Origin of the sequence: uncultured Polaribacter sp. (assembly GCF_947500975.1) — a bacterium.
Taxonomy (GTDB): domain Bacteria; phylum Bacteroidota; class Bacteroidia; order Flavobacteriales; family Flavobacteriaceae; genus Polaribacter.
On record NZ_CANMUE010000008.1, the window covers coordinates 1 to 57,671 of the forward strand.

The window sequence follows — 57,671 nt, forward strand, 5'->3', positions numbered from 1 at the left end:
AATTTTGAACTAAAATTTGTAGCTTAGTAACATAAATAATCAGCAACGGTTTGTTGCGTTAACAACTTGAATGCAGCTACTTTCCTGAAATAGGTTGACTAAAAATTAAACACTTAATTATAGTCACTTATGAAAACACAAAAAGAGCCCTGGCGAAAAAAAACCTACGAAAAAGTAACTTTAGAACTTAAATTATTCGTCGTTGACCAAATTCAGAATGGGCAAATATCTACAAACTTTGCTTCCAAAAAATATGATGTTCCTAGAACAACTATTTCTTACTGGATTAGAAAATACAGTACCTTAGTACAACAAAATACTGGTATGAGTAAAAACGATGAAATAAAAAAACTAAGAGATCGCATTGAAGAACTGGAGTTCGTAAAAGATTTTCAGCAAGACATTATTGCTGATATGGAACTTATTACTGGAGTGGATATGTCAAAAAAGTCGCTGCCCAAAACATTAGCAAAAGAGATAGAGCTAAAAAAGAAAAAACGTTTAAAAGAAAATGGCTCTATGAATGTTTTGGGATTAGTAAACAAGCCTTCCTCAAAAGATGTAAAACACAAAAAAACAAAGAAATAAATCACCAAAAACTTAAAAGTATGGTAATAGATTATCGAAAAAAAGTGAGCTCTGAAACTGGTGGTATAAAGCTATATCACAACCTTAAACCTGAGATGATAAATCAAAATATAAAAATGGGAAGAGATAAATTCTATGACTTTTTAAGGCTTAATAATTTACTCATCAAAAAAAGGAAAAACTATGTCACTACAACCAATTCTAATCACCTTTTTAGAAAATATAAAAATATTGTGAAAGATCACGTTCCTACTCGCCCAGAACAACTTTGGGTAAGTGATATTACGTATATTAAAACTGAAAATGGACATAACTATTTGGCTATCGTTACTGATGCCTATTCTAAGAAAATTATGGGATACAAATTAGATAACCATATGAGAACTTCACTTTGCAAAGATGCCATAGATATGGCTATTAAAAACAGAAAATATCCTAATCAAAAGCTTATACATCATTCTGACAGAGGGTTTCAATACTGCAATCCTAAATACACCGAATTTGCCGAAAGTAATGGTCTTACAATCAGTATGACTGAGCAATACGACCCTTATGAAAACGCTGTTGCTGAAAGGATTAATAGAACTTTGAAATATGAATACGGTTTAAAAAAGACAATTAAAAACACCAATACTGCTAAGGAAATGGCAACACAAGCTGTAGATATTTACAACAATTTGAGGTCTCATTTTAGCCTCGACTTAAGAAAACCTGCAGAAGTACATTTGAATCCTAATATCAAATACAAATCATATAGAAAAAATAAAGTAAATTTACATGAACTTAAAATTTAGAACGAACATAGTTCAAATTATTTTTTTGCCTTTTAAACGGCTAAAAAAAATCTTTTGAACGGTATAAATTATACCTAAAAAAAGGTCAACCTATATCAGTATAATACACAAAACCACAGAATAAATGAAAAAACTATTGACATTTTTTATATTGATTATCGTTAATAATCTCTTTGCACAAATACCAACACTATCGGGAACAGTAAAGGTTTCAATTAATGAAGGGACAATAGACTGCGATTTAACCCTTTATGATATACCTGAATTAAAAGAATATGTAATTTTAATTAATTCTGGATTCAACCTAAATGTTATACGGACTGATGAAAATGAATTTAATTATCCTTATTCAAAAAAATATGATAAAGACATATCGGAGGAGAGTTTTCTTTATTCAATTTCAAATGAGAAAGGTAAATTGTTGCCTAATAAATTAAGGTTTATTTACTCTGGTAAATTCCCTGTAAAAAAAGATACTACATTTTTGCAAGGCAGCAAGGATTGGAATGGTAATATAGCATTCAATGGCAAATCATTAAGAATGGCTGGTGCAACAAATTGGTATCCAATTTTATACGACATAGAAATGGACAAGAGATATAATGAAATTAAATATAACATTAATATTGTCTGTGAGGATTGTAAAACTTTATATGTAAATGGAAATCCACCATTATATAGTACTAATTCAAACTTTAAAAGCGATTATCCAACAGATTTACTTCTTTTCATTGGAAACTACGACTTCAAAGAATATAATAAAATTTACTACTTAAATCCAGACTTGACTGATGATGAAATAAAGAATTTCTCTGAACTTGTTCAAAAATTCAAAACCTACTATTCAAAAAACGTAAAAATCCCATACGAAGCTGATTACAATTTTATCCAAACAACACCAACCTTTAAAAAAAACGGAGGTTTTCTATTTGTATCATATCCCACAATTGCAAACGTTGGTTCAGGAAAATATGGGCTAAAAAGTGTAGTTACGTATGACTATACAAAACCTTTGGTTGCTCACGAGCTAGCTCATTATTATTTCGGTGCTGGATATAGGCAATTTAATTCAGAAATTGGAAATGTAATCCAAGAGAGTTTTTCGGAATATATTTCCGCACAAGCTGTTAAAGAAATTCTAGGTCAGGAAATTTATGACAATAAAATTGCCAATATAACTTCTAGATTTAAAAAAGAATCAGACAAAATTTATAAACCTATTTCCAACATTGAAAATTATTCGGATTTTGGAAATTATTACGCTTACGCATATAACTATTTTCCCACCATATTGCTTGCGATTGAAAAAGAGGTAGGACAAACTAAAATGTTTGAATGGGTAAACAACTTGCTTATTACAACAGCAAACTTTACTGATTTCCAATTTTTAAAAAGTACATTGGAAAAAACAATAGGAAAGAAAAAGGCGGATATATTAACGACAAAGTACTTAACGTCTGAAAAAGCTATCGAAAATGCACTTGAAAAAATAAAAACGTTGCCTAACAATGGCTATAAGTAATTGCTTGTTCTCGCCTACTTCTGAAAATTCTCGCGGATTTTCAGCTTCGTGCGTACTTGCAGAGTTAAGTGCTAAACCACGCAACTACTCATAGCCGAGACCGTTAACCTCAACCCAAGATTTGCAGTTAATACCAGGAATTGGTACATTTGTAACAAATCATAGAATTATGGCAAAAAACACATCAATTTTATTAGGAGATTACTTTAATGAGTTTATAAGTGAACAAATCACAACTGGAAGATTTTCATCAGCAAGTGAAGTTGTTAGGTCTGCTTTGAGATTATTTGAACAAGAGGAAAACAAGAAAAAAGAATTAATAAAAGAACTAAAAAAAGGAGAAAACTCAGGATTTATTGAAAACTTTAATAAAAAGGAATTTTTAACTTCAATGCATAATAAGTATTCTAGTGGCGAATTATAAAATAAGTCTTGAAGCTGGGAAAGACCTTGAAAAAATATGGGTATATACATTTGAAACTTGGTCAATTGAACAAGCTGATAGATATATAAATCAGATTATTGAGGAAATTGAATATATCGCTGTCAATCCTGAAAGTGGAAAAGACTTTAGCTATATAAGAAAAGGTTATTTAAGGACTAAAGTCAAGCTTCATTTTATATTCTATAAAATAGACAAAAAGAATAAAATAGTTGAAGTTATCCGTATACTTCATCAAAGAATGGATATTGAAAATAGACTAAAATAGGCAGTGGCTAACAATGGCTAAAATTAATACGGGTTTTGGTGCTTAATCCAAAGTTTAGTGTATTTTTATAAAGTCCGCCAAATCTTTTGATTTGGCTTTAGAATAGAAAAAGATAAAACAAAATAAAAAGTTTTGGCTAATCGCTTAATCCGAAATTAAATGCTAATTTAATCCCGTACTAACATTAGCCGAACCGTTGGCAACCATTTGAAAACTGTAAAATCCTGAAATAGGTTGACTAAAAATTAAACACTTTTAGTTAAACTATGGAGACAAATAAAAAACAACCCTGCCGAAAAAAGAACTACAATAAAGTAGGTTTTGAACTCAAATTATTCATCATTGATCAAATTCATAATGGACAAATATCTGTCAATTATGCAGCTAAAAAATACGACATTTCTAGACCGACTATTCAGTACTGGATGAAAAAATATAGTACTTTAGAGCAAAAGAAATTAGGCATGAGTAAAAACGATGAAATAAAAAAACTAAGAGATCGCATTGAAGAACTGGAGTTCGTAAAAGATTTTCAGCAAGACATTATTGCTGATATGGAACTTATTACTGGAGTGGATATGTCAAAAAAGTCGCTGCCCAAAACATTAGCAAAAGAGATAGAGCTAAAAAAGAAAAAACGTTTAAAAGAAAATGGCTCTATGAATGTTTTGGGATTAGTAAACAAGCCTTCCTCAAAAGATGTAAAACACAAAAAAACAAAGAAATAAATCACCAAAAACTTAAAAGTATGGTAATAGATTATCGAAAAAAAGTGAGCTCTGAAACTGGTGGTATAAAGCTATATCACAACCTTAAACCTGAGATGATAAATCAAAATATAAAAATGGGAAGAGATAAATTCTATGACTTTTTAAGGCTTAATAATTTACTCATCAAAAAAAGGAAAAACTATGTCACTACAACCAATTCTAATCACCTTTTTAGAAAATATAAAAATATTGTGAAAGATCACGTTCCTACTCGCCCAGAACAACTTTGGGTAAGTGATATTACGTATATTAAAACTGAAAATGGACATAACTATTTGGCTATCGTTACTGATGCCTATTCTAAGAAAATTATGGGATACAAATTAGATAACCATATGAGAACTTCACTTTGCAAAGATGCCATAGATATGGCTATTAAAAACAGAAAATATCCTAATCAAAAGCTTATACATCATTCTGACAGAGGGTTTCAATACTGCAATCCTAAATACACCGAATTTGCCGAAAGTAATGGTCTTACAATCAGTATGACTGAGCAATACGACCCTTATGAAAACGCTGTTGCTGAAAGGATTAATAGAACTTTGAAATATGAATACGGTTTAAAAAAGACAATTAAAAACACCAATACTGCTAAGGAAATGGCAACACAAGCTGTAGATATTTACAACAATTTGAGGTCTCATTTTAGCCTCGACTTAAGAAAACCTGCAGAAGTACATTTGAATCCTAATATCAAATACAAATCATATAGAAAAAATAAAGTAAATTTACATGAACTTAAAATTTAGAACGAACATAGTTCAAATTATTTTTTTGCCTTTTAAACGGCTAAAAAAAATCTTTTGAACGGTATAAATTATACCTAAAAAAAGGTCAACCTATATCAGTATAATACAAGGAACATATATAATAGCTCTTAAAGTGATAAAATAGAAACAAAAATTTATAAGAAAAGCCATCCAAAAACCGAAAGATTTGTAGGCATAAAACCTGTAAATTTCTTTATAAAAAACCAAGAGTATAATTAACAAACCGAACATATATGATTATTTATAATGTAAAGCATAATTTTATTGAGATAGCAGAACATGAAATGAAATCTCACCTTGATAACAAAAAACTTAAAGCTACAATTTTTCAGGAAGAAACAATATCCCCATTTAGGAAAAGATTAACTTCTAATAAAACAGGCTTAGTTTCTTTCGTAGACAATAATGAAGAAATTAATCCTGCACATTGGACAAATCAAATAGAAAATGAATTTATTAAGTTAAGAAATCAAACCAAAACACTACCCACATACTCTAAATTGGGCATATTATCCTATTTAATGATGGCTATTTTTGGCTTTCTTCTTTTTGTTTTCATTAAATATGCAGATTTTGAAAACTCAACTATAGGAAAACAAAATTTCGAGAAAGAATTCCTTCAAAAACCAAATACAAATGCCGCATTAATTCTTGAAACAACAAGAACTCAAAAAACAATACCTTATCAAATTTATTATGTATTGGGCATAAAAGGAGACACCGTGTTGATCTCTAGACCAGGAGGGGTTATCGATTTAAAAGATAAAATAAGTAAGTTTGATTCTAATGATAAAAGAAAACCTATTAAAATATATAAATCTGAGTTGTTGAAAAAGCAATTTAAAGAATATGGTAAAAGTAATTCAAGAAGAATTATTGAAATAAGAAAACAAAATGAGTAAAAATTTATATAGAACTAGTAAACAAAGAGATTATAATTATGCTTTTAAAAAAGGCCTAAAATTTGGAATCTTATTAATACTTTTTGGAATTGGTATCTATTTTTATATAGAATATGAAGAACAAAAACCAAATTTTAAATTACCTACTTTACTTTATGCTACCTATTCTATCGGGGGAAAATTGTTAAGTGCATTTATTTGGATTTTATTTGGCATCATTTGTATTATTATTGGAAAAATAGAATCACATAAATTGAAAAAACAAACTAAAAAAACAATTTAAAAAAATGATAAATTAGTCATTAAGCAAAAAAGTTGTATTTCTTTCAACAATACTAGATAATAAAAAAGAAAAGTTAGATATTTTATTTTGTAATTATTAAAACAAAAACATGCTGTTTTATAAATTACTTGGTTTTATAAATTTGTGAGAGCCTTCCCATATTTTTTATTTGTCTTTTATTTATTAACCTCAGTACTTATAATTCGGAACTAATCATATAGAAACATATTTTATGCAATATGACTCATGAAAAGAAAATTAAATAAAGTAATATGTCCTTGTTGTAAAGGGGTTTTAAATATAAATGATTGTAACATTCTTGGCAAAAGTTACAATAATCTGCATAGAAAAAATCTCTTTCAAAAAACATGGCCTAAAATAATTTTTAGAGGAGCTTGTGATTATTGCATACAACAAAATAGAGCTTTAATAGCAAAGCCATTCATCCAAAACTATAATTCTGAATGGGATTTACCTCATTTAATGTTTTGGGATAAAACTACTAATTGTCAGAAATGCAAAATTGAATTTGTGTTTTCAAAAGAAGAACAACAATTTTGGTATGAAAAACTAAAGTTTATTATTTATTCTTTTCCTAAATATTGTTTGAATTGTAGAAAAGAAAGGCGTGCTAAAATTTCTCAAAACAATAGATTGATGGAATTATTAAATCAAGAGTATCTGAATGATAAACAGCTTATGAGAGAAATAGCAGAAATATACAGCAAAATTGGAAATGATCAAAAGCATAAGTTTTTCTTAAGAAAAATTGAGAAACTAAACGTTACAGACAAAATCATGTAAAATTAATTACTAGTTAAAACCAATTTTCTAAAATTTTCTGTATCTATACATTTATACAAGCTTTACAGTTAAACCAAAACAACAAACCTTAAGCAAATACGTTTTGTATAATTTAAAACTAAAAATAATTGAGAAAAAGAAAGATTTTTTGGGCAGTTAGTATAGTAATAATTATCGGATTTTTAATTCCACAGAATTTAAAAATGCCAGTTAAAGGAGCAACTAAATCCGACTATAATTCTAAATCATTTTGGTTTTATCCTTGGGGAAAATCTGCAACTCACAAAGGTGTAGATATCTTTGCAAAAAAAGGTGTTAAAATTAATTCCTCCACTTCTGGATTAGTTTTATATTCTGGAAAAATAAATATAGGCGGTAAAGTAGTTATTATTCTTGGACCAAAATGGAGAGTTCATTATTATGCGCATCTGAATGAATTAAAAACATCTTCTTTCTCTTTTGTAAATAAAAATTCGACAATTGGAACTATTGGTACAAGTGGAAATTCTGCAGGAAAATCACCCCATCTACACTATTCAATTTTTACAATTATTCCATATATTTGGAAAATTGATTCAGATAAACAAGGTTGGAAAAAAATGTTTTTTTTAAACCCTATTGAATATTTAGAAGATTGACAAGTAAAAACTACGACCTCAATGATATGTTAAAAATTGTTCCCTTTTGGCTTGTTTGCAACAATGCTTTTCATACACAAATCCTCTAATCAATAATTTGAAATTAAACCTTTCATTTAATATTTAGTCTAAAAAAGAAAACCATAATTATGAAATTGATACTTCTATTTATATCTCTTTTCTTATTCGGTTGTAATAATGACAATAATATACAAATATTAACGACACCTGATGACCTTACAACTACTATTCAATACAAACAAATTAATGGAATAGATTCAAATTTATTGAGCCTAGATATTTATTATAATAGTGATATAAATATTCCAAAACCTGTCATTATTTACGTTCACGGAGGTGGTTGGAGTATAGGGGATAAATCAAGTCAAATTGAAAATAAAATCAATTTATTTCGTTCTTTAAATTATATTTTAATTAGTATAAATTATAGATTAAGCCCATACCCTATTGATATTTCTAATCCTAATAGAATTAAATACCCAGACCATAATGTAGATATTGCAGATGCGTTATTTTGGATTAATAATAATATAGAACAATATGGAGGCAATAAAAATAAAATGGTTTTGCTTGGTCATAGTGCAGGAGCCCATCTTGTTGCTTTGACAGGAACTAATGAGAATTTTCTACAAAGCAAAGGTTTAAGTTTTTCAAATATTAAAGGGGTAGCTGTTATAGATACGGAAGGATTTGATATTAATGAACAAATAGAAAATGGCAGTAATCAAAATATATACATTAATGCCTTTGGCACTGACAGTGCTCAAAATGTTAAGGCATCACCAATATATAATATTATAAATACTATTTCTTATCCAAAGTTCTTTATTGCTAAAAGAGGCAATTCTCAAAGGATTGGATACGCTAATGACTTCATTAATGTTTTAGAGACAAATGGAGTATCGGTTTCTCAAGTAGATGGTAGCATCTATGATCATAGTGGTATAAATAATGCAATTGGAGCCCCTAACGAAACTTTAATAACTAATGAGTTAAAGAATTTTCTATTAGAGTGTTTTGAATAAAAAACTACTACCAACACTGTAATTAATTGCTAAATCATATGAAATTTGAAATAGAATCAAACAATCATATAATTGAATAACTATCGAAAAACTTATTATAAAATATCTTTAGTAGCTGAACCAAAATGGAAATCTCTTAGGTTTATCTTAGATAAAAGTAAGTAAATTTGATTTAAACAAAGCTCAAGTTTTTATTCTGTTTTGGCAAGAAAAAAAAGATAATAATACACCAATGAATGGGCTGAACTGATGAAGAATAAAATCCTAAATGCAACTTTAAATTTATACCTCATTGAAGGGCATTTCATAATATTTAAATAATTAATATGGAAAAAATAACGATTTACAAATTTGAAAGTACTGATATTAAGATCTTAATGAAGGTTTATTTCAATGAAGAAAATAAATTGATATTTGATGGTTATGATACTGGAAGATCAGTAAAGAAATTAATGAAAAGCTCAAGCTATGAATATAAATATTCTATTGAATTCTCAGAAACTAAAAAATTAGCAAAGATTTTTAACATTAATTTTAATGAAAAAATGGTTATTCTAAATGAGATCAAAAACCGTTTTAACGAAAATAATGCATATTCAAAGTTTGGAAAGTTTATGAAAGAAAATAACATAAAATTTGAATCTTTTACTTGGAGATAAAAAATTCGGCTAGGCGTTAATCCCCAAAAAAAAGTGTCTTTTTGTACGCTACCTTTCAAACACGAGTTTCTTAACGATAGTTGAAACCAATAAAACAGAAAATAAGCGAAGAAGAATATATCAAATTGATTATTAATTATAGCTGTAATACCTTGAATTATTAGTAGGAAGTTATAATCTAATTAAAAAAATGATTTTGAATTTTCTATTCATTTTTTATTTGCTAAATTAGATGCTTAAACACATTAACAACCTAATACTAAAATTGCATTAACAACTCAAAACAAAGTAAAAACTATAATTGATATTCTAAGTACTTAATCCAATGATTACTACTTTTAAATATCTAACACATTATAGATTAGATCTTAATAAATAGTTTACCTCCCCATTTATTTTCTTTAATTATAAAAAAGATAATAATATTAGCCCACGAACAATAAATACAATTTAATATTCATTTTTAAACAATTTATAAAATGATAGATAAAATATTTAATGTAATTGAAATTAAGGCAGATAACAAGCATTACTATCCAAACTCAATGAAAAAAGAAAGTTGGATGGAAGATAATTACGTACCTGAAAATGAAATAAATATACCCCTTGGTCAATCGAGATATGGAGGCTGTGTAATAGACTTACCAAAAGATTTTGAAATTCCGAAAAACATGAGGTTTGCTGGGCAATTAGATTTAAACGAAGTTGGAAAATTTGATAAAACAAACCTTTTACCTAAAACTGGGCAATTATTTTTTTTTGCTGATATAAAAGAAAATATTGGAAAAGTAATTTATAAAGATATTGATAATACCCAATTACAAAGAGTAATTAACGAACATGAAGATCATTTTTTTCTTGGTGTCTTAATTAAAGGTTTTAAACCTAAACAAGAAAAATTATCAGACTACTACAAAGTTCCAGAAGAAGATTTAGAATGTTGGGAATGTGGCGGAAATATTACTAAGTGTAAATGTGAGTTTGAATATAAGAAAGATCATATAAAAGGATTAGATTTAAATGAAGATGGAAAAAACTGGGGTTGTTTTGAAGGTTACGGCACCTCTAAAATATTTGGTGTTTATGCTAATTGTCAAACATTTTCTAGAGAGCGATTAAAAATAATGGAAAAGCAAATAGTACTTTTACAAATAGGTGAAAACGGGTTTAATGATGAAGGGGTTTTTAATGTGCTAATTAAAGAGGAAGATTTAAAAAAATTGAATTTTGATGATTGTACTTTGGAGTGGGTACAGTCTTAAAAATTAATCACCCACAAAAACATACACAATAACGTTGTAAAATATTAAAAATTGAATATTCGTTTTAAATTCAATCCTTTCTCTGGAGTTTTAGAAGATGATATTGAAAAAATTTTAGTACCAAAATTTAATTTAGATAAAATTGTTTCTAAAATAAAAAATGCTGACTCTTTGAATATCGAATTTTTAGGCAAGCAAGGTAGAGGGAAAACAACCCACTTAATTTATTTACAAAAACAAATGACAGAATATCCAATATTCTTATTAAACTCAAGCTCTACAATTACTGATATCATAAACAATAAAGCAAGCATAGTTTTTATTGATAGCATTCATCATCTAAACATATTTGAAAGAGTTAAATTATTTAAAATAAAAGAAAAAGTTATCTACACAACACATTGGTCTAGAAAACTTGACTGTTACTTAGCTGGTAAAAAACACTATTGTATTAAATTTAAAGGTATTAACAAAGAAACACTTCTTAAAATATTAAACAAAAGATTACAACTTGCTTCATATCTAGAGAAAGAAAAGGAAAGCTTTACAACAAATGAAATAAAATTATTAATCAAAAAATTTGGTGACAACTACAGAGGAATCATTAATTATCTTTACGAAAAATATCAATGACAGAAGCTATAATAGAAAAAGAAATTTTTATAAATGAAGTTACTAATCATGTAAATACTTCAGGTTATTTGATAATAAAATCTTCAGAAACAATAACGCTTGATAAAATAACAGGCATTGTGTTTTTAGAAGCTAGAGGTAGAATGTCTAGTTATAAAAATAAAATTTTATCATTTGAAGTTTCAAATACAAAAAAATTAATACAAAATGAGTCTTATAAAATTCCTTTTACCTTTGATTCATCTGTCTTTGAAATAAATTCATATAATGGAAAAAACGTAAGCTTTTCTTACAATTTTGAAATTCAAATTGATGTAAACGACAATGATATAGAAAAAATAGAAAAAAGTATATTTTCGAAAATAAAATCAATTGTTACATCAAATCATACTATTAAAATTTCTGAATATTTAAAAGTAGAAAATTTAAAATTTAAGTATCAAATTGTAGAAACAAAAAACGATTTTAATATTCAGCCAAACAAAATTATTGGTTTATTTATATTACTAATACTTGGAGCTACTTACGCTGTTTTAGTTCCTGAATTTAATTTTTGGCATATAATTATAGGGGTTGTTTTTACAGTTTTATTAATTTATTTAATAACTAAACATATTGGAAGTTCTCTAGGAACAATATCTATGAAAACTATAAAAGATGAAAACGCTTTTATTTGTAAAATATTAAAAACCAGAAAATTTAATCTAGTAAAACCTTATTTATATTACGTTATAATAGAAAAAGTAATAGACAAAAGAGGTACTTCTACCTCAACCTATACTGAAACTATTTTTACTTCGGAAAAGAAAAAATTAGAAAAATTTAAATCAAGTCCAGAAATTAAATTTTTATACCCAAATAAGAATGGATTGCAGTCTTATGAATATAGTGATGCTTCAATTATATGGCAAATGAGACTAGAAGGAAAATATTTAGGACTAACATTAAAATACAAATGTATATTTAAAGTAGGAAGAGAATAAACATTACTTAAAAGCAAAAAAAAAAATGAATCAATCAATAAAATATATACTCATTTTACTTGGTGTTAGTATTATACTATTTGTTTTTAAAAATTTAACTTTTACTAAGGTGAAAAAGAAAAAAAACAGTTTCTCTAATATTTTCAAATCTAGTGATTTTCTAGAAGACGTAGATTTTTCATCTAGTAAGTATGCACTTTATATTAGGCATAAAAAACATGGAGAATTTATGGTTTTAAATCAGGAATTAATAGAAGAGAATAAAAATGATTTGAAAGTAAAAACTAGTTTTATAAATTATTTACCTGGAGAAGGTGATAGAGGTTATGGTGTAAGGCTTTTTAAAAATAATAAATTAGTTAAAAGTAAATTAGGCGGAGTTTTTAAAAAATTTGAAATAGGAACTTTAAATAATCATAAATTACCTATAAAGCGACAAAGAATTTCTGGAACTAAAAAAGTATTACAACAAAAATTAGATTCAATAAAAAATGAAGAAAATATTTTTATAACACATTTACCAACTTTTGTGGCTGATAATAGAGCTTTTCGTTTTAGAGTTTATTTTCCTAGCATAGCAATTCCTGTTAAAAGAGAAATAGATAATTATGGATATGAAAGAGTAACAGCCATTAATGGAGATGAAATTAAAAAATGGAGTAATAAATTAAAAAAATGCATTAAAGAAAAAGCCGATTCTATATCTGATTTTGATGTTTCAATAACTCATGGAAGTTTAGGTGATGCTTATATATTTGATACCACAGCTAAATGGGGAGCAATAAGAACATCAGATAGAAAATTTTTATATACTAAAGATTACATTTATTATAATTTTACTGCTTATATTAAGTCTGATAAAGAATCTTCTGAGAAATTACTTTCATTAGATTATTCTGATTGTTTGAGTGAAATAGACCGAAACAAACCACAAGTTATAGCCAAAATGAAAGAGTTATTAAAACAAAGTACCAAACCAAACCTATCCGTAGATAACGGTGAGGTTGGGCTTGAAGGTTATAAGGATAAAGTTACCAAGTACAAAACATTATACGAACAAGAATACTCCTTAAATTGGTTAGAACTTGAAAACAAATAGCCTACAATTTAGCATGTTTAAAAACAGTAATAAAAACTAAATAATGAAAAAAATTACACTTTAGGTATTATGAAATGGTTTTTAGTAATATCAGGATTTATTATACTTTTTGTTTTATGTATCTTATACATTATCAATTTAAAAAAGTTGTACAAAAAAGAACAAGATGATTTTGATAACGCAAATTATATATTTAAAAAGGATAAAAATAAATGAGAGAGTTTATTGAACAAATAAATAAAAATCTAAAAAACATTCCAAAAGATAAGCAAAAGGAAATATTAAAATTTTCTAAACGATTGGAATCTTATACTCACGTACCTACTAATGAAAAAGAAATTAACAGGATGAAACCATTTTCAACTAATAAATTTCTGATTAATTTTATTTTAAAAGAAATTGATACTTATAATTATCCTAAGGTTAGTAAATATCCATTTGACATTATTTCTTATTGGTATTGTATAGCCTTATTAATATTATCCGAAGATGAAAAAGGAAACGATTATGTAATTGGTTTAGCAAAGAGGTTTTTAAAAAATGAACATCTTGATTTATGGCAGTTTAGGAGACTTTTAGAGCCCATTAAAATTAGAGATTACAAAATTATTAAGAAAGAAATAGCATCTTATTTTTTATCTAAACTAAATGATTTAGAATCTTATAAATGGGCAAAACAAATAGGTTTAGAATTACCAAAAGATAATTCTTGGATATTCTTCTTTAAAATAAGTACAGATGGAAAATTTAGATTTGGTAATGATTTAACTGATTTAGAAAAAGAAAAACGATTAAGTATAACAGTATCTGTTTATCCTTTACAAGGTGAAAAATGTTGGGAAATTGAGTTAAAAAACTGGAACAACAGCATTTCTGCTTGGTGGCCTAATTTATCAGAACGTAAAATTAGATTATCAAAAAATAAAAATGATTATATTTTAAAAACTAAACCTTCATTATATAGCTTAAAAGAGATTATTAAAGAAGTAGAAAATGTATTTAATGTAAAATTTGATAAAACTATTTATAGTAAAAGATTTAAAGGAAAAATTAAAAACAAAAATGCAGTACAAAAATGGCTAAATGAATAACTCTGTTACTATAATCAAAAAAATTGCTATAAATACTTAAATTAAATCATCCCGTTTAAATACAGCATTTGCAGTACTAAAAACATTTAGTTTCCAATCGTCTACCTCTAAAAAATGAAAAAAGTTTAGTTATTTTTATTCTTTAAATAATCTTTAAAAAAGAAAAACCTCTTTAAATTATTTATTTAAAGAGGTTTTTAAATTTAGTAGCGGGAACTGGACTCGAACCAGTGACCTTCGGGTTATGAGCCCGACGAGCTACCTACTGCTCTATCCCGCGATTTGGATTGCAAATATACAATACAATCTAAACATATACCAAACTTTATTTTGATTATTTTTAATACTCTAATATTCTATCTCATAGAAAACTGTTTATCTTTGCATTATGATACATAAAGCTGGCTTTGTAAATATTATTGGAAACCCTAATGTTGGAAAATCAACACTAATGAATGCCTTGGTTGGTGAAAAATTATCAATCATAACACCAAAAGCGCAAACTACCAGACATAGAATTCTTGGCATTGTAAATGATGATGCATACCAAATTGTATTTTCTGATACTCCTGGAATTATAAAACCTGCATATGAGCTTCAATCATCTATGATGGATTTTGTGAAATCTGCCTTTGAAGATGCGGATGTATTAATTTACATGGTTGAAGTTGGAGAAAAAGAGCTTAAAAATGAAGCCTTTTTCAATAAAATAATTCATAGTGAAATTCCAGTATTATTACTTTTAAATAAAATTGATAAATCTAATCAAGACCAAGTTGAAGAAAAAATAAATTATTGGAAAGAGAAAGTACCAAACTCTTTTGTATATGCTATTTCTGCTCTAGAAAAATTTAATGTAGAAAACATTCTTCATAAAATAATAGAGCTATTACCAGAAGGGCCTCCTTTTTATCCAAAAGATCAATTAACAGATAAGCCTGAACGCTTTTTTGTAAACGAAAAAATTAGAGAAAAAATTTTAACACATTATAAGAAAGAAATTCCTTATGCTGTAGAAGTTGATACAGAAGAGTTTAAAGAGGAAGAAAATATTGTACGAATTCGTTCAATTATTATGGTTGAAAGAGAAACACAAAAAGGTATTATTATTGGTCATAAAGGGTTAGCTTTAAAAAGAGTTGGTGCAGAATCGAGAAAAGATTTAGAAATTTTCTTTGAAAAAAAGGTCTTTCTAGAACTTTATGTTAAAGTGAATAAAAACTGGCGAAGTGATAAGAATCAACTAAAACGCTTTGGTTATAAAGATTAAAATTACCTTTTCTTAACATATCCTGTTTTTTTAACAATAAATATATATTTTATTTACAAAAAAATTAAATAAACCTTACCTATACTTATAATTACATTAACACTAAAATAAATATTTGGTTTCATTTTTACGATTAAATTCTTAATCAAACTTAAATTATGAAACTAAAAAAACTATTAAAAAATTTACTATTAATTACTACAATTATTTTAGCATCTTGTGTTGAAGATGGTTTAGATGGCGTAAACGGAACAAATGGAACCAACGGAGTAGATGGAAATAATATTGTTACTAATATATCTACAGAATTAGCAGGTACTAATTGTACCAATGGTGGTATTAAAATTCAGTTAGGGTTAGACACAAACTCTAACAATACTTTAGACGATTCTGAAATAACAAATACAGATTATATCTGTAACGGTTCTAATGGTACAAATGGGTATAATGTATTAATTGCAACAGAAACGGAAAACGAAGGTACTAATTGTACTAATGGAGGTCTAAAAATTAACATTGGTTTAGATATAAACAACGATGAAATTTTAGAGGCTTCAGAAATTACAGTGATAGATTATATCTGTAATGGTCAAACAGTTTCTGAATACTTTTCTACACTAGCAAAAATAAGCCTAGGTGATGGTGTGCCAGAAATCTCTGCTTTTGACTCTAAAACTAAAACTATTTTCTCTACAAATTCTGAAGCAAGAGAAGTAGATGTAATAGACATTTCTAATTTATCAAGCCCTCAAATAAAATCAGCCATAGATATTACTGCTTATGGAGGCAATGTAAATAGTGTTGCTTGTAAAAACGGTTATCTAGCAATTGCAGTAGAAGCAGAAGAAGCTACCAATAATGGTAAAATAGTAACTTTTAAAACTGATGATTTATCTACTCCTTATACACAAATTACTGCTGGTGCTTTACCAGACATGGTAACTTTTACTCCTGATGGAAAATATATAATTGCAGCTAATGAAGGTGAACCTAACAAAGATTACACAATAGATCCCAAAGGTTCTATTACTTTAATAGATGTAGAAACACAAGCTACAACACAAATTTATTTTGATAATTTTAATTCACAAGAAGCAGCTTTAGAAGCAAATGGTTTTAGAGTTTTTGGTCCAGGTGCAGATTTAAGTACAGATGTTGAACCAGAATATATTACAGTTTCTTCAGATTCTAAAACAGCATTTATAGCCCTACAAGAAAACAATGGTATTGCCAAACTAGATATCGATTCTAAAACCATTACAGATATTTATCCATTAGGAACCAAAAATTATTCTGAAATTTTTTTTGACTTAAGTGATAAAGATGATATGGCTGGAAAACTAAGCTACTGGCCTGTATTAAGCTTTTATCAACCAGATGCAATTGATTATTTTGAAATTAATGGTACAGGGTATATAATTTCTGCCAATGAAGGTGATGCAAGAGATTATGATGGCTACTCAGAAGAAGAGCGTGTAGAAGATTTAACATTAGATCCTACATCTTATCCTGAAGCAGCAACACTCCAGGAAACAGTCAACTTAGGTCGTTTAAAAGTAACTACTGCAAATGGTGATATTGATAATGATGGAGATATAGATCAAATTTATGGTTACGGTGCACGTTCTTTTTCTATATGGAGTACAAATGGTGTACAACTTTTTGATTCTGGTAACGAATTTACCTTAAAAGGTCTTTTCGATTTTGGTAACTATCCAGAAAACAGATCAGATGATAAAGGTACAGAACCAGAAGCCGTAACAACATTTACAGAAAACAATAATACCTATGCTATTATAGGCTTAGAAAGAAGTGGAGATGTATTAATATATAACATTTCAGATATTTACAACCCTGTTTTTGTACAAAGACTAAGAAACACTTCTCCAGAAGGATTGGTTATTGTAGATGCTGCAAATAGCCCTAATGGAAAAACACTTTTAATTGTATCTAATGAGTCTTCAGATGATGGTACTTTAAATATTTACACAAAATAAAAACGTATAAAATACCTATACAAAGCCAGTAAACTTATTACTGGCTTTTGTTTTTTATATACTTATCAATCTTACAAACAAAGATTGTACCTTTGCAAAAAATTATCACTCAGAAATGAATAGTATTGTTGCAATTGTAGGAAGACCAAATGTTGGAAAATCAACACTTTTTAATAGATTGGTTCAAAGAAGAGAAGCTATTGTAGATTCTGTTAGCGGAGTTACAAGAGATAGACATTATGGAAAATCTGACTGGAATGGAAAAGAATTTTCTGTTATAGATACAGGTGGTTACGTAATTGGATCAGATGATATTTTTGAAGGTGAAATTAGAAAACAAGTAAAATTAGCTATAGAAGAAGCAGATATTATTGTTTTTGTTGTTGATGTTGAACAAGGTATAACACCTATGGATGCTGAAGTTGCAAAACTTTTAAGAAAAGTAAAAAAACCAATATTTACAGCAGTAAATAAAGTAGACAATGCAATGCGTGATGTTGATGCTGTAGAATTCTATAATTTAGGTTTAGGTGATTATTATACAATTGCTTCTATTAATGGAAGTGGAACGGGAGATTTATTGGATGCAATTGCAGACAAAATTCCTGAACCAGAAGCTATAGATTTAGAGGCTCAAGAACTACCAAGGTTTGCAGTTGTAGGAAGGCCAAATGCTGGAAAATCTTCATTTATTAACGCTTTAATTGGAGAAGAAAGAAATATAGTTACCAATATTGCTGGCACAACAAGAGACTCTATTGATACTAAATATAACAGATTTGGATTTGATTTTAATTTAGTAGATACTGCTGGAATCAGAAAAAAATCAAAAGTAAAAGAAGATTTAGAGTTTTATTCAGTAATGCGTGCTGTAAGAACTATTGAATATTCTGATGTAATAATCTTAGTGGTTGATGCTACTCGTGAGTTTGAAGGTCAAGATGAGAAAATATTTTGGTTGGCAGAAAAAAACAGAAAAGGTGTAGTAATTTTGGTTAATAAGTGGGATTTAATTGAAAAAGAAACCAATACAATGCGTGATTATGAAGCTAAAGTTAGAAAAACAATAGCTCCTTTTACAGATGTACCAATTGTATTTATTTCTGCACTTACAAAACAACGTTTATTTAAAGCAATTGAAACTGCTGTTGAAGTTTTTGAAAATCGAAAAACAAAAATTCAAACAAGTAAGTTTAACGAAACTATGTTAGAAGTCGTTAAAAACTTTCCTCCACCAGCAACAAAAGGTAAATTTGTTAAGATTAAATATTGCATGCAGTTACCAACTTTAACACCACAATTTGTATTTTTCTGTAACCTACCACAATATGTTAGAGACCCTTATAAACGTTTTGTAGAAAACAAATTAAGAGAAATCTACAATCTTTCTGGAGTTCCTATTACCATTTATTTTAGACAAAAATAAAGTAGTAGATATTGTGTAACTTTTTATAGAATACTTCGTCTAAAAAGAAAATAGCTTTCTTAAATTTTAGTCTAAAAAAATTAATATGAAAATCACTACTTCTAATTCAGTTTTGGAAAAAGATTTTCCCCTACAATTAAATATTTCTTTTGAAAAAGTATTTTTGTTATTTAAAAAGTATACCCAACAAGAATATATTAAGCACCCTTTTTATGCTTCTGCCAAAGAAATGGTAAACCTTTTTGAAAAATATCCTGAATTAAATGAAGGCTTTTCTGACTATACATTGTTAGATAAATACAAAGAACAAATTGATTTATTTCTAGAACCTTTATTTCCAGAACCTTTACAATTAAATGAAATAAAAGCTGCAAGTATACCTTTTACTTTTACTTCTTTTAAATTTACAGATCGTTTTAAGAATATTATAAATAATGCTGGTGAAGATTATGAATTAGTAGTTAGAAATTTTGAAGACGATGGTATGTATATCATGGCATGTACATTTATTTTGGGCTTTGTTTATAATTATAAAGTTGATATAAAAAGACCATTTTATTTTGATATACCTGATAAAACATCAGGAACAATGAAATATTACAGAGCTACATTTAATGCCGATTTTTCTGAAATTACACCCACAAAAGATGCTCCCAAAATATCACCAGAAGATATTAAAGAACTTTTAAATAATTTTAATAACATAGATTTATGGAGAGAAAAATTTCCTCCTAACAGTTATATTTTTAAAGGTTTTGGGCTAATAAATTTATTTGATGTTACTGCAGAAGAAATGATTTCATCAATAAAAGCCAACCTTTTAGCTGGTGGAGATCAATTAATTTCAAATTTACAAAACAACTTAAGAGATTTTTACAGTCTAAAAAATTTAAAATTAGGTTTTTCCCTTTTTGATAAATCTAACTCTAAAATAAACGAAACTGTTGTAAAAAATTCTAACAGTTTAATCTTAAAAAGTACTGAAGAAATTAATTGTATCACCTCTTATTTTTGTAAAGGTATAATGCAAAAAGTTTTTACAAATCATGAAACTTTTATTATTTCTGATGTAGAAGCTTATGGTTTAGCAACTAATAAAAATCCTTTTTATAAAAACCTACATCAAAATAGTATTCAGAGTATAATTCTAATTCCTATAGAAGCTAAACAAACGGGTGATTTAGCTTTATTAGAAATAGCATCAACAAAAGCTTATGATTTAAACTCAGTAAACATCAATAAATTAAAAGATATTATTCCGGTTTTTGATGCCGCAGTAAAAAGAACATCAGAAGAGCATCATAACATTTTAGAAGCTACAATACAAGAAAATTACACCTCTATACATAGTGCTGTAAAATGGCGTTTTTATGATGCTGCAGAAAAATATCATACTGAGCATCAAACAAATGAAAACGCAAAGCTAGATGAAATTGTTTTTAAAAATGTATATCCTTTATATGGTCAAAGTGATATTAAAGGTTCTTCATATGCCAGAAATAATGCCATTCAAGAAGATTTAACCACCCAACTTTCTTTAGGAATTGATGTTTTAAAAGACGCTTGTAACTCAGAATCTTTACCAATTTACAACGAATTAATGTTTAGAGTTGCAACTTATTTAAAAGATGTAAAAAAAGGCTTGAATGCTGGTGATGAAATAAATATACTCGAATTTTTAACACGTGAAATTTATCCAGTTTTTAATCATATTAAAGACATCAATAGTGTACTTTCAAAGAAAGTAAACATTTACATGAGTCGTTTAGATAAAGATTTAGGTGTTGTTTATGAAAAACGAAAAGAGTATGAAAAAAGTGTTGATATTTTAAATGAAAAATTAGCAAAATTTATAGATTCAAAGCAAAAAGATGCACAAAAAATGTATCCGCATTATTTTGAAAGATATAAAACTGATGGACTAGAATTTAATATGTACATAGGAGAATCTATTACAAGAGAAAATTCTTTTGACCTTATTTATCTGCAAAATTTACGATTATGGCAATTGCAAGTCATGTGCGAAATGGAAAACATAGCTTATTATGAGCGCAAGAACATGAAGCAAGAATTGCGTATTGCCTCTTTAATTTTAGTTCATAGTAATCCAATGGCTATAAAATTTAGAATGGATGAAAAGCAATTTGATGTTGATGGTGCTTATAATATTAGATATGAAATTATTAAGAAAAGAATTGATAAAGCAAACATAAAAGGTACTGAAGAGCGTTTAACTCAACCTGGTAAAATTGCAATTGTATACTCTCAAGACAAAGATGCTTTAGAATATATTAAATATATTAATTTTTTACAATCTAAAAATCAATTAGGTAAATTAGAATTCTTACAACTAGAAGATTTACAAGGTGTTGCAGGTTTAAAAGCTTTACGTGTAGAACTTATTTATCATAAAGATTTTGATGAAAAAAATACGATTACTTTTAATGATTTAATTAAAGAAATAGAAATTTAAACTGTTGCTCCTATTTTTTCTTGAACTTTAAATGAAATTGCAAACGCAAAAACACTTAAAATAATACCAATCATAAAAACAGTATACGTAATTCTTAGTATTTTATATTTTCTGTTTAAAACCAAACCTAAAAAGTATAAATCTTTAGTTAAAGAGCTATATAAATAATCTCGGTCTTGCATCATTTCTGTAATACCCCATTCAAAATCATTTAATTTCATTTGATGAAAATTACCAAAAAACAATAAATTTACTTTTTTATTAGCTACATCTTCTTTAGTAAATTTACCTTCAGTAACATTAGGTCTGGTTGCTAAAATTGATAAAATAATAGATGTTACAGTAAAAACTACAAACACTAAAGTAGGCAATATTAAGTATTCATTAGACGGATTATCTAATTTTGGTAATAAATTAGATAAAGCCAAAGAAATTATAATTGCATTTACAGATAGTAAAATATTAGCTTTTGTATCTGCAATATTACTTAAAGTCATATGGTTTTTTAAAGCTACTCTAAACATAGTTTCAACCCCTCTTTCAGGAACATCACTTTTATTCTTTTTAAAATCTAAAGCCTCTTTCTTTTGATTAAAATTTGTAAAATCTTTTTTTAATTTCTTTTTCTTTTTTAATAAGGAGGCTAAATTTTTTTCTTTTCTTTTACTCCAATTTTTTAAAGCATATTCAGCATAATACTGATGTTTTTGTGTTAAAAAGTTAATATTTTCATCCGTCCACTCTATTTCAGTAAAAAATTTACTTTCTGTAAGTTCCCATTCTCTTCTTAATAACTCTCCATATTCATCAAAATTTTTACTGCCAAGATGAGAGCAATCTGCGTCAGTAATGATCTCTTCTAGCTTGTTTTTTGGAATATAATCCATCTTTGTTGCTAAAATTAATTGAGTAATTGTTAGAATCCTATCATCAGAAATTGACATGTTTTTTAAAAAGTCTGTAGCAATTTCAACACTTTTTTCTTCATGATTTTCTCTACCATTTACATAACCAGTGTCATGAAACCAGGCCGCTATAACTAAATTTTCAGCTTCAATATTAGACAGCTTTAAGTTTTCTATAAATTCTTCTACTTTAGCAACAACTCTTTGTGTATGAGCTAAATTATGATATACGTAATTAGAACTTAATTGTTCACTAAATAAATTATAAATATATTTTTCTACTTCAGATGTTATTGCAGTCATTAAAAAGTCTATTTTAAACAAAAATAAGGAATAAAAATTAGCTATTTGTATTCGTATTTTGTCGTAAATTTAAATATTGCTTTCAAAGAAGTTTCAACTATTAATCTATGTAAGTTTACAGTACATTTTCGACTAATATTTTGAGCATATTAAACTAATTATAAAAGAAAGGAACATTATGCTAACATGGAAAGAAGTGATTAAATTCACATCAACAGCAAACCCAACTCCAAATAAAAGAGTGGAAAAAACAGAAAAGGAGTGGAAAGCAATTTTAACTTCTGAGCAATTTAGAATCACCAGAAAAAAAGGAACTGAAAGACCACATACTGGTGATTTATGCAGTATTTACGATGAAGGGCAATACAATTGTATATGTTGTAATACACCTTTATTTGACTCAATTATTAAGTTCAATTCTAACTCTGGCTGGCCTAGTTTTACACAACCAATCAAAGAAAATGCTATTAAATATTATAAAGACACTTCTTTTGGCATGATTAGAGTTGAAGTTATGTGTAATACTTGTGATGCACATTTAGGACACGTTTTTCCTGATGGACCAGAACCAAGTGGTTTGCGTTATTGTATTAATTCAGAATCAATGCAATTAAAGAAAGACGTTGATAAAAATGATTAAATTATTTGGTGCAAAAAGATGTCATAAAACACAATTCTATAAAAATTTTTATCCCCCATAATTTAGATTACGCTTTTTTAGATGTGGAAAAAAACCTAAAATATGCAGAAGAATTACGTAATTTGTACTCCAATAAAAAATTAAATTTTTCAACAATTGCAATTCACCATAAAAAGTTAAGAAACCCTTCTGAAAAAGAGCTTCAAAAATGGATAGATAAAACATTATGAAACTAAATATAAAAGAAACTTTTTGTGAAAAATTACCTGCTGACCCAATACTTGAAAACTCAAGAAGACAGGTTAAAAGTGCTGTTTTTTCTTATGTAAATCCTAAGAAAACAAAAGATCCAAAAGTAATTCACATTTCTAATGAAATGGCTTTAGAATTAGGAATTTCGGAAGAAGAAACACAATCTGATTTTTTTAAAAATGTGTTTACAGGAAATAAAATTTATCCTAATACAAAACCATTTGCAATGTGTTATGGAGGGCATCAATTTGGAAATTGGGCTGGGCAATTAGGTGATGGAAGAGCCATTAATTTATTTGAAGTTGAACACAAAAATAAAAATTGGAAAGTACAATTAAAAGGTGCAGGAGAAACTCCATATTCTAGAACTGCAGATGGTTTGGCCGTTTTACGTTCTTCAATTCGCGAATATTTATGTAGCGAAGCTATGTTCTATTTAGGCGTTCCAACAACTCGTGCCTTATCTTTAAGCTTAAGTGGAGATAATGTTTTAAGAGATATTTTATATGATGGAAACCCAGCATATGAAAAAGGCGCAATTGTATCAAGAATTTCTCCATCATTTTTACGTTTTGGAAATTACGAAATTTTTTCAGCAAGAAATGATGTAAAAAACTTAAAAGTATTGGTTGATTATACAATAAAACATCATTTTTCGCATTTAGAAAATTCTTCCAAAAAAACCTATCTAAAGTTTTTTAATGAAGTTTCTGAACGCACTTTAGAAATGATTATTCATTGGCAAAGAGTGGGTTTTGTACATGGAGTTATGAATACAGATAACATGTCTATCCTTGGTTTAACCATCGATTATGGACCTTATGGTTGGTTAGAAGATTTTGATTATAGCTGGACGCCAAACACAACAGACAGACAACATAAAAGGTATCGTTTTGGAAATCAGCCAAATATTGGCTTATGGAATTTATACAAATTAGCAAATGCCTTGTATCCATTAATTGAAGAAGTAGAACCTTTAGAAGCAATTTTAGATCAATATAAAATTGACTTTCAAAAAAAATCTTTCTTGATGATGAAATCTAAATTAGGCTTGTTTGAAGAAGTTAAAAATGATTTGGAATTAATTCAAAATTTAGAAGATAATTTACAACTGGTAGAAACTGATATGACAATTTTCTTTAGAAATTTAAGTAATTTTAAAGGTGATAAAATAGGATTTGAAATTATTAAAAAAGCTTTTTATGATGTTAAGAATATTTCTGAACAAGTAAAAATTCAATGGAATATATGGTTTAAAAATTACGCTGATAGATTACAAAAAGAATCTCTTAATCATCAACAAAGAAAAGAAAAAATGGATGCTGTAAACCCTAAATATGTGTTAAGAAATTATATGGCACAATTAGCAATTGATGCTGCAAATGAAGGTGATTATTCTTTAATTAATCAACTATTTCAGCTCTTAAAAAAACCTTATGATGAGCAACCTAAAAATGAAAAATGGTTTACAAAACGTCCTGATTGGGCTAAACACAAAGTAGGTTGTTCTATGCTAAGTTGTAGTTCTTAATGGGTATTTTAAAATACATATTAGAGATTCCTGAAAGGCATTCATTTGGAATCTACAAAAACAAAAAATATAGTATTACCAAAGAGATTTTTAACAATGGTAAATCGTTTAAAATCTTTGCAAAAGAATTAAAAGGAAATAATTTTATCAGTTTAAATTATTATATCACATCAAAAAATGAATTTTTAAAACCTTGTGAAATGCCACAAGAAAAAGTAATTCACTTTTTAAAAAACGTACAATTAAATAAAACAACAACAATGGGTACAAGTAAAAAAGCATATATAGCAGGTGGATGTTTTTGGGGAATGGAAGATCTTTTTAGAACAAGAGAAGGAATTTTAGATACAGAAGTGGGTTATATTGGTGGAGAAAATGATAATCCTACCTATAAAAATCATCCAGGTCATGCCGAAGGAATTGAAATTACATATGATGCTAACAAAACTTCTTTCAAAGAAATTTTAGATTACTTTTTCAGAATCCATAATCCTACAACTATTGATAGGCAAGGAAACGATATTGGAACAAGTTACAGATCTGCAATATTTTTTCAAAATGATGATGAAAAAGCAGAGGCAAAAGAAGTAATTAACCTTGTAAATGAATCTCATAAATGGGAAGGTAAAGTTGCCACAACTTTAGAACCTTATTCTACTTTTTGGGCAGCAGAGCCAGAACATCAAGATTATTTAGTAAGAAACCCAAATGGTTATACTTGTCATTTTGAGCGATTTAAAAATAGCTTTTTAAAATAAAAATATCTAATTAAAGTTAAGAATGACAACTTTAGGTAGACCACAATACATAAAATAAACAAGATGCAAGTTTTAGAAAACAAACAAATTTTACGTCAGTTAGCAGTCAAAGAAAATTATAGTTTTTGAACTTAAAACTTACAAAATAAGGAATTACTAATAACTTTAAAAGTTTTATATTTAGGGTTCAACTCTTGTTTTAAAATGATTCACGAACTTAAAGAAATTATCAATCAGGCTGTCTTCAATCAACAAAAAGGATTGAAAAACGTTTTGGCAAGCGTGGTGTATTTAGAAGGTTCATCTTATAGAAAACCAGGAGTTAGAATGTTAATTTCAGAAGATTTTAATTCTGTTGGAGCAGTAAGTGGTGGCTGTGTAGAAAAAGAAATTATTCAAAGAGCTAAAAATGTTTTTAAAGAGAATAAACCAAAAGTTATTACTTACGATGGTAGATATAGATTAGGTTGTGAAGGTATTTTATACATTTTAATTGAACCTTTTTATGTTTCTAATGATTTTTTTAATTCATTTTCAGACGCAATTTCTAGCAGAGAAATTTTAAAAATTGATAGTTATTTTATCAAAAAAGATGAAGCTTTTGGAAATTTTGGATCTGTAATTACCTTTGAAAATAAAACACAATTTACATTTTTAGAAACTTTTGATTTTGGAAAATTAAATCAAACAGAAATTTTTACACAAATTTTACAACCAAGTTTTAAACTAATTATTATTGGTGGTGAACATGATGCTGTAAAACTGTGTAAAACAGCTTCTGATTTAGGTTGGGAAGTTGATGTAATTACCTCAGCAAAAGACAGCAAACAAATTACTGATTTTCCTGGTGCTAATACTGTTATTGGTAAAAATCCAGAAACTATTGAATTTAAAGATATTTCTGAAAATTGTGCTATTGTAATTATGAATCATAGCTATGTACAAGATTTAAAATATGTTGTTAAACTTGCTGATTATCAACCAAAATATATTGGAATTTTAGGTGCTCCGAACAGAAGAGAACGTTTGTTTAATGAACTTTTTGAGTTTGCACCTCATATTACTGATGAATTTATAGAAAGTATATACACTCCTGCAGGTTTACATATTGGTGCTCAAACTCCAGAAGAAATTGCACTTTCTATTGTTGCAGAAATTTTGTCTGTTATTAGAAAAAAAGAACCTTTTTATTTGCGAAAATTAAACGGAAAAATTAATATTTGTTAATGAAAAACATTGCTATTTTAGTTTTAGCTGCTGGTAAATCATCAAGGATGAAAAGCATAAAACAGCTAGAGAAAATCAATAATAAAACGCTGTTAGAAATCACATTAGAAAATGCTAAAAAAGTAACTTCAAGTAATATTTATTGTGTTTTAGGGGCAAATACTGATAAAATAAAACAAGAAATATCTGTAAAAAACATTGTATTCATTTTTAACAAAAACTATGAAAATGGCTTAAGTTCTAGCATTATTTCTGGCATCAATTATTTAAAAAAAAATCAACTAAATTTTGATGGAGTTTTAATTTTATTAGCAGATCAACCAGCAATAGAAACTGAATATTTAAATTCCTTACTAGATTTATTTCAACAAAATAATGATAAAATAATAGCTTCAAAATATGAACATTTTTTTGGAGTTCCAGCAATTTTTCCAAAAAAACACTTTAAAGATTTATTATTAATTAAGAACGATAAAGGTGCAAAGGAACTTATAAATAATCATAAAAACGAAGTTTTTTACCCTAAAATTAAAACCAATTTTATTGATATTGACACAAAAGAAGATTTGTTTCTTTACAAAAAATCAATTTTAAAATAGTTAATTTTACATTCATGAATTTATTGAAATTTTCATTATTTACAACAATCTTACTTTTGTTTTCAACTTGTGCTACTACTAATATGCAAGTTTTTGAAAATCAAAAATTTGAATCAAAAAAAGATACTTCAGAAATTGAACATTCGTTTTATTTAATTGGAGATGCAGGTAATTCTACTTTAACAGAAGACTCACCAGCATTAAAATATTTAAAGAAAGAAACTGAAAATGCTTCAAAAAATTCTACATTAATTTTTTTAGGTGATAATGTTTATGAAACTGGTATTCCTAAAAAAAAATCTAAAAAATATCCGTTAGCTAAAAGAAGAATTGAAGCACAAACAAATGTTGCAAAAAATTTTAATGGAAAATCAATTTTTATCCCTGGTAACCATGATTGGTATAATGGTTTATCAGGTTTAAAAAGAGAAGAAAAATTGGTAAAAAAAGCTTTAGGGAAAAAAGCTTTTTTACCACAAAATGGTTGTCCTTTAGAAAAAGTAAATATTACAGATAACATTGTTTTAATTATAATTGACACTCATTGGTATTTAACAAATTGGGGAAATCACCCAACAATAAATGATAACTGCGAAATTAAAACTAGAACAAAATTTTTTGATGAACTTGAAGGTTTAATTAAAAAGGCAAGAGGAAAAACAACTATAATTGCAATGCATCACCCAATGTTTACCTATGGTTCTCATGGAGGTAAATTTTCATTTAAAAGCCACTTAAAGCCTTTGCCAATATTAGGGTCTCTAAAAAATTTATTGCGTACAACTACAGGTCTTTCTAATACAGATATTCAAAATAAAAAATATAATAAACTTAAAAAACACATTATAACTCTATCACAAGAAAATGATAAAACTATTTTTGTTTCTGGTCATGATCATAATTTACAATACATTGTACAAGATAATATTCCACAAATAATTAGTGGTTCTGGTTCTAAAAGTATGGCTACAAAATTATCTGGTGGCGCAAAATTTACTTACGGTACTCAAGGTTTTGCTAAACTAGATGTATACAAAGATGGTTCGTCTGAAGTACGTTTTTACTCTGTAAAAGATGATAAAATTGTGTATCAATCACAAGTATTATCTGCCAATGAAAAAAACAATTTTACAACATTTCCTGATAATAAAATTACAGAAAAAAAAGCTTCTATTTATACTGATGAAGAAGTTACAAAAAGCAAAATGTATCGTTTTTTATGGGGAGAACGATATAGGCAATATTTTGGTACAAAAATAAACGCACCCACTGTAAATTTAGATACGCTTTTTGGTGGATTAAAACCTGTTAGAAAAGGTGGAGGACATCAATCAAAATCATTAAGATTAAAAGATAAAAAAGGAAGAGAATATATGATGCGTGCTTTGCGTAAAAGTGCTGTTCAATTTTTACAAGCTGTAGCATTTAAAGATCAATATATAGAAGGTCAATTTAATAATACAATAACAGAAAATTTTTTATTTGATGCTTTTACTGGTTCGCATCCTTATGCGCCATTTACCATAGGAAAACTATCTGATGCAATTGGGGTTTATCATACAAATCCGGTTTTATATTATATTTCTAAACAAAATAGTTTAGGCCATTTTAATGATGAATTTGGTGATGAATTATATATGATTGAAGAACGAGCAGCTTCTGGTCATGGAGAGCAAGCTAGTTTTGGTTTTGCAGATAAAGTAGTTAGCACAGACGATTTATTAAATAATTTAACCAAAAACGAAAATCATGTTTTAGATGAAGAAGCATATATAAAAGCACGTTTGTTTGATATGTTAATTGGAGATTGGGATAGGCATGAAGATCAATGGAGATGGGCTGTTTTTAAAGAAAATAATCAAACAGTTTACAGGCCAATTCCAAGAGATAGAGATCAAGCTTTTTCTATTTTTGGAGATGGCATTATATTAAACACAGTTACCAAATTAATACCAACCTTACGATTAATGCAATCTTATAACGAAGAGCTAAAAAGTCCTAAATGGTTTAATTTAGAACCTTACCATTTAGATTTAATTTTAATTTCTAAATCCAATAAAAACCTATGGAACAAGCAAGTTAAGCTTATTACTAATAATATTACTGATGAAGTTATAGATGATGCTTTTACTCTTTTTCCTGATGAAGTAAAAGATGAAACCATTGTAGAAATTAAAAGAAAATTACAAGGTAGAAGAAGTAATTTACAAAAAATTTCTGATAATTATTTTAACCATATTAATAAACTTCAAGTAATTACTGGTACCCAAAAAGCAGATTGGTTTGATATTGAAAGATTACAAAATGGACAAACTAAAATTACTGGCTATAGAATAAAAAAAGGGGAAAAAGATAAAGAATTTCATAAACGAACTTATCATAAAAAAGAAACCAAAGAAATTTGGATTTATGGTTTAGATCAAGAAGACGTTTTTGTTGTAAAAGGTGAAGGAGAAAAGTTAATTAAAATTAGAATTATTGGAGGTCAGAATAATGACATTTACAATATTAAAAATGGCAAAAAAGTAATTATTTACGATTATAAATCAAAGAAAAATACTTTTAAAACCAAGAAAGGAAAAAGAAAACTTACTGATGATTATGAAACAAATGTTTATGATTATAAAAAGTTTAAAAACAATCAAAATGTTATTATACCAACAATTGGTTTTAATCCTGATGATGGTATAAAAATTGGGTTTTCCAATACATACACAACTTATGGTTTTGAGAGAAATCCTTTTACTACAAAACACAAACTTTCTGGAGCATATTATTTTGCTACTAATGGTTTTGAGTTATTTTACTCATCAGAAATAGCAAATGTAATTAACAACTTAAACCTTGGTTTTACAGCTACTTTTACAAGTCCTAATTTTGCTATAAATTACTTTGGATTAGGAAATAACTCTACAAACCCTGAAGCAAAAGATTTAAAAGACGAAAATTTTAATAGAGTAAAAATTAGAAAAATAGTTGCTGGTACTTTTATAAAATGGCAAGGAGAATTAGAAGACGAAATAAAGTTAGGTGTTAATTTTCAAAACTTAAAAGTAGAAAATACTTTAGATAGATTTATAAACACACAGTTTACTGAAAACGATCCTATTTTTAAACAACAAAAATTTATAAATACAGAAGCTAGTTATCATTATAAAAATTCAGACAATTATGCTTTTCCTACAATAGGAATGAAAACAGAAATAATAGCTGGTTACACATCAAATTTAGAAAATAGTAATAATTTTGCCTATATTATTCCATCAATTTCTTTTGATCATAAATTAAACTCTGGTGGACAATTAGTATTTGCAACAAAAGTAAAAACACACTTTACTTTTGGTGATAGTTATGAGTTTTATCAAGCAGCAAATATTGGTGGTAATGATGGTTTAAGAGGGTATAGAAACCAACGTTTTACAGGTAAAAACTCATTTTATCACAGTTCTGATATTCGTTTAAAATTAAAACAATTTAAAACCAGTTTAATGCCTTTAAACTTTGGTGTTTTTGGTGGTTTTGATTATGGTAGGATTTGGGGTAAACAAAAAATCTTAGTTATAAATCCTTTTTTAACAAATAAATTTTTTAATACTTCTTATGGTGGTGGAATTTTCCTTAGTGCTGCAAATATGATGTCTGGTAACCTTTCTCTTTTTAATAGTGATGATGGTTTAAGATTAACATTTACATTTGGTTTTGCCTTTTAATATTTATATATGACACAAATCGCATTAGTTTTCGGGAGTTTATTTGGATTTTTAGCAATAATTTTTGGAGCCTTTGGAGCACATTTATTAAAGAAAAAACTTACTTTAGACCAGTTACATAGTTTTGAAACTGGTGTTAAATATCAAATTTATCACGCCATTGTTTTGCTTTTTTTAGGGTTTTATTTAGATAGCTCATCTGCCATTAATACATATATTATTTATGCCTTTATTATTGGAACAATACTATTTTCTTTTTCAATTTATGGCTTGGTAATTTCTTCATCAAAAAACAAGAAATTAAATTTTTTAGGACCTATTACACCTCTTGGAGGGTTGTTTTTAGCTTTTGGATGGTTGCTTTTGTTATATAAGTTTGTAGTTTTATTTTAATTTCAACTCATATAAATTACCTCCAGCACCATGTCCTTTTTCATCGGTAATTAAAAGTGTATTGTTATCTTTAAAAGTAATTCCTTCCTTTTGAGAATAATGTTTTAAATCGATTTTTTTAACTTTTCCTGAAAAGAAATTATCACCTTCAAAATCCGTAAAAACTAAAATATTTTTTTGAGAAAGTAATACTACTTTTTTACCATCAGCAGAAATATCTGCAGATGTTACCCAACATTCTAAATCGATACAATTTTCAAATTCTGAAATTAATTTTGCAATATGCTTCCCTTTTTTAGCAGGTACTTTATAGAGTGAAGTTTTGCCATATTTATTTTTAACTCTACTTTTTGTAAAAATATAAAAGTAATTATTATAATAAAAAAAAGCTTCTGCATCAAAAAACATAGCTTTCTTTTTTGGCGGAAATTTTATTTGATTTTCATAGCTAAATTTTATTTTTTTAGCTTTTGCTTTTTTAGTTTTTAAATATTTTTTGTCAATCTTTAAAATTCTTAAATTTTTTCTTTTATTTAAGTTATTACCAAAATCTCCAATATATATATTTCCTTCTTTATCAGAAGTTAAATCTTCCCAATCATGGTTTTTTTCGTTAATATAGATTTTTCTTTCAATATTGCCATTTTTAGAAACAGCATATAACAAGGGTCTGTTTTCACTATCATTTAACATCCAAATAAGATCAGATTTTCCTAAAACTTCTGCCCCAGAAACTTCTTTTAAACTTTTAGGCAAATGAGAAATTAAATTTAATTTTTCAAAATTTTGACAACATAAAAAAATCGAGAATCCAAAAAATAAAATTATTTTCTTCAGCATAAAAAATTAAATAAATAGAAATTATTTTTTTGATGTAAATTTAAGTAGAATAATTACCAACCACCAGAAGCGCCACCTCCACCAAAGCTTCCGCCTCCAAAACCGCCACCAAATCCACCACTAGAAGAACTTCCGCCACCAAAACCGCCACCAAAACTTCCGCCACTTCTTCTACCAGAATTGGTTAAAATAATGGTTTCAAAAATGTCTCCAGCAAAGTTACCCGTTCTATTACCTCTTCCTCTATTATTTTTATTTCCTTTAGAAATGATAATAAAAAAGATGAAAATAATGATGATGAAAATAATGATACTAGGGTCAAAATTTGATTTTTCTTGTCTAGAACCTGTAAACTCTCCGTTTAACGTTTTAAAAATATAATCAGAACCCTTGTCTAAACCTCTATAATAATCTCCTTTTTTAAATTCAGGAATTATAATTCTTTCAATAATTCTTTTGGATGTAAAATCAGTCAATAAATGCTCTGTTCCTTTTCCTGCTTGTATCGTAATTTTTCTGTCACCTTTTGCCAATAACATTAAAACACCATTGTCTTTCTCATCATCTCCTATACCCCATTTTTCTCCCCAATTTGCAGCTAAATAGGCTATATTTTCTCCTTCTGTAGAATTGACAATTGCTACTACAATTTGTGTTGATGTGGTATCTGAATACCTAACAAGTTTGTTTTCTAAACTTTGTTTTTGAGAAGCTGATAATAGGTTTGCATAATCATAAACACTCGTTTGAAAGCTTGGTTTTTCTGGTATTTTATATCCTTGTGAGAATAAATTTAAGGAAATAAATAACATCAGTAAAAAAACAACTTTCTTACTAAAAACTAAAAACTGAAAATTAAAAACTCTTTTTAAACTCATCCTTTAGAAATCTCGTTTGAAAGTTCGTTAACATCATCTGTTTGATAAGGAAAATGGGTCTTTAATTCTAAACCGGCTTTTAAGATTCCGTCAATAATACCTTGTTTAAAATTACCTGATTTAAATTGAGCTTGAATAGCATCTTTAGTAGAATTCCAAAAATCTTTTGGCACTACTTTATCAATGCCTTTATCACCATAAATAACAAATTTTTTATCATTTACAGCAACATAGATTAACACAGCATTTGCATCTTTTGTATTCTCCATTTCTAAGAGATAAAATACTTCTAACGCACGTTTATAATGATCTATTTTAGAACTAGATTCAATATGTACACGAACTTCGCCAGAAGTATTTTTCTCTGCAATTCTAATCGCAGAAACAATTTCTTCTTCTTCTTCTTTGGTAAGAAATTCTTCTACTTTAGACATTTAGGCTGCTTTCTTTTTAAAGTCAAAATTAACATTTGGTGCATTTTCTGAACCTGGATTTGATTTAAAACGATCCATTTCAACAAATTTAAATAAGCCAGCTAATAAAGAATTTGGAAAAACTTTAATGTGTTTATTATACTTATTTACACCTTCATTAAAACGATCTCTAGCTACATTAATTCTGTTTTCTGTACCTTCTAACTGACTTTGTAATTCTAAAAAGTTAGCATTTGCTTTCAATTCTGGATAACGTTCTACAGATACTAATAATTTAGATAACGCTCCACTCATACCAGCCTGAGCTTGTTGAAATTGTGCCATTTTATCTGGTGTTAAATCACCAGCATTAATATTTACAGAAGTTGCTTTAGCTCTTGCATTTATAACTTCTGTTAAGGTTTCCTTTTCAAAATCTGCAGCACCTTGTACTGTTTTTACCAAATTACCAATTAAATCATTTCTACGTTGGTAAGAACTTTCTACATTAGACCAAGTTGTTTTTGCATCTTCTTGTAATTCTACTGCTGTATTATTAAATCCTTTTCCCCAACTATACACTGCATATGCAATTACAGCAAGAACTATTACAGGTACTAACCATTTTTTCATAATTTCAAATTTTAATTTTATTTTGATTTTTTTGTTTTCACAAATTTACTTAATATTCTTTAAAGTGATGTTCCACCGTCTAAAGTAATCGTTTGTCCGGTAATAAATTTCGTGTTATCTGAGGCCAACCAAACCACAGCATCAGCAATTTCATCTGCTTTTCCATAGCGTTTCATAGGAATTACACTTTTTAAAATGGCATCCATTTCTGGTTTTGCTTCTATTAATTGATTCAACAATGCAGATTCTGTATAACCAGGGCACACCGCATTAACTCTAATATTTTTAGTTGCATATTCCATGGCAGCAGATTTTGTCATACCAACAACAGCAAATTTACTTGCACTATAACTAATATTATTAGGTGAAGCTTTTAAACCTGCCAAAGAAGCAATATTTACAATATTTCCTCCTCCTTGTTTTAAAAATTGTGTCAAAGCAACTTTCATACAATAATAAACACCTGTTTGATTTACAGCAATTACTCTATCCCAATCTTTTAATGTAGACTCGTGTGTTCTTAATAAATGAGGACCAATCCCTGCATTATTTACAATTACATCTAACCTATCAAATTCAGAAACTGTTGTATTTATTAAATTTTCTACATCTTCAAATTTTGCAACGTTTGCTTTTATTGGTAGCGCTTTTCCTCCATTTGTTACAATCTCTTGCGATACTTTTTCTGCATTTTCTAAATTGATATCAGAAACCACTACAGTTGCACCATGTTTTGCAAAATGTTTTGCGGTTGATTTTCCTATTCCAGAACCCGCTCCGGTAACTATTACTATTTTATTATTTACTTTCATAGTTTATTTTATTTACAAAAAATTAAACGAGCATCAGATAAAGCTGATGTTCTTAATGCTGATGGATAATTTTTCATTTCCATCAACTTAAAAAATTCATTTTTATTCGAGTATTTTACAATTAAAACCTCATCCCAAAGTTCTTCTTTTAATGGGCCAATAATGCAAGTAATAGGTTTTCCTTTAAAAATAATATCAGCTTCAATCTTTTTAAAAAAAGGTAAAGCGGCATTCATATACTCTTTATAAGTTTCTTTTCCTGTTTTACCTGTTGATGATACAATAGATTTATACTTCAAATAATTCATCATAAAAATAGGCTTATTTTCATCAAAAGTTGATAAAATTTTTAATCCTTCTCTATTTATTTCATCCATTTTTTATTTTTTTAAATTCTATTTAACAAAATTTGAAAAGTAGTTCCTTTATTTATTTCAGAATTTTGCACAAATATTTTTCCTTTATGATAATCTTCAATAATTCTTTTTGATAATGACAAACCTAAACCCCAACCACGTTTTTTAGTAGTAAAACCTGGTTTAAATATTTGTTTGAATAATTTTTTGGGCATTCCTTTTCCTGTATCCTCTATTGTAATTTTTACCTTTTTTTGATCCGTTTCAATTTTTAAACTCAATTTACCTTTTCCCAGCATTGCATCAATGGCATTTTTGATAAGATTTTCAATCACCCAACCAAATAACTCATTATTTATTTGAACATTAGTTACATCATTTGAGCTAGAAAATGAAAACGAAATTTGTTTAGAGCTTCTAGATTCTAAATAATCAAACGCTTGTTTTGTTACTTCAACAACATTGTCTTTTTTTAACTCAGGTATTGAACCTATTTTAGAAAAACGATTTGCAATTGTATTTAATCGATGTACATCTTTTTCAATTTCGTAAATATAAGTTTCATCAACTTTTTCCATTTTCAAAATAGCAATCCACCCTAATAAAGAAGATAATGGTGTGCCAATTTGATGTGCAGTTTCTTTGGCCATTCCTGTCCAAAGTTTATTGGTTTCTGCAGCTTTATTAGAACTATAAAATAAATAAATCACAGCCAAAAACAATACTAATATTAATATTAATGCTAAAGGATAGTAGCTTAATTTGTTTAATAAGTAGGAGTTTCTATAGTAAACAAATTTTTTATTTCTCCCTTTATAACTTATCTCAATTGGTTTATTCTCAGATTTCATTTTTTTCAATTGATCTGCTAAATATTTTGGATTGAGAGATTTTATAGAATCAAGGTTTTGAATATATTCAATAACATCATTTTCATCTACCAAAATCATTGGAATATTGCTGTTATTTTCAAGTATTTTTAAGGGTAAATCTACATTTGCATCAAGATTTAAATTGGTAGCAAGCTCTCTATGAGCAGTTGCTAAAATTTCCATTTTAATACGTTCTTCATTCTTAAATTCCTGAAAAAAGATGTAAGTATTCCATAAAATTAAAGAAACAATTACAAAAGATACAGTAATTGTAATTCGCTTAAAAAGAAGAGTATTAGAAGTTAAATTCATTAAAACAAATATAATGGTTTATTGAAGATAACTCATTTAAAGATTAGATAGTATCTTTACACAACAAAACTTTAAGTATGATTTCTATCAATCCAAAAGAAATATCAACAGGTAAATTACATAGTTACCTATTAGGTGCAATTGCGCCTAGACCAATTGCGTTTGCTAGTACTATTGATAAAAAAGGAAACTCAAATTTATCACCTTTTAGTTTTTTTAACGTGTTTGGTTCAAATCCACCTACTCTAATATTTTCTCCTGCAAGAAGAGTAAGAGATAATACTATTAAAGATACTTTAGAAAACGTAATTTCTACCAAAGAAGTGGTAATTAATGTGGTAAATTATGATATTGTTCAACAAATGTCATTGAGTTCTACTGAATACCCTAAAGGGATAAATGAATTTGAAAAAGCTGGTTTTACCATGTTAAAATCTGATGAAATAAAACCCTTTAGAGTTGCAGAATCTCCTGTTCAGTTTGAATGTAAAGTACAAGATATAATTTATACAGGTAATGAAGGAGGTGCAGGAAATTTAATAGTTTGCGAAGTAGTAAAAATTCATGTTTCTGAAGCTGTTTTAGCTGAAGATGGAAGCATTGACCAACATAAAATAGATTTGGTTGCTAGAGCTGGCGGTAGTTATTATACAAGAGCAAGAGATGGCTTTTTTGAAATTCCAAAACCTATATCTACACTAGGTATTGGTGTTGATGCAATTCCAAAACACATTAGAAATAGTAAAATTTTAACAGGTAATAATTTAGGCATGTTAGGCAATGTAGAGCAGCTTCCATCAGAAGTAACTGTTGATAACTTTGCAAAAGAACATCCACAATTTATTGGGTTAGAAACTGTAAAAAAACATACATTTGCTCAAGATTTTTTAAATAAAAATGATGTAGAAAGTGCTTGGTTAGTACTTTTATTAAAATAGTAATTATGGAAGTTATAGGTAAAGTAAAGTTAATTGGAGAAGTTCAAACTTTTGGATCTAATGGGTTTAGAAAAAGAGAATTAGTAGTAACAACTGATGAGCAATATCCACAAATGATTATGATTGAGTTTGTACAAGATAAATGTGATTTATTAAACAATTATGCTGTTGGACAAGATGTAAAAGTTTCTATCAATTTAAGAGGTAGAGAATGGATTAATCCACAAGGAGAAGCTAAATATTTTAATTCTGTACAAGGATGGAGAATAGAAAATTTAGGTTCTGCTGCTCAGGCTCAAAATTTACCACCAGTTGATCAGTTTCAGCCGGCTAGCAATGTTTCTAATGATGAACCAGATGATTTACCATTTTAAGTAAACGCTTCTAGATTTATACTAGAAGGCATAACTTTTAAACAATAAAAAGAGAGAATTCGTAATTACGAATTCTCTCTTTTTATTTTTACATGTTTTATCGTCTTTATAAAATTAACGGCAAACTTATTTTTTATCTCCTTTTTTAGGCATTGGCCCACGTAAATGAATTACTAAGCCATTTAAAAAGTTTCTTAAAATCTGATCTCCACACTCTACATATTTAGGATGATCTTCATTTCTAAAAAAAGCACCTAACTCCCCTCTTGAAACTTTAAAATCAACTAAAGCACAAATTTCAATAATGTCTGTATCTCTAAATTTATGAGCTACTCTTAATTTTTTAAAAATATCGTTGTTTGATAATCCCATATAACCAATCTAAATGTTTTTTTAATTAACTACTTGAAAAATTGCCCATGCATAAGCAGCAAATCTCACAAATCTAAATAAACCTAATAATGCTACATTTTTAAAAGAATATTTTATCATTCCAGCAGCAAGGCAAGCAATAGAAAAAGGCAATGGTAAAACTGCTCCTACTAATATTAAAATCCCTCCCCATTTTCTTGCATTACTTAATCTTTCTGCCATTTTTACTTCTAAATATTCTTTAACAGGCCCTATTTTTGAAGCCGTTTTCCCTAAAAAATAAGAAATTAAACCGCCAAAATAAGAAAGTGTAGCTAATAAAAATAAATTAAAAATTGGTTCCTCAGTTTTTTTAGACCAAGCAATAAAAATTTCTGGAGGTATTAAACCAAGTAAAGTTTCAGAAATAAAGAAAGTTATTAAAATTGTAAGTCTAGAAAAAGTTTCTGTAAAATGATGTAACCCATCATTAATATTATATACATATTTATTAAATAAAAAAATAGCTAAAATAACGCCTACAATTGGTAAAAAAGCACTTTTTAAATTTTTCCACACAAACGAATAAAGCCCTGTACGTAAATAATATTTATGTGCAAACTTTACTTTTTCTGTTTTTGTTTTCTCTTTCTTCTTACGTCCCAAAATTATTTTTTTAATGTATTTAAAGGATATGCAAAAATAACGCCATTTTTTTTAAAAAATGAAGTTGTTTTTGAGTATTAACACTTTTTTTAATCATAGTTTATGTTGATGGTTTTCTAATCATATTACATTCATTATGAAACTTTTGAGTGTTTCAATTCTATTTTGTTCATTTAATTAAATAACTTATATTTGGTTTACCAATTTGGTAAACCAATTTTATTTTAACAATTAATAAATTTCAGAATGAAAAAAAACTACTTTTCTATCTTACTTTGTATAATGTTTTTACCAAGCCATTTTTTTGGTCAAACAACATATTATATTGATGACCCCGAATCTTTAAAAGAAGTTATTTATAAAGCAGGAGATGTAATTATTTTAAAAAATGGTGTTTATGACACAGATGAAAGAATGATATTTCTTGGGTCTGGAACAGCAGAAAATCCTGTTACTTTTAGAGCGGAAACACCTGGTGGGGTAATTTTTACCGGTGGACCAAGATTAACAATTGGAGGCGAATCTGATGGTAATGATTTAGCAACTGGTGAATATTTAGTTGTTGATGGTTTTCACTGGAAAGGTGGTTATGGAGCTAGTAATTTTATAGAATTTAGAAATGGAGACGATTATGCACACCATAGTACAATTCAAAATTGTGTTATAGATGGTTTAGGTGTTGAACAAAGTGAACTAGATGAAGATTTAGCCGATGAACAAATTACAAAACATAGATGGATAGTACTATATGGTACCTATAATACAGTAATTAACTGTGCATTTATGAATAAAGTTACAGCAGGTGCAATAGTTTTAGGAGAATATTCTTATAACGCATTTCCAAATGTACCAGATGGAACACCAGAAGTTAACAATAGCTGTGAAATTGTTGGACATACTATTATGAATAATTATTTTTATAATTTTGAAAAACTAACAGAAAAATACGGTAGAAAAGCAAATGGTGATGAATTATCAAATGCTGGTGATAGTGAAACAATACGAATAGGTACAAGCTCTTATCAAATGGTAAATAGCAACGTAGTAGTTTCTAATAATTATTTTGTTCAATCTGATGGCGAAAATGAAATTATCACAAATAAAAGTAAAGGAAACACTTATACAAATAACACATTTAGAAGATGTAGAGGTTCTTTAGTTTTAAGACATGGATCTAAAGCCAAAATAGAAGGAAATTATTTTTTAGGTGAAGATGTAGATGGTACAGGAGGAATTAGAATTTCTGATAGCGATCACGTTATTACAAATAACTATATTCAAGATTGTATTACAGTTGATAATTTTGCTAAATGGAACAACGGAATTACCTTTATTGGTGGAAGTGCTAATGCAGATGTAGATTGTACTACTGATGATGTTTCAAATGGATATCAAAAAACAGAAGATATTACCGTTTCTAACAACACAATTATAAATACAAATGCCCCTTTATTTTATAACGTTAACACAGATAATAATAGTGACGTAAAGGGTAATATAGAAAATAACTTAATCTATTTTGAAGCTAATGACCCAAACTTATCACCCGTAATTTCTGGTGATGAAACAACATCTTATGCTAGTATCGGAGCATCATTAACCTATTCTGGTAACGTTTTTAGTGGTACTACTTTAGGAGAAACAAACACTGGTTTTTCTGAAGAAACAGGAATTACCGCTACTAAAGATGGAGAAATCTTTACTTTTTCTGGAGAAGGTTCTACAGGTAAAGGTGCAAATATGGGATCATATACACCTATTACAGATGCTATGGTTGGTTACGGAATTGGAGCTTGCTTTTTAGATTATGAAGGAGCTAATATTACTGACGGAAACTGTACAATTAAAGTAAGTGAATCTTTAACAGTTAGTAGTTTATCAACACTAGCCCCAGAAGCTGCTAGTTATGATGTTACTGTTACTGCAAATGTAAGTTGGACAGCTGCTTCCAATGATTCTTGGTTAACTATTGACACCAACTCTGGTACAGGTAACGCAACAGTTTCAATTACTGTTACTGAAAATACGGATACAAATAGTAGATCGGGATCAATAACTTTTACACAAGATGCAGGAGGTGATGATATTGTAAGAACTTTAACGCTTTCTCAAGATGGGGCTAATTTAATAGATTTATACAACCTTATTAATACAGGAACAGGTTTATCAACAGATAAAGTTACAGTACATTCTCTATCAAAAGAAAATACATCAAAATCTGAGCTTGCAATTAATTCTTTAGATAAAAATATTGATACAGAATGGACTGCTGATGATGAAGATGTTTTATCTGGAGATTATAAAGCAGATGGTGAGTATATTATTTACGATTTAAGTAGTATTCATAGTGTAGGCTTAATTCAGTTTAGAACAACTAATAAATCAGATGCTTTTGGTTTTCAAATATTAACATCTACTACAGGTACTGAAGATGCAGATTTTACTATGATTTTACCAACTTCTGGAGAATTATTATTAACAGCAACTAATACCACCGAATTTAATCAGTACGAAATTAATACAGATGCGCGTTATATAAAAGTAATAGGTTATGGTAGATTTAACAGTGATGGTGATACTAGAAAAAGCGCATGGAGTGCCATTAAAGAAATAGAGTTTTATGAAAAGAAAAATGCCCTTAGTATAAATGAAAATGAAATTTTAAATGTTTTAATTTACCCAAATCCAGCAAATAACACTTTATTTATTAAAGATTTAGAAAACCAAATTAGCAAAGTTGAAATAATTAGTTTAGAGGGTAAAATAGTAACATCGCTCGCTCAAAATAACAATAATGAACTCAAAATAGACACTTCTCATTTAGCAAACGGCATGTATTTTATCAAACTTTCTAATGATAAAAAAGAAAGTAAAACCAAACTAATAGTTATCAATCATTAAACAATTAACCAAACTCGTTAAGAATTAATTCTTACTTAAAACTCCAACAGTTTTTGTTGGAGTTTTTTTGTGCTTATTTTTACAAAATGATTTGGCTAACAGATAAAATAGAATTTCCACCTTATAATTTTACTACTAAAGAGGGTATTATTGCTTTAGGTGGAGATTTATCTACAGAAAGATTAATTTATGCCTACAAAAACGGAATTTTCCCTTGGTTTTCTGAAGATGATCCAATTGTTTGGTATTGCCCACATGAACGAATGGTTTTATTTCCTGATGATTTAAAAATTTCAAAATCAATGCAAAAAATCATCAAAAAAAATGAATTTACAATTACTGAAAACACAACTTTTGAAGAGGTTATTTATAATTGTAAAAGTATTGATAGAAATGACGGTTTAGGCACTTGGATTACTGATGATATGCAACAAGCATATATCAATCTTCATAAAAAAGGAATTGCAAAATCAATAGAAATTTGGCAAAACAAAAAATTAGTTGGTGGATTGTATGGTTTAGAAATCAATAATATTTTTTGTGGCGAAAGTATGTTTAGTAAAATATCAAATGCATCTAAATTAGCCTTTATTTATTTAGTAAAAAACAAAAATTATAAATTAATCGATTGCCAAGTTTATAATGATCATTTAGCAAGTTTAGGCGCAAAAGAAATTGATAGAAATTTGTTTTTGAATATTTTGAAAAAGTAGTTTTTTAATCTTTTTTTTGACCGTCAACTATCTATTCAGTATTTCTTTTTTTTATCAATTTTAAAATCCATAAAGAAACTTAAAAGTAAGCTATCAATAGTTTTTTTACAAAAATATTAAAGAGGTGTTGAATATTTTTTTAACCCTTTTTTTATTTTCCCTAATTCATTTCATTTTTTCCCCAATTCATTCTGCAGCTATTTTAAAAACTAAACGATCAAGATACTTTTGGGGTGTTATTAATTTTTAATTACTATTATTATGAAAATCACAACAACACTTTTAATCGCTTTTATATGTTCAATTAGTTTTGGACAAACGTTTACTGGAAAAGTAATCGATAAACAAAATCAATTTATCTCATTTGCAAACATTGTAGCAAAAAACAAAACCGACAATTCAATAATTACGGGTGTAATTTCTGATGAAAATGGTGAATTCACTATCAAAACAAAAAATAACGATGTGTTTTTGGAAATTAGTTTTGTTGGATTTATAACTAAAAAAATCTACCCAACTAAATCTAATGTTGGAACAATTATTTTAGAAGAAGAAGGTCAACAATTAAATGAAGTTGTTATTACTGCTCGTAAAAAACTTATTCAACAAAAAGTAGATAGATTGGTTTTTAATGTAGAAAATACGGTTGCAGGAACTGGTGGAACAGCACTAGATGCATTAAAAGCTACGCCAAGTGTTACTATTGATACTGATAAATTAGCTATTGTTGGAAAAGGCGCTGTACGTGTAATGGTAAACGATAGAATTATACAATTATCTGGAAATGAATTAAACGCTTATTTGAGCACCATTGCTTCTGATGATATTAAAAATGTTGAAGTTATTACATCTCCTCCATCTAAATATGATGCCGAAGGTAATAGTGGACTAATAAATATTGTACTAAAAAAGTCAAAAGAAAATAGCTGGAACAATCAAGTGAGAACTTCTTACACACAAGCTACATATCCATTATTTAATTTTGGAAATACTTTTACTTATAATAAAGATAAGGTAAGTGTAGTTGCATCCCTAAATGGAACTAAGGGAAATACCGCTCAATTCAATCAATTTGATATTATTTATCCATCTGCATCAACGGTAACAAATTTAGATATGAAAAATAGAGAGCAAATGATTTCTGGTAGATTAGGATTAGATTATAATTTAACAGATAATGCTACTGTTGGTATTTTATATTCAGGTTCATTTGAAGATAAAGGCGTTTTTGATGATGGAAAAACATTAATAAATGATGGTAATGGAACGTTTACCCTTAATGAAGGTAATGCAGACATTACAAACAAAAATCACTCTATAAATGCACATTACATTCAAAAATTAGATACGCTTGGTAAAAAACTTTCTATTGATGTTGACTATTTTAATTTCGACAATTCTAATACTAGAAATTTTAGTAGCGAACAATTTATTACAAGTCCTAGTTTTTTTGAAGCAGAAAATAGCACTAATCAAAATATTAAAAATTACAGTGGAAAAATAGATATGATACACCCGACTAAATGGGCTAATTTTTCATACGGACTAAAAACAACAATTACAAAAACGGAAAGTGATGTTGTTTTTTACAATACCTCTACAGGCACATCAATATTAGACCCAACACAAAGTAATGAGTTTATGTATTCTGAAAATATTAATGCTTTATACGCAGATATGTCTAAACCATTGGGTAAAAAATGGCAAACAAAAATTGGACTTCGTTTTGAAAATACACAAACAAAAGGAGTTTCAAAAACAAACAACCAAACAGATACTAATTCTTATAATAAATTATTTCCATCTCTATTTTTAGGATACAATCCTAGTAATATAAATATGTTTAATATAAGTTATAGTAGAAGAATTCAACGTCCTAGTTTTGAACGTTTAAATCCGTTTCGTTTTTACATAAATTCAATTTCTTATCAAGAAGGAAACCCTTTTTTACAACCTCAAATTTCAGACAACTTAGAATTTAAGCATATTTATAAAGGTAAATTAATAAGTAAGGCATTTGTAAGCTATATAGATGATGGGTATTTTAACATTATTAGTGCAGAAGATGATGAACAACAAAGAATAGTAGTAACGTATGATAATTTTTATACTGCTTACAATTATGGATTAACTGAAACTTTATTATACAACCCAACAAAATGGTGGAATACAACTACTCAAGCAACATTATCAAGAATGGATACACATTACAAAAATGGTTTTGATTTAGATGCCGAGTTAGTAAGTGGATGGAATTTTCAATTATACAATAGAAATACTTTTCATTTAAATGAAGAAAAAACAATACAAGCAGAAGCAACATTTATTTATGCTTCTCCACAAAAATTAATGTATTTTTCCACCTCAGAAATGGTTAATTTAGATGTAGGTTTAAAGTTTTCATTATTAAATAAAAAACTAAATTGCACTTTAGCTTTTAATGATATTTTTAAGAGAAAAGCTATGGATGTTAACACTAAAACAAACGGAATAGATCAAACTTATTATAATTATTTTGATACCCAAAATTTTAAAATCAGTTTAAATTATAGCTTTGGAAATAAAAAAATAAAAGTTAAACAACATAATTCTGGAAACGAAGAAGAACGAAATAGGGCAAAGAAATAATCAATAGAAAAAAGCTGTTTATAATTAAATATTATAAACAGCTTTGTTTAAACTAAACATGTATTTTGTACCTCTAAAAAATATAAGCAAGTGAAGATTTTTAATAAAGAAATAAGTTTAAAACAAATTTTAATAGTAATTATACTATTATTAATAAGCAATAGCACTAAAATATTTTTCTTTTATAGCTTACGCACCAACACTAATTCTAGTGACATTGATTTTTATGATTATTTTGATCACATCTCTGTTTTTATTTTTTCTATACTTTCAGTACTGTCGGTTATTTTTTCTTGGAAAATCATTAACAAGATAGATATTACAAATACAATTTTAAAATTTGTTAAGGTCTATATTTTATCTTTTTTTATATTTACCTTCTTAGGTGTTTTTATAGATTATACTGTTTTACATGTTATTTTAAGTAGTAAATCGGAATATAATATTGTAGCTAGGAGTTTAAATACAATGTCTGTAGCTTTTATTTTGGCTGATATTTTTGCACTTACTTCAGCCTTTTTATATTTCAGACAGTCGCAAAAAATTACACTAGAATTAGAACAAACCGAAAAGGAAAAAGCCATTTTACAATCGCAAATATTACAAAAGAATTTAGAGCCCCATTTTTTATTCAATAATTTGAGTGTTTTATCAGGGTTAGCTAGAAAAAAACCGAATCAAATAGAAGATTTTATTGAAGATTTTTCAGATGTTTATCATTATTATTTAAAACATGGAAAAAAGCAATTGGTTGAGTTAAAAGATGAACTCTCTTTTTTAATAAGCTATATGAATTTAATGGAAAAACGGTTTGGAAATGCTTATAAAATTCAAAATAGTATTAAAAATACAACTGGTTTTATCATCCCCTGCTCATTACAATTATGTATAGAAAATGCAATAAAACATAATAAAGCAAGTGAAGAAAATCCGTTACTGATTTCACTATCATCAGAAGAAGACACTTTAATAATCAAAAACAAAATAAATAAAGTAGATTTTACGCTTGGTACTGGAACCGGAAATGATTATTTAAAACGTCAATATCAACTCAATTTTAACAAAGACGTTATTTTTACAGAAACTAATCATAATTTTATTGTTGAAATCCCTTTAATTTCAGAAATATGAAAGTACTCATCATAGAAGACGAAGCTATAAATATTGAAATTATTACAGATCATATTCTTCGATATAATAATACTGTTGAAATTGTAGCTTCATTAAAAAGTAAAGAAGAAATTGATAAATGGTATAAAACCAATGATCAAGTAGACTTGGTGTTTTCTGATATTGAATTGTTAGACGGAAATGTGTTTTCTTTATTAAAAACCAATATTATAAAATCGCCCATTATTTTTACAACGGCATATAACACTTTTTACCAAGATGCTTTTGATGTAAACGGAATTGCTTATTTACTAAAACCAATTAGCTATAATAAGTTTAGTAAAGCGATGAAAAAGTTTGAAAGCATACAAAACAAAGAGGTTGATTGGAAAAAAATATCAGAAACAATTCATGGATTAAATAAAAGTTATAAAGAACGTATTATCATAAAAACGAAAGCGGAAATAAAAATTTTAAACACAAAAAATACGGGTGCAATCTTATCTAATTCTGGAAAATGTATTGCGATTGATGAAAACGGAAAAGAAAATGAATTTCGTTACAAATTATCCGATTTAATAAAAGAGTTAAACCCAAAAGAGTTTTTTCAAATTAATCGTGGTGAAATTGTAAATATCAATTTTATCCAAAAAATTGAGCCTTATTTTGGAGATAGATTGGCAATTTCAATTAAAAACTATAAACAGCATTTAATTACAAGTGCATCCACAACAAGTGAATTTAGAAAATGGATTGAGTAAAAGTTAGCAATTGCTATAAATCTGGTAAGTATAGAATTCACAAAAAACCTAAGCAAAAGCTTAGGTTTTAAGTATTTTAAGAAAAACTATTTCTTAGCTAATAAATCTCTAATTTCAGCTAATAAATCTTCTTGACTTGGTCCTGCTGGAACAGCTGGAGCTTCTTCCTCTTTCTTTTTAGTTTTATTGTATGCTTTTACAATCATAAACATTACAAAACCTACAATTATTAAATTAATAATTGTGTCTATCCAAGCACCATAAGTTATTGCATTTTCTGGAGTAATTACTTTTCCTGCAGCATCGGATACAGCTTCTGATAAAACATATTTTTTATCTGCTAAACTTACATCACCTGTAAACATACCAACAACTGGCATAACTATATTACTTACAAAACCTTTTACTACAGCTCCAATTGCACCTGCCATAATTACTGCTACTGCAAATTCAATTACATTACCTCCAGTAATAAATTCTTTAAATTCTTTTAACATTCTGATTAATTTTAATTGTTAGGTTGTAAAAATAGTGAAAAATATTAAGATTTTAACGTTTTTTTAACACGTTGAGAAATAGCAGTCAAAGTCTCATAAACAATTGTTTCTGAGATATTTGAATTATGCTGAATCATCTCTTGAGTATTAAAAATGATCACCTCATCACCTTCTTTACAATCAATTTTTGTAACATCAACCATAATCATATCCATACAAACATTTCCAATAATTGGTGCTTTTTGATTATTGATGATTACAAAGCCTTTTTTATTACCTAATCTTCTTGATATTCCATCTGCATGACCAATAGGAATTGTGGCAGACTTACTTGGTCTTTTAGCTACAAAAGATCTATTATAACCAACAGTTTCACCAGGTTGTATTAAATGAATTTGGGAAATTATTGATTTTAAATTATGTGTATTTTTTAGTTGTAAAGTTTCTTCTTTGGTATTTCCAAAACCAAATAAACCAATACCAATCCTAACCATATCAAATTGTGCCTGAGCGTAGTTTACAACTCCAGATGTATTTAAAATATGCAACATTGGTTGGTAATCTAAATGCTTATAAAACTGCTGTGCTATATATGCAAAATTGTTTATTTGATTTATAGTAAACTCTTTTTCTTCCAAATCTTCACTAGCTGCTAAATGAGAAAAAATTGAAACTACTTTTACATGATTTGTTTCTTGTAAACTTGTTAGTATTTTAGGTATATCATTATGCCAAAAACCCAATCTATTTAAGCCTGTATTAAACTTTATATGAATTGGATAATTCATTAAAGGAGCTTTGTCTGCTAATTTTAAAAAAGCATTAAAAATTTTAAAATTATATAAATTTGGTTCTAATCTATAATCTACTATAGGCTGTAAATTTGGTATTTGTGGATGTAAAACTAATATTGGTTTTTTAATTTCCGCTTCTCTTAATGCAATACCCTCTTGTGTATAAGCAACAGCAAAATAATCTACCTTATTTTCTATGTATTTTGCAACTTTTACGCCATCACTTCCATAACCAAAAGCTTTAACAACAGCTAAAATTTTTGTTTTAGACTCTAATTTTTGTTTAAAATAATTGAGATTGTGGTCTAATGCTTTTCCATCAATTTCTAAAACAGTTACATGATTATTCATTTTGTACTTAATTTATTTCAGTATCATTTTTAAGCTAAACTTGTTTAATTATCTAAGATTCTGATTTTTTAGAAGATAAATTTTCTTTTAATTTCTTTTTACTTGCTTTATAATAAGCAGCTCTACTTAAAGGCTCATATTCTTGAGTTTCACCCAGCATTACTAACTTATCGTTTTGCGCTTTTCTAAAACTATAATGCGCTAAATTCCCTGTATGAGTACAAACCGCATGTACTTTTGTTACATATTCTGCAGTTGCCATTAAAGCAGGCATTGGACCAAAAGGATTGCCTTTAAAATCCATATCTAAACCAGCCACAATAACCCTAATACCTCTATTAGCTAAATCGTTACAAACGGCTACTATTTCATTATCAAAAAACTGTGCTTCATCAATACCAACAACATCCACATCATTGGCTAATAATCTTATATTCGAAGCTACAGGAACAGGAGTTGAACGAATTCTAGAATCATTATGAGACACTACTTCTTCTTCATCATACCTTGTATCAACAGATGGTTTAAAAATTTCTACACGCTGTTTTGCAAATTGAGCTCGCTTTAAACGTCTTATTAATTCTTCCGTTTTACCAGAAAACATAGACCCACAAATAACTTCTATCCAACCAAATTGTTCTGTATGATTTACTGTATTTTCAAGAAACATTTTGTAAATTTAGGCGTTCTTTTTTATATAATTTGTTTTACTTTGAGTTTCAACAAATTTAGGAATATTTACGAGTTAAAAATAATTTATGCTGAACTTGTTTCAGTAACAACCTACAACTTATGCACAAAAAACTAGAAAGAGATTTAATGAGTTTAGCACACAGTGTTTTACAAATGAAAAACAAAGAAGATGTTATTGAATTAAAAGAAAAAGCAAAGGATCTTTATGAAAAATTATCTGTACTTTCTTTTGTTGAAGAATATATAAAAACTACTCCTAATTTAACAGAAACTAAAGAAGAACTGGTTGATAAAATTGAAGATTCATTTTTATTAAAAGAAGCAATTACTGAACACGAAGCTGTTTTTGAAACTGAAGTTGAAACTACAACTGAAGCAGAAGAACTACCTAATAAAATTAACGAAACAGTAATTGAAGAAGTTGTAACTGATGAAATTATTTCTAATAAAGATGTAATTAAAGAGGAAGAAATTGAACAACCTTTTGATGAATTAGAAACTTTAATGTTTTCTACTAATGATACCGCAGTAGACTTTAAAAATGATGTAAAAGACGTCGCTGGAATAAAAAATGCAACTTTAGAAGAAGAACTAAAAGATACACTTTCTGTTGATTTAATGGCCGATTTATTTGAAACTGCACAACCCATAAAATCATTAAATGACAAATTATCTTCTAACATTCAAATTGATTTAAATGACAGAATTGCATTTGTAAAAAACTTGTTTGATAATAATCAAGAAGATTATAATAGAGTCGTTTCTCAATTAAACACTTTTAAAACCAAAAAAGAGGCTAATAAATTTATTATAAACATGGTAAAACCTGATTATAATTGGTCTGAACATGAAGAATTAGAAGCGCGTTTTATCGAAATAATTGAACGCAAATTTGCATAAAAATCTTTTTTTGAAACCCTTTTTAATTCATACACATTTTCATAAACGCAAAACTGGAGTTACCAGGAGTATAGAAAATGTGCTTCCTTTTTTTAGTGATGAGTTTGAAACTTACGTATATGGTTATAATGTTGATGGAGTAAAAATTAACACACCTAAACTAAAAAAAATATTATTTTCTAACCAAAAGGTTACAGTACATTGTCATCGAAATAATGAAATTCTAAGAATGTTATGGTATCGTTTTTTGGGAGCAAATTTTTTATTGATTGCAACACGGCATTCAGAAACTATGCCTTCTCGTTTAACTAAATTTTTACTAAAAAAAGCCGATAAGGTTATTACTTTAATTAATAGTGTTAGTAGCAACTTAAAAATTAAAAATACTGTAATTGGACATGGAATTAAAATTAACGAATTTGAGCCTAAAAAAAATGTTATTTTAAATGATATAAAACAAGAAAATATTATTTTAAATGCTGGTAGAGTTAGAAAAGCAAAAGGACAATTAACTTTATTAGAAGCCGCAAAAACATTAAAAAACCATGATAACTGGGCATTGGTAATTGTTGGTCAAGTTGATAAACCTGAATTTTTATCAGAATTAAAATCAATAACTAAAAAGCATAACATAGAAAATCAAGTTTATTTTGTAGATGAAACCAGAGACATTATTTCTTATTATCAAGCGGCAAAAATTGTAATTGCTCCAAGTTTTTCTGAAGGATTTTCTTTGGTTACTGCAGAAGCAATGGCTTGTGAATGTTCAGTAATTGCTACTAAAAATGTAGGTGTGCATTCTGATTTAATTACACATAAAAAAAACGGTTATTTGTTTGAAGCAGGAAATGTTGAAGAGTTAAAAACAATATTATCAAAAAATATTACAGGAGAGTTTCCACTTTTAGGACAAGCGGCTAGAGAAGAAATTGTAAACAATTGGAGTGCAAAAAAAGAAGCAAAAAAATTAATGAAAATATATCAATCAAATTAATTTAAAACAATAACTGATTGTAACAAATTTTATTGGTAATCGTCTGAAAAGAAAACCAAGTATTATGAAACAAATTACAACCATTTTATGCGCACTTTTTATGATAAGTGCTGTTGCACAAGAAACTACTTTTAAAAAATTTTACAAAAAGCACAAAGAACAATCTGCTTTTTCCATTAATTTATCAGCCTCTTTTGCAGGTTCTTTTTTAGATGAAGGAGATAATGAGGATTTACAAAAACTACTAAAAAAATCAGGCGATTTTAAATTAATGATCTTTAATAACGAAGACGCTTCTGTATCTAAAGACTTTAAAAAGTATATCAAAAAAAATAACTTAAAAACTATGGCACGTGTAAAAGGAGACGATGGTAAAGCCGCTTTTTACATTTTAGAAAAAAATGACATTGTAAAAGAAATCGTCTTACAAGCTAATAGTGATAATGATAAAGTTGTTTTGTTCGGATTAAAAACTAATTTAACTATGGATGAATTAGCAGAAATGATGTCTAATTCAGACATAAAATTTTCATCAAAATAAAAGCTTAAAAAAAGAGAAGATTTAACCAATCTTCTCTTTTAAACTTTCAATTACTTTTTTGCTATTTCCAATAAAAATTTCACCATCAAGTATAAAAACAGGACGTTTTAAAAACGTGTATTCATCCAAAATAAACTGTTTGTAATCAGCTTCGGTTAAAACCTGATTCTTTAAATCCATAGATTTATACAACTTTGCACGTTTGTTAAACAAAGCTTCATAACTTCCAGAAAGTTTGTGCATTTCTTCTAATTGAGAAACAGAAACGTTATTTGCTTTTATTTCTTGGCGCTCAAAATCATCAATATTTACCTCTTTTAAAATTCGTCTGCAAGTATCACAAGTTTGCAAAAAATATACTTTCTTCATTTTTTATCAATTATATTTACATTTTCAAAATTACACATAAAAATGAAGAATCAATTTGATGTTTTAAGAAAATCTAGAGAACTTGTTCTAAAAGAATTAGAAGGTTTAACATTAGCAGAAATACACGCAATACCTGAAGGGTTTAAAAATAATATTGCTTGGAATGTTGCACATTTAGTAGTAACCCAACAACTTTTACATTATAAATTATCTGGTTTAAACCCTTTATGTCCAGATGATTTAATTGACGCACATAGAAAAGGTACATCTCCAACAAAAATATTTACAGAAGAAGAATTTGAAGAAGTAAAAGAACTTTTAATTGGTTTACCAGATACTTTAGAAGAAGATTTTAATGCAGGTATTTTCGAAAACTATAATGAGTATCCAACAAGTACTGGCTTTGTTTTATCCTCAATAGAAAACGCTATACCTTTTAATAATTTTCACGAAGGAATACATTATGGAATCATAAGATCTATTAAAAAGTTTTTGTAGAAGCTATTTACAACTTTCGCTATTTATTCAATTTTAAAATTCTCTTCTAAAAAATAATTGGCTCTTAAATCGGCATTATTTATTTCAGAATGATATATAATTTTCTCTGGAGAAATTCTTTTCAAGAAATTACCAGTATCCCATTTATTGTTTTTATTTTCATCAATAATAGCTCTAATAGTATATTTTTTAGGCTCTAACAAATCAAATACAATAGTTTGAGATTTGCTTATAAAAACACGTTCAACTAATTTGTTTTGGTCTTTACCTGAAAGAATTTCAATAATTAAATTTTTAGAATTTATATTGTTTATATTTAAAGTAATTCTACCATAATCATCTAACTCTTTAGTTGAAAAACCATAGTTTAAAGTGTCATTTTTAACATCAAAAACATCAACTAATGAGTTGGGCAAAAACTTAAAATTATATTTTTCTTTAGGTTTTTTATCAAAAATAAATCCAATTTTATTTTCTTTTTTAGATAATAGAGTTTTAAACTTAACAGCAATAGTGTCTTTATCTACCAAGCTTATTTTGCTTGTATCAATCTTTATAATTGGATTATTTGTTTTTAAATAAAAAGTATCTCTTAAATGTAAAATACCATTTATTGATGAGCTAATTATTAAAGAATCTATTTTTTTCTTTCTCAATTTAACGGTTACAGTATCTATAATAGATTTATTTTTTACAATAAAATTTAAAGAATCTGCTTCAAAAGGAGTAAACCAATAATTTAAAGTGTCTTTATTAACTTCGTATTTAGAAATACTTTTAAAATCTTTAGGTACTTTTGATAGCATTTCGATTTGTAAATTTCTTGAATCTCCTTCAAAGCCAAATTCAATTTTACCTTTAGTAACTTCTTTCCCTCTCTTAAAAGTATATGGTTTAGTTTCTTTAAATAATACAATAGGTTTTTTTATAATACTATCTCTAGGCAATTGAATTGTATCTGTTAAAAAACCAATTTTATCTGTCTTTGCATTAAAAATATAATCATTAGAAGGTTCTTGTAATGCTAACATTAAATACTTTCCTTTTTTTAAGTTAGTAAAATTAAAAACGGTAGTATCTAGTGCACTTGCAATATAATTTGGTTTCTTTTTGTAAACAATAGAATCATTAAATGAACTGTCTAATTTATATAATAAAACATTTACATTTTTAGGTGTTTCAAAAAGTGTTGCATCTTTAATAGATCCTTTAATATTAAGAGAATCTATATATTTTCCGGTAGAAAAAACATATTTAAAATTTTCTAATTTATTAGATTCATTATTGTCTTCAATGGCATCACCAAAATTAAAAATATAGGTAGTATTTGCTATTAAAGTATCTAAAATTTTAATTTTTAAAAACTTAGTTGCTGAACCTTGAGGAGATACTAAGGCTGGGTTTTTTAATGGTGGCGAAACCACTAATTTTTTGTTTAAATCCTTTAATTTTACATATTCATTAAACTGAATTTTTATTTCTTTTTTGTCAAAGTTAATGCTCTCATAAGGTGGATTTGCATTTACAAACAACGGTGCTTCTTCATCTTTAGGACCACCTTCTGGCCTACCAATTTTAGCACATTTTACCAAAATTGTTGTTATAAATAATAAAAAAATAAATCTAAAAATTGATTTCACAAAGTCTAATTTTAAACAAAGAAACAACTTATTTTTCATATTAAAATCATAAAATTTACTCTGTATAAGCGATTGTTAAAATACTAATATTACAATTTTTTGATTTCAAAAACTCATTTGCACAAGCTTCTAAAGTTGCTCCAGTAGTAATAACATCATCAATTATTAAAACATTTTTATTATCAAAATAAGATGAATCGTCTAATAAAAACTTAGTATCATTATTTGTAAATCGTTCAAAACGAGCCTTAAAGGTTTGTGTTCTAGTTAATGAAACCCTTTTTAATTTACCTTCAATCAAAGGTTTATTTAAGTAAAAACTCAAACGCTCACCAAATTTAGTAACCTGATTATAACCTCTTTCTTTTAATTTTTCGGGATGTAAAGGAACAGGAATTATATAATCTATATTTTTAAATTCTTGATTTTTATTTAAAATTTCTCCAAGCCAATTACCAAAAAAAACACCAACATCTTCATTTCCTTTGTATTTTAAATCGTGAATTAATTTTTGTGTTACACCTTCTTTTCTAAAGAATAATAATGCAAATGCTTTTTCAACTAAAACTCTACCATAAAATGTTTGAGTTACCTTATTATTTTTATAATTAATAAAATTTGTAAGCGGTAAATCGTGTCTGCAAAGTGTACAAATTGTAGTTTCGTTTTGTGTTAAATTTTCTTCGCAAATTGCGCATAATTTTGGATAAAAAAGATAGAATAAGTCTTTAAAAAATAGCATCTTTACGAAAAAATATTTTTAGAAATATACTTATTAAATTAAAAACAGCAATTGTTAAGTAGAATAAATTTTTTAAAAGAAGCTATTAAAAACCTTAAAACATTGGGTACAATTACACCCAGTTCAAGGTTTTTATCAAAGAAAATGCTAAAAGGAATTAATTTTTCTGAAGCTGATGTTTTAGTAGAGCTTGGCCCCGGTAATGGGGCAATTACAAAGTATATTTTAGAAAAATTATCGCCAAAGGCTATTTTAATTTGCTTTGAAATTAATGATAGTTTTTACAATCAATTACAAGATTTACAACACCCACAATTAGTTATATTAAAAAAATCTGCTGAAAATATAGAAGAAGAGTTAAAAAAATTAAAATTACATAAGGCAAACCATATTATTTCTAGTGTACCACTTACAATTATTCCTGATGAAATTTCAGCAAAAATTTTACAAGAATCTTATAAAACATTAAATATTAATGGTACTTTTATTCAGTATCAGTATAGTTTAACCTACTTTAAAAAACTTAAAAATGTTTTTAAAGATTCTATTTCTTTAGGTTTTGAGCCATTAAATATACCTCCGGCATTTATTTATCGCTGTAAAAAAGTCGAGTAAATTTTTCTTGAAAAACTTGTGTAAACGTGTATCTTTGCGCTCATTATGGCAAAACAAGAAGATCAGTTTAAAAAAGTTTTATCGCACGCAAAAGAATATGGTTATGTTTTTCAGTCTTCTGAAATTTATGATGGATTAAGTGCGGTTTACGATTATGCTCAAAATGGAGTTGAGCTAAAGAAAAATATAAGAGATTATTGGTGGAAAGCAATGGTGCAAATGCACGAAAACATTGTAGGTATAGATGCTGCAATTTTAATGCACCCTACAACCTGGAAAGCTTCTGGACATGTAGATGCTTTTAATGACCCGTTAATAGATAATAAAGATTCTAAAAAACGTTACAGAGCTGATGTTTTAGTTGAAGACTTTAGAGAGAAAATAAATCAGAAAATAGAAAAAGATATTACCAAAGCAAAAAAACGTTTTGGAGAATCTTTTAATGAAGAAGAGTTTAGAGCTACTAATCAAAATGTAATTCGTCGTCAAAAACAAATGGACGAAATTACTGTTGAATTAACAAGGGTTCAAGAAGAAAGTGATTTAGAAGGTTTTAGACAGTTAATTATAGATTTAGGAATTAATTGCCCAGTTTCTGGATCTAATAATTGGACGGAAGTAAAGCAATTTAATTTAATGTTTGGTACTAAAATTGGTGCCTCAGCAGAAAACTCTACTCAAGTTTATTTAAGACCAGAAACAGCGCAAGGTATTTTTGTAAATTTCTTAAATGTTCAAAAAACCGGACGTATGAAAATTCCTTTCGGAATTGCGCAAACGGGTAAAGCTTTTAGAAACGAAATTGTTGCAAGACAATTTATTTTTAGAATGCGTGAATTTGAACAAATGGAAATGCAATTTTTTGTAAAACCAGGAACTCAAAAAGAATGGTATAAAGAATGGAAAGAAACGCGTTTAAAATGGCATTTATCTTTAGGAATGGGTGCAGAAAATTACCGTTTTCATGACCATGATAAATTAGCACATTATGCAGATGCAGCAGCAGATATTGAGTTTAATTTTCCTTTCGGATTTAAAGAATTAGAAGGAATACACTCAAGAACTGATTTCGATTTAAAAGCTCATGAAGAATATTCTGGTAAAAAGTTACAATACTTTGATCATGAAGAAAACAAAAGTTATGTGCCTTATGTTGTAGAAACTTCTATAGGTTTAGATAGAATGTTTTTGGCCGTTTTTTCTAATTCTTTACAAGAAGAAGCTTTAGAAAACGGAACTACAAGAACTGTTTTAAAATTACCAGCAGTTTTAGCACCTTTTAAAGCAGCTATTTTCCCTTTAGTTAAAAAAGATGGTTTGCCTGAAGTTGCTCGTAAAATTATGGATGACTTAAAATGGGATTTCAACGTTTTTTATGATGAAAAAGATGCAGTAGGTAAACGTTATAGAAGGCAAGATGCAGCTGGTACACCTTTTT

At 27.5% G+C, this 57,671-nt stretch carries 59 protein-coding genes and 1 tRNA gene (1 of these 60 running past the window's edge); 43 read left to right on the plus strand and 17 right to left on the minus strand.

All coding sequences use genetic code 11. The annotated features are described in order from the left end of the window. Window positions 1-129 precede the first annotated feature (129 nt). The 18 genes from Q0733_RS09700 to Q0733_RS09785 all read left to right on the plus strand — a co-directional run bounded on the left by Q0733_RS09700 (window position 130) and on the right by Q0733_RS09785 (window position 14,557). Complete coding sequence (locus tag Q0733_RS09700; RefSeq protein WP_298781907.1) at window positions 130-588, plus strand: helix-turn-helix domain-containing protein; 459 nt, start codon at window positions 130-132, stop codon at window positions 586-588. Continuing rightward, complete coding sequence (locus Q0733_RS09705; protein ID WP_298782178.1) at window positions 534-1,382, plus strand: IS3 family transposase; 849 nt, start codon at window positions 534-536, stop codon at window positions 1,380-1,382. The genes Q0733_RS09700 and Q0733_RS09705 overlap by 55 nt, the downstream gene beginning before the upstream one ends. A gap of 124 nt (window positions 1,383-1,506) precedes the next feature. After that, the gene (locus Q0733_RS09710) at window positions 1,507-2,904 is read left to right on the plus strand and encodes a hypothetical protein (protein WP_298781909.1); all 1,398 of its coding nucleotides are present in this window, start codon (window positions 1,507-1,509) and stop codon (window positions 2,902-2,904) included. A 169-nt stretch (window positions 2,905-3,073) separates the two neighbouring features. After that, entirely contained in the window at window positions 3,074-3,328 is a 255-nt protein-coding gene (locus Q0733_RS09715) for a type II toxin-antitoxin system ParD family antitoxin (RefSeq protein ID WP_298782180.1), read from the plus strand. Continuing rightward, window positions 3,315-3,614, plus strand: a complete 300-nt coding sequence (locus Q0733_RS09720; RefSeq protein ID WP_298781912.1) for a type II toxin-antitoxin system RelE/ParE family toxin — start codon at window positions 3,315-3,317, stop codon at window positions 3,612-3,614. The genes Q0733_RS09715 and Q0733_RS09720 overlap by 14 nt, the downstream gene beginning before the upstream one ends. Before the next feature lie 266 nt (window positions 3,615-3,880). Beyond that, window positions 3,881-4,342 (plus strand): helix-turn-helix domain-containing protein, encoded by a 462-nt coding sequence (locus Q0733_RS09725; protein WP_298781915.1) that lies wholly within the window; start codon window positions 3,881-3,883, stop codon window positions 4,340-4,342. Then, the gene (locus tag Q0733_RS09730; RefSeq protein ID WP_298782178.1) at window positions 4,288-5,136 is read left to right on the plus strand and encodes an IS3 family transposase; all 849 of its coding nucleotides are present in this window, start codon (window positions 4,288-4,290) and stop codon (window positions 5,134-5,136) included. Before Q0733_RS09725 ends, Q0733_RS09730 begins: the two co-directional genes overlap by 55 nt. Window positions 5,137-5,390: 254 nt before the next feature. After that, window positions 5,391-6,059, plus strand: a complete 669-nt coding sequence (locus Q0733_RS09735) for a hypothetical protein (RefSeq protein WP_298781918.1) — start codon at window positions 5,391-5,393, stop codon at window positions 6,057-6,059. Continuing rightward, window positions 6,052-6,342: a hypothetical protein gene (locus tag Q0733_RS09740; protein WP_298781920.1), complete on the plus strand. Its 291-nt coding sequence runs from the start codon at window positions 6,052-6,054 to the stop codon at window positions 6,340-6,342. The genes Q0733_RS09735 and Q0733_RS09740 overlap by 8 nt, the downstream gene beginning before the upstream one ends. A gap of 246 nt (window positions 6,343-6,588) precedes the next feature. Continuing rightward, window positions 6,589-7,146 carry a zinc-ribbon domain containing protein gene (locus Q0733_RS09745; protein ID WP_298781922.1) on the plus strand — a complete coding sequence of 186 codons (558 nt, stop codon included), beginning with the start codon at window positions 6,589-6,591 and terminating at the stop codon, window positions 7,144-7,146. Between the two features lie 128 nt (window positions 7,147-7,274). After that, window positions 7,275-7,784, plus strand: a complete 510-nt coding sequence (locus tag Q0733_RS09750; protein ID WP_298781924.1) for a M23 family metallopeptidase — start codon at window positions 7,275-7,277, stop codon at window positions 7,782-7,784. 149 nt (window positions 7,785-7,933) lie between these two features. After that, window positions 7,934-8,830 carry an alpha/beta hydrolase gene (locus Q0733_RS09755; protein ID WP_298781926.1) on the plus strand — a complete coding sequence of 299 codons (897 nt, stop codon included), beginning with the start codon at window positions 7,934-7,936 and terminating at the stop codon, window positions 8,828-8,830. A 326-nt stretch (window positions 8,831-9,156) separates the two neighbouring features. Then, window positions 9,157-9,489, plus strand: a complete 333-nt coding sequence (locus Q0733_RS09760) for a hypothetical protein (protein ID WP_298781928.1) — start codon at window positions 9,157-9,159, stop codon at window positions 9,487-9,489. 479 nt (window positions 9,490-9,968) lie between these two features. Next, window positions 9,969-10,751 (plus strand): DUF1963 domain-containing protein, encoded by a 783-nt coding sequence (locus Q0733_RS09765; protein ID WP_298781931.1) that lies wholly within the window; start codon window positions 9,969-9,971, stop codon window positions 10,749-10,751. Window positions 10,752-10,802: 51 nt separating this feature from the next. Continuing rightward, window positions 10,803-11,384 (plus strand): hypothetical protein, encoded by a 582-nt coding sequence (locus Q0733_RS09770; RefSeq protein ID WP_298781934.1) that lies wholly within the window; start codon window positions 10,803-10,805, stop codon window positions 11,382-11,384. After that, window positions 11,381-12,367, plus strand: a complete 987-nt coding sequence (locus tag Q0733_RS09775; RefSeq protein WP_298781936.1) for a hypothetical protein — start codon at window positions 11,381-11,383, stop codon at window positions 12,365-12,367. The genes Q0733_RS09770 and Q0733_RS09775 overlap by 4 nt, the downstream gene beginning before the upstream one ends. 109 nt (window positions 12,368-12,476) lie before the next feature. Then, on the plus strand, window positions 12,477-13,466 hold the full coding sequence (locus Q0733_RS09780; RefSeq protein WP_298781938.1) for a hypothetical protein: 990 nt from the start codon (window positions 12,477-12,479) through the stop codon (window positions 13,464-13,466). Window positions 13,467-13,678: 212 nt separating this feature from the next. Further along, the gene (locus tag Q0733_RS09785; RefSeq protein WP_298781943.1) at window positions 13,679-14,557 is read left to right on the plus strand and encodes a hypothetical protein; all 879 of its coding nucleotides are present in this window, start codon (window positions 13,679-13,681) and stop codon (window positions 14,555-14,557) included. Window positions 14,558-14,764: 207 nt separating this feature from the next. Here the strand turns inward: Q0733_RS09785 and Q0733_RS09790 are convergent. Continuing rightward, window positions 14,765-14,837: transfer RNA gene (locus tag Q0733_RS09790), tRNA-Met, on the minus strand. A 108-nt stretch (window positions 14,838-14,945) separates the two neighbouring features. Between Q0733_RS09790 and era the strand changes: the two genes are divergently transcribed. The 4 genes from era to Q0733_RS09810 all read left to right on the plus strand — a co-directional run bounded on the left by era (window position 14,946) and on the right by Q0733_RS09810 (window position 21,723). Then, on the plus strand, window positions 14,946-15,827 hold the full coding sequence (gene era / locus Q0733_RS09795) for a GTPase Era (RefSeq protein WP_298781946.1): 882 nt from the start codon (window positions 14,946-14,948) through the stop codon (window positions 15,825-15,827). 158 nt (window positions 15,828-15,985) lie between these two features. Next, on the plus strand, window positions 15,986-17,824 hold the full coding sequence (locus Q0733_RS09800; RefSeq protein ID WP_298781948.1) for a choice-of-anchor I family protein: 1,839 nt from the start codon (window positions 15,986-15,988) through the stop codon (window positions 17,822-17,824). 115 nt (window positions 17,825-17,939) lie between these two features. Continuing rightward, window positions 17,940-19,250, plus strand: coding sequence for a ribosome biogenesis GTPase Der (gene der / locus Q0733_RS09805; RefSeq protein WP_298781950.1), 1,311 nt, complete (start codon window positions 17,940-17,942; stop codon window positions 19,248-19,250). Between the two features lie 85 nt (window positions 19,251-19,335). Then, window positions 19,336-21,723 carry a GAF domain-containing protein gene (locus Q0733_RS09810; RefSeq protein ID WP_298781952.1) on the plus strand — a complete coding sequence of 796 codons (2,388 nt, stop codon included), beginning with the start codon at window positions 19,336-19,338 and terminating at the stop codon, window positions 21,721-21,723. Here Q0733_RS09810 and Q0733_RS09815 read toward each other — a convergent pair. Continuing rightward, on the minus strand, window positions 21,720-22,931 hold the full coding sequence (locus Q0733_RS09815) for a Pycsar system effector family protein (RefSeq protein ID WP_298781954.1): 1,212 nt from the start codon (window positions 22,929-22,931) through the stop codon (window positions 21,720-21,722). The two genes, Q0733_RS09810 and Q0733_RS09815, sit on opposite strands and share 4 nt — an antisense overlap. 178 nt (window positions 22,932-23,109) lie before the next feature. Here Q0733_RS09815 and msrB point away from each other — a divergent pair, with 178 nt between their 5' ends. The 8 genes from msrB (at window position 23,110) to Q0733_RS09855 (ending at window position 32,041) form a co-directional block, all read left to right on the plus strand. Then, window positions 23,110-23,571: a peptide-methionine (R)-S-oxide reductase MsrB gene (msrB, locus tag Q0733_RS09820; protein ID WP_298781956.1), complete on the plus strand. Its 462-nt coding sequence runs from the start codon at window positions 23,110-23,112 to the stop codon at window positions 23,569-23,571. Between the two features lie 8 nt (window positions 23,572-23,579). Then, window positions 23,580-23,801 carry a glutaredoxin family protein gene (locus Q0733_RS09825; RefSeq protein WP_298781958.1) on the plus strand — a complete coding sequence of 74 codons (222 nt, stop codon included), beginning with the start codon at window positions 23,580-23,582 and terminating at the stop codon, window positions 23,799-23,801. Beyond that, the gene (locus Q0733_RS09830; protein ID WP_298781960.1) at window positions 23,798-25,354 is read left to right on the plus strand and encodes a YdiU family protein; all 1,557 of its coding nucleotides are present in this window, start codon (window positions 23,798-23,800) and stop codon (window positions 25,352-25,354) included. The genes Q0733_RS09825 and Q0733_RS09830 overlap by 4 nt, the downstream gene beginning before the upstream one ends. 260 nt (window positions 25,355-25,614) lie before the next feature. Beyond that, window positions 25,615-26,112, plus strand: coding sequence for a peptide-methionine (S)-S-oxide reductase MsrA (gene msrA / locus Q0733_RS09835; RefSeq protein ID WP_367276311.1), 498 nt, complete (start codon window positions 25,615-25,617; stop codon window positions 26,110-26,112). 204 nt (window positions 26,113-26,316) lie between these two features. Next, window positions 26,317-27,339: an XdhC family protein gene (locus Q0733_RS09840; RefSeq protein WP_298781965.1), complete on the plus strand. Its 1,023-nt coding sequence runs from the start codon at window positions 26,317-26,319 to the stop codon at window positions 27,337-27,339. Beyond that, entirely contained in the window at window positions 27,339-27,938 is a 600-nt protein-coding gene (locus tag Q0733_RS09845; RefSeq protein WP_298781967.1) for a nucleotidyltransferase family protein, read from the plus strand. Before Q0733_RS09840 ends, Q0733_RS09845 begins: the two co-directional genes overlap by 1 nt. Window positions 27,939-27,952: 14 nt before the next feature. Further along, a complete protein-coding gene (locus tag Q0733_RS09850) occupies window positions 27,953-31,648 on the plus strand; it encodes a metallophosphoesterase (RefSeq protein ID WP_298781971.1) in 3,696 nt (1,231 codons plus the stop codon). 9 nt (window positions 31,649-31,657) lie between these two features. Then, window positions 31,658-32,041 carry a DUF423 domain-containing protein gene (locus Q0733_RS09855; RefSeq protein ID WP_298781973.1) on the plus strand — a complete coding sequence of 128 codons (384 nt, stop codon included), beginning with the start codon at window positions 31,658-31,660 and terminating at the stop codon, window positions 32,039-32,041. Here the strand turns inward: Q0733_RS09855 and Q0733_RS09860 are convergent. The 7 genes from Q0733_RS09860 to Q0733_RS09890 form a co-directional block, all read right to left on the minus strand. Further along, window positions 32,033-32,797 (minus strand): hypothetical protein, encoded by a 765-nt coding sequence (locus tag Q0733_RS09860; protein ID WP_298781976.1) that lies wholly within the window; start codon window positions 32,795-32,797, stop codon window positions 32,033-32,035. The two genes, Q0733_RS09855 and Q0733_RS09860, sit on opposite strands and share 9 nt — an antisense overlap. 137 nt (window positions 32,798-32,934) lie before the next feature. Further along, a complete protein-coding gene (locus Q0733_RS09865) occupies window positions 32,935-33,759 on the minus strand; it encodes a YgcG family protein (RefSeq protein WP_298781979.1) in 825 nt (274 codons plus the stop codon). Then, window positions 33,756-34,193, minus strand: coding sequence for a TPM domain-containing protein (locus Q0733_RS09870; protein WP_298781982.1), 438 nt, complete (start codon window positions 34,191-34,193; stop codon window positions 33,756-33,758). The genes Q0733_RS09865 and Q0733_RS09870 overlap by 4 nt, the downstream gene beginning before the upstream one ends. Further along, a complete protein-coding gene (locus Q0733_RS09875; RefSeq protein ID WP_298781984.1) occupies window positions 34,194-34,805 on the minus strand; it encodes a LemA family protein in 612 nt (203 codons plus the stop codon). A 59-nt stretch (window positions 34,806-34,864) separates the two neighbouring features. Continuing rightward, complete coding sequence (locus Q0733_RS09880; RefSeq protein ID WP_298781986.1) at window positions 34,865-35,617, minus strand: SDR family NAD(P)-dependent oxidoreductase; 753 nt, start codon at window positions 35,615-35,617, stop codon at window positions 34,865-34,867. Window positions 35,618-35,625: 8 nt separating this feature from the next. Further along, the gene (locus Q0733_RS09885) at window positions 35,626-35,994 is read right to left on the minus strand and encodes a hypothetical protein (protein WP_298781989.1); all 369 of its coding nucleotides are present in this window, start codon (window positions 35,992-35,994) and stop codon (window positions 35,626-35,628) included. 11 nt (window positions 35,995-36,005) lie between these two features. Continuing rightward, on the minus strand, window positions 36,006-37,157 hold the full coding sequence (locus Q0733_RS09890; protein ID WP_298781991.1) for a HAMP domain-containing sensor histidine kinase: 1,152 nt from the start codon (window positions 37,155-37,157) through the stop codon (window positions 36,006-36,008). 77 nt (window positions 37,158-37,234) lie between these two features. Here Q0733_RS09890 and Q0733_RS09895 point away from each other — a divergent pair, with 77 nt between their 5' ends. Both Q0733_RS09895 and Q0733_RS09900 read left to right on the plus strand, forming a co-directional pair. Beyond that, window positions 37,235-38,095 carry a flavin reductase family protein gene (locus tag Q0733_RS09895; RefSeq protein WP_298781994.1) on the plus strand — a complete coding sequence of 287 codons (861 nt, stop codon included), beginning with the start codon at window positions 37,235-37,237 and terminating at the stop codon, window positions 38,093-38,095. Between the two features lie 5 nt (window positions 38,096-38,100). Next, window positions 38,101-38,469 (plus strand): DUF3127 domain-containing protein, encoded by a 369-nt coding sequence (locus tag Q0733_RS09900; RefSeq protein ID WP_298781995.1) that lies wholly within the window; start codon window positions 38,101-38,103, stop codon window positions 38,467-38,469. Window positions 38,470-38,595: 126 nt separating this feature from the next. Here the strand turns inward: Q0733_RS09900 and Q0733_RS09905 are convergent, their stop codons facing one another. Both Q0733_RS09905 and Q0733_RS09910 read right to left on the minus strand, forming a co-directional pair. Then, the gene (locus Q0733_RS09905) at window positions 38,596-38,841 is read right to left on the minus strand and encodes a DUF1456 family protein (protein ID WP_298781997.1); all 246 of its coding nucleotides are present in this window, start codon (window positions 38,839-38,841) and stop codon (window positions 38,596-38,598) included. A 21-nt stretch (window positions 38,842-38,862) separates the two neighbouring features. Continuing rightward, a complete protein-coding gene (locus tag Q0733_RS09910) occupies window positions 38,863-39,486 on the minus strand; it encodes a YqaA family protein (protein WP_367276309.1) in 624 nt (207 codons plus the stop codon). A 246-nt stretch (window positions 39,487-39,732) separates the two neighbouring features. Between Q0733_RS09910 and Q0733_RS09915 the strand changes: the two genes are divergently transcribed. From Q0733_RS09915 to Q0733_RS09935, 5 genes are all read left to right on the plus strand, one after another. After that, window positions 39,733-42,387: a chondroitinase-B domain-containing protein gene (locus tag Q0733_RS09915; protein ID WP_298781999.1), complete on the plus strand. Its 2,655-nt coding sequence runs from the start codon at window positions 39,733-39,735 to the stop codon at window positions 42,385-42,387. A gap of 86 nt (window positions 42,388-42,473) precedes the next feature. Beyond that, entirely contained in the window at window positions 42,474-43,100 is a 627-nt protein-coding gene (gene aat / locus Q0733_RS09920) for a leucyl/phenylalanyl-tRNA--protein transferase (protein ID WP_298782001.1), read from the plus strand. A gap of 261 nt (window positions 43,101-43,361) precedes the next feature. Continuing rightward, window positions 43,362-45,728, plus strand: a complete 2,367-nt coding sequence (locus Q0733_RS09925; protein ID WP_298782003.1) for a TonB-dependent receptor — start codon at window positions 43,362-43,364, stop codon at window positions 45,726-45,728. 90 nt (window positions 45,729-45,818) lie between these two features. Beyond that, window positions 45,819-46,859, plus strand: a complete 1,041-nt coding sequence (locus Q0733_RS09930) for a sensor histidine kinase (RefSeq protein WP_298782005.1) — start codon at window positions 45,819-45,821, stop codon at window positions 46,857-46,859. Further along, window positions 46,856-47,599 (plus strand): LytTR family DNA-binding domain-containing protein, encoded by a 744-nt coding sequence (locus tag Q0733_RS09935; protein WP_298782007.1) that lies wholly within the window; start codon window positions 46,856-46,858, stop codon window positions 47,597-47,599. Before Q0733_RS09930 ends, Q0733_RS09935 begins: the two co-directional genes overlap by 4 nt. An 86-nt stretch (window positions 47,600-47,685) precedes the next feature. Here the strand turns inward: Q0733_RS09935 and mscL are convergent, their stop codons facing one another. The 3 genes from mscL to Q0733_RS09950 are packed head-to-tail and all read right to left on the minus strand — an operon-like array spanning window position 47,686 to window position 49,911. Continuing rightward, entirely contained in the window at window positions 47,686-48,096 is a 411-nt protein-coding gene (mscL, locus tag Q0733_RS09940; RefSeq protein ID WP_298782010.1) for a large conductance mechanosensitive channel protein MscL, read from the minus strand. A gap of 44 nt (window positions 48,097-48,140) precedes the next feature. Beyond that, window positions 48,141-49,241, minus strand: a complete 1,101-nt coding sequence (alr, locus tag Q0733_RS09945; protein WP_298782013.1) for an alanine racemase — start codon at window positions 49,239-49,241, stop codon at window positions 48,141-48,143. A 52-nt stretch (window positions 49,242-49,293) separates the two neighbouring features. Then, the gene (locus Q0733_RS09950) at window positions 49,294-49,911 is read right to left on the minus strand and encodes a thymidine kinase (protein ID WP_298782015.1); all 618 of its coding nucleotides are present in this window, start codon (window positions 49,909-49,911) and stop codon (window positions 49,294-49,296) included. A 122-nt stretch (window positions 49,912-50,033) separates the two neighbouring features. Between Q0733_RS09950 and Q0733_RS09955 the strand changes: the two genes are divergently transcribed. From Q0733_RS09955 to Q0733_RS09965, 3 genes are all read left to right on the plus strand, one after another. Further along, window positions 50,034-50,834: a hypothetical protein gene (locus Q0733_RS09955; protein WP_298782017.1), complete on the plus strand. Its 801-nt coding sequence runs from the start codon at window positions 50,034-50,036 to the stop codon at window positions 50,832-50,834. 10 nt (window positions 50,835-50,844) lie between these two features. Next, on the plus strand, window positions 50,845-51,828 hold the full coding sequence (locus Q0733_RS09960; RefSeq protein ID WP_298782020.1) for a glycosyltransferase family 4 protein: 984 nt from the start codon (window positions 50,845-50,847) through the stop codon (window positions 51,826-51,828). Window positions 51,829-51,892: 64 nt separating this feature from the next. Then, window positions 51,893-52,369 carry a DUF4252 domain-containing protein gene (locus Q0733_RS09965; protein ID WP_298782022.1) on the plus strand — a complete coding sequence of 159 codons (477 nt, stop codon included), beginning with the start codon at window positions 51,893-51,895 and terminating at the stop codon, window positions 52,367-52,369. Window positions 52,370-52,390: 21 nt separating this feature from the next. Here Q0733_RS09965 and Q0733_RS09970 read toward each other — a convergent pair whose 3' ends face one another. Then, window positions 52,391-52,738 carry an arsenate reductase family protein gene (locus Q0733_RS09970; protein WP_298782024.1) on the minus strand — a complete coding sequence of 116 codons (348 nt, stop codon included), beginning with the start codon at window positions 52,736-52,738 and terminating at the stop codon, window positions 52,391-52,393. 42 nt (window positions 52,739-52,780) lie between these two features. Between Q0733_RS09970 and Q0733_RS09975 the strand changes: the two genes are divergently transcribed. Beyond that, complete coding sequence (locus tag Q0733_RS09975) at window positions 52,781-53,236, plus strand: DinB family protein (RefSeq protein ID WP_298782026.1); 456 nt, start codon at window positions 52,781-52,783, stop codon at window positions 53,234-53,236. Between the two features lie 23 nt (window positions 53,237-53,259). Here Q0733_RS09975 and Q0733_RS09980 read toward each other — a convergent pair whose 3' ends face one another. Then, complete coding sequence (locus tag Q0733_RS09980; RefSeq protein ID WP_298782028.1) at window positions 53,260-54,876, minus strand: Ig-like domain-containing protein; 1,617 nt, start codon at window positions 54,874-54,876, stop codon at window positions 53,260-53,262. Window positions 54,877-54,931: 55 nt separating this feature from the next. Further along, the gene (locus tag Q0733_RS09985) at window positions 54,932-55,618 is read right to left on the minus strand and encodes a ComF family protein (RefSeq protein WP_298782032.1); all 687 of its coding nucleotides are present in this window, start codon (window positions 55,616-55,618) and stop codon (window positions 54,932-54,934) included. 51 nt (window positions 55,619-55,669) lie between these two features. On the opposite strand from Q0733_RS09985, the gene Q0733_RS09990 reads away from it, so the two are divergent. Both Q0733_RS09990 and Q0733_RS09995 read left to right on the plus strand, forming a co-directional pair. After that, complete coding sequence (locus Q0733_RS09990) at window positions 55,670-56,233, plus strand: rRNA adenine N-6-methyltransferase family protein (RefSeq protein WP_298782035.1); 564 nt, start codon at window positions 55,670-55,672, stop codon at window positions 56,231-56,233. A 45-nt stretch (window positions 56,234-56,278) separates the two neighbouring features. Continuing rightward, on the plus strand, window positions 56,279-57,671 hold the 5' portion of the coding sequence (locus Q0733_RS09995; RefSeq protein WP_298782039.1) for a glycine--tRNA ligase. 149 nt of this gene lie beyond the right edge of the window; 1,393 of the gene's 1,542 nt are visible here — the first part of the coding sequence; its start codon is at window positions 56,279-56,281; its stop codon lies off the right edge, out of view.

Bases quoted from the DNA above. Each gene is read 5' to 3' on its own strand.
- Q0733_RS09935 (WP_298782007.1), top strand. From the start codon at position 46,856: ATGAAAGTACTCATCATAGAAGACGAAGCTATAAATATTGAAATTATT.
- Q0733_RS09975 (WP_298782026.1), top strand. From the start codon at position 52,781: ATGAAGAATCAATTTGATGTTTTAAGAAAATCTAGAGAACTTGTTCTA.
- Q0733_RS09955 (WP_298782017.1), top strand. From the start codon at position 50,034: ATGCACAAAAAACTAGAAAGAGATTTAATGAGTTTAGCACACAGTGTT.
- mscL (WP_298782010.1), bottom strand. From the start codon at position 48,096: ATGTTAAAAGAATTTAAAGAATTTATTACTGGAGGTAATGTAATTGAA.
- Q0733_RS09745 (WP_298781922.1), top strand. From the start codon at position 6,589: ATGAAAAGAAAATTAAATAAAGTAATATGTCCTTGTTGTAAAGGGGTT.
- Q0733_RS09815 (WP_298781954.1), bottom strand. From the start codon at position 22,931: ATGACTGCAATAACATCTGAAGTAGAAAAATATATTTATAATTTATTT.
- Q0733_RS09715 (WP_298782180.1), top strand. From the start codon at position 3,074: ATGGCAAAAAACACATCAATTTTATTAGGAGATTACTTTAATGAGTTT.
- Q0733_RS09700 (WP_298781907.1), top strand. From the start codon at position 130: ATGAAAACACAAAAAGAGCCCTGGCGAAAAAAAACCTACGAAAAAGTA.
- Q0733_RS09830 (WP_298781960.1), top strand. From the start codon at position 23,798: ATGAAACTAAATATAAAAGAAACTTTTTGTGAAAAATTACCTGCTGAC.
- Q0733_RS09850 (WP_298781971.1), top strand. From the start codon at position 27,953: ATGAATTTATTGAAATTTTCATTATTTACAACAATCTTACTTTTGTTT.
- Q0733_RS09900 (WP_298781995.1), top strand. From the start codon at position 38,101: ATGGAAGTTATAGGTAAAGTAAAGTTAATTGGAGAAGTTCAAACTTTT.
- Q0733_RS09760 (WP_298781928.1), top strand. From the start codon at position 9,157: ATGGAAAAAATAACGATTTACAAATTTGAAAGTACTGATATTAAGATC.
- Q0733_RS09800 (WP_298781948.1), top strand. From the start codon at position 15,986: ATGAAACTAAAAAAACTATTAAAAAATTTACTATTAATTACTACAATT.
- Q0733_RS09785 (WP_298781943.1), top strand. From the start codon at position 13,679: ATGAGAGAGTTTATTGAACAAATAAATAAAAATCTAAAAAACATTCCA.
- Q0733_RS09855 (WP_298781973.1), top strand. From the start codon at position 31,658: ATGACACAAATCGCATTAGTTTTCGGGAGTTTATTTGGATTTTTAGCA.
- era (WP_298781946.1), top strand. From the start codon at position 14,946: ATGATACATAAAGCTGGCTTTGTAAATATTATTGGAAACCCTAATGTT.
- Q0733_RS09870 (WP_298781982.1), bottom strand. From the start codon at position 34,193: ATGTCTAAAGTAGAAGAATTTCTTACCAAAGAAGAAGAAGAAGAAATT.
- Q0733_RS09865 (WP_298781979.1), bottom strand. From the start codon at position 33,759: ATGAGTTTAAAAAGAGTTTTTAATTTTCAGTTTTTAGTTTTTAGTAAG.
- msrB (WP_298781956.1), top strand. From the start codon at position 23,110: ATGCTAACATGGAAAGAAGTGATTAAATTCACATCAACAGCAAACCCA.
- Q0733_RS09905 (WP_298781997.1), bottom strand. From the start codon at position 38,841: ATGGGATTATCAAACAACGATATTTTTAAAAAATTAAGAGTAGCTCAT.
- Q0733_RS09775 (WP_298781936.1), top strand. From the start codon at position 11,381: ATGACAGAAGCTATAATAGAAAAAGAAATTTTTATAAATGAAGTTACT.
- Q0733_RS09840 (WP_298781965.1), top strand. From the start codon at position 26,317: ATGATTCACGAACTTAAAGAAATTATCAATCAGGCTGTCTTCAATCAA.
- Q0733_RS09890 (WP_298781991.1), bottom strand. From the start codon at position 37,157: ATGAATTTAACTTCTAATACTCTTCTTTTTAAGCGAATTACAATTACT.
- Q0733_RS09875 (WP_298781984.1), bottom strand. From the start codon at position 34,805: ATGAAAAAATGGTTAGTACCTGTAATAGTTCTTGCTGTAATTGCATAT.
- der (WP_298781950.1), top strand. From the start codon at position 17,940: ATGAATAGTATTGTTGCAATTGTAGGAAGACCAAATGTTGGAAAATCA.
- aat (WP_298782001.1), top strand. From the start codon at position 42,474: ATGATTTGGCTAACAGATAAAATAGAATTTCCACCTTATAATTTTACT.
- Q0733_RS09925 (WP_298782003.1), top strand. From the start codon at position 43,362: ATGAAAATCACAACAACACTTTTAATCGCTTTTATATGTTCAATTAGT.
- Q0733_RS09970 (WP_298782024.1), bottom strand. From the start codon at position 52,738: ATGAAGAAAGTATATTTTTTGCAAACTTGTGATACTTGCAGACGAATT.
- Q0733_RS09735 (WP_298781918.1), top strand. From the start codon at position 5,391: ATGATTATTTATAATGTAAAGCATAATTTTATTGAGATAGCAGAACAT.
- Q0733_RS09985 (WP_298782032.1), bottom strand. From the start codon at position 55,618: ATGCTATTTTTTAAAGACTTATTCTATCTTTTTTATCCAAAATTATGC.
- Q0733_RS09915 (WP_298781999.1), top strand. From the start codon at position 39,733: ATGAAAAAAAACTACTTTTCTATCTTACTTTGTATAATGTTTTTACCA.
- Q0733_RS09880 (WP_298781986.1), bottom strand. From the start codon at position 35,617: ATGAAAGTAAATAATAAAATAGTAATAGTTACCGGAGCGGGTTCTGGA.
- alr (WP_298782013.1), bottom strand. From the start codon at position 49,241: ATGAATAATCATGTAACTGTTTTAGAAATTGATGGAAAAGCATTAGAC.
- Q0733_RS09765 (WP_298781931.1), top strand. From the start codon at position 9,969: ATGATAGATAAAATATTTAATGTAATTGAAATTAAGGCAGATAACAAG.
- Q0733_RS09965 (WP_298782022.1), top strand. From the start codon at position 51,893: ATGAAACAAATTACAACCATTTTATGCGCACTTTTTATGATAAGTGCT.
- Q0733_RS09725 (WP_298781915.1), top strand. From the start codon at position 3,881: ATGGAGACAAATAAAAAACAACCCTGCCGAAAAAAGAACTACAATAAA.
- Q0733_RS09710 (WP_298781909.1), top strand. From the start codon at position 1,507: ATGAAAAAACTATTGACATTTTTTATATTGATTATCGTTAATAATCTC.
- Q0733_RS09950 (WP_298782015.1), bottom strand. From the start codon at position 49,911: ATGTTTCTTGAAAATACAGTAAATCATACAGAACAATTTGGTTGGATA.
- Q0733_RS09755 (WP_298781926.1), top strand. From the start codon at position 7,934: ATGAAATTGATACTTCTATTTATATCTCTTTTCTTATTCGGTTGTAAT.
- Q0733_RS09845 (WP_298781967.1), top strand. From the start codon at position 27,339: ATGAAAAACATTGCTATTTTAGTTTTAGCTGCTGGTAAATCATCAAGG.
- msrA (WP_367276311.1), top strand. From the start codon at position 25,615: ATGGGTACAAGTAAAAAAGCATATATAGCAGGTGGATGTTTTTGGGGA.
- Q0733_RS09895 (WP_298781994.1), top strand. From the start codon at position 37,235: ATGATTTCTATCAATCCAAAAGAAATATCAACAGGTAAATTACATAGT.
- Q0733_RS09885 (WP_298781989.1), bottom strand. From the start codon at position 35,994: ATGGATGAAATAAATAGAGAAGGATTAAAAATTTTATCAACTTTTGAT.
- Q0733_RS09810 (WP_298781952.1), top strand. From the start codon at position 19,336: ATGAAAATCACTACTTCTAATTCAGTTTTGGAAAAAGATTTTCCCCTA.
- Q0733_RS09740 (WP_298781920.1), top strand. From the start codon at position 6,052: ATGAGTAAAAATTTATATAGAACTAGTAAACAAAGAGATTATAATTAT.